Source organism: Kitasatospora sp. NPDC096077 (genome assembly GCF_040303245.1).
Taxonomy (GTDB): Bacteria; Actinomycetota; Actinomycetes; order Streptomycetales; family Streptomycetaceae; genus Kitasatospora.
On sequence record NZ_JBEOSV010000043.1, the window covers coordinates 1 to 57371 of the forward strand.

Annotated in this window: 44 protein-coding genes (1 of these 44 running past the window's edge); 19 read left to right on the forward strand and 25 right to left on the reverse strand. The window is 73.6% G+C overall.

Going from position 1 to position 57371, the window contains the following annotated elements; translation table 11 throughout:
• Positions 1-94: 94 nt before the first annotated feature.
• Complete coding sequence (locus tag ABTZ03_RS29230) at positions 95-748, reverse strand: TetR/AcrR family transcriptional regulator (RefSeq protein WP_350516103.1); 654 nt, start codon at positions 746-748, stop codon at positions 95-97.
• A gap of 182 nt (positions 749-930) precedes the next feature.
• Here ABTZ03_RS29230 and ABTZ03_RS29235 point away from each other — a divergent pair, with 182 nt between their 5' ends.
• From ABTZ03_RS29235 to ABTZ03_RS29265, 7 genes are all read left to right on the forward strand, one after another.
• Positions 931-1797: an alpha/beta hydrolase gene (locus ABTZ03_RS29235; RefSeq protein ID WP_350516104.1), complete on the forward strand. Its 867-nt coding sequence runs from the start codon at positions 931-933 to the stop codon at positions 1795-1797.
• On the forward strand, positions 1794-2414 hold the full coding sequence (locus ABTZ03_RS29240; RefSeq protein WP_350516105.1) for a TIGR03086 family metal-binding protein: 621 nt from the start codon (positions 1794-1796) through the stop codon (positions 2412-2414). The genes ABTZ03_RS29235 and ABTZ03_RS29240 overlap by 4 nt, the downstream gene beginning before the upstream one ends.
• A gap of 319 nt (positions 2415-2733) precedes the next feature.
• Entirely contained in the window at positions 2734-3555 is an 822-nt protein-coding gene (locus ABTZ03_RS29245; protein ID WP_350516106.1) for an integrase, read from the forward strand.
• A gap of 145 nt (positions 3556-3700) precedes the next feature.
• On the forward strand, positions 3701-4621 hold the full coding sequence (locus ABTZ03_RS29250) for an ABC transporter ATP-binding protein (RefSeq protein WP_350516107.1): 921 nt from the start codon (positions 3701-3703) through the stop codon (positions 4619-4621).
• The gene (locus tag ABTZ03_RS29255) at positions 4618-5433 is read left to right on the forward strand and encodes an ABC transporter permease (RefSeq protein WP_350516108.1); all 816 of its coding nucleotides are present in this window, start codon (positions 4618-4620) and stop codon (positions 5431-5433) included. The genes ABTZ03_RS29250 and ABTZ03_RS29255 overlap by 4 nt, the downstream gene beginning before the upstream one ends.
• Before the next feature lie 71 nt (positions 5434-5504).
• Positions 5505-6665 carry a sensor histidine kinase gene (locus ABTZ03_RS29260; RefSeq protein WP_350516109.1) on the forward strand — a complete coding sequence of 387 codons (1161 nt, stop codon included), beginning with the start codon at positions 5505-5507 and terminating at the stop codon, positions 6663-6665.
• Between the two features lie 11 nt (positions 6666-6676).
• On the forward strand, positions 6677-7285 hold the full coding sequence (locus tag ABTZ03_RS29265) for a response regulator transcription factor (protein ID WP_350516110.1): 609 nt from the start codon (positions 6677-6679) through the stop codon (positions 7283-7285).
• A gap of 134 nt (positions 7286-7419) precedes the next feature.
• On the opposite strand, the gene ABTZ03_RS29270 is transcribed toward ABTZ03_RS29265, so the two are convergent.
• Together ABTZ03_RS29270 and ABTZ03_RS29275 are read right to left on the reverse strand one after the other, a co-directional pair.
• The gene (locus ABTZ03_RS29270; protein WP_350516111.1) at positions 7420-8394 is read right to left on the reverse strand and encodes a pirin family protein; all 975 of its coding nucleotides are present in this window, start codon (positions 8392-8394) and stop codon (positions 7420-7422) included.
• A 127-nt stretch (positions 8395-8521) separates the two neighbouring features.
• Positions 8522-9025, reverse strand: coding sequence for an SseB family protein (locus ABTZ03_RS29275; RefSeq protein WP_380413491.1), 504 nt, complete (start codon positions 9023-9025; stop codon positions 8522-8524).
• Between the two features lie 215 nt (positions 9026-9240).
• Between ABTZ03_RS29275 and ABTZ03_RS29280 the strand changes: the two genes are divergently transcribed.
• Together ABTZ03_RS29280 and ABTZ03_RS29285 are read left to right on the forward strand one after the other, a co-directional pair.
• Positions 9241-11070: an acyl-CoA dehydrogenase gene (locus ABTZ03_RS29280; protein WP_350516112.1), complete on the forward strand. Its 1830-nt coding sequence runs from the start codon at positions 9241-9243 to the stop codon at positions 11068-11070.
• Between the two features lie 343 nt (positions 11071-11413).
• Positions 11414-12715 (forward strand): M18 family aminopeptidase, encoded by a 1302-nt coding sequence (locus tag ABTZ03_RS29285; protein WP_350516113.1) that lies wholly within the window; start codon positions 11414-11416, stop codon positions 12713-12715.
• A 61-nt stretch (positions 12716-12776) separates the two neighbouring features.
• Here the strand turns inward: ABTZ03_RS29285 and ABTZ03_RS29290 are convergent, their stop codons facing one another.
• Positions 12777-14600: an NHL domain-containing thioredoxin family protein gene (locus tag ABTZ03_RS29290; RefSeq protein WP_350516114.1), complete on the reverse strand. Its 1824-nt coding sequence runs from the start codon at positions 14598-14600 to the stop codon at positions 12777-12779.
• Between the two features lie 57 nt (positions 14601-14657).
• Positions 14658-15167: a GNAT family N-acetyltransferase gene (locus tag ABTZ03_RS29295; RefSeq protein WP_350516115.1), complete on the reverse strand. Its 510-nt coding sequence runs from the start codon at positions 15165-15167 to the stop codon at positions 14658-14660.
• Positions 15168-15274: 107 nt separating this feature from the next.
• On the opposite strand from ABTZ03_RS29295, the gene ABTZ03_RS29300 reads away from it, so the two are divergent.
• Positions 15275-15763 carry an LURP-one-related/scramblase family protein gene (locus tag ABTZ03_RS29300; RefSeq protein WP_350516116.1) on the forward strand — a complete coding sequence of 163 codons (489 nt, stop codon included), beginning with the start codon at positions 15275-15277 and terminating at the stop codon, positions 15761-15763.
• A gap of 1 nt (position 15764) precedes the next feature.
• On the opposite strand, the gene ABTZ03_RS29305 is transcribed toward ABTZ03_RS29300, so the two are convergent.
• On the reverse strand, positions 15765-16097 hold the full coding sequence (locus ABTZ03_RS29305; RefSeq protein ID WP_350516158.1) for a winged helix-turn-helix transcriptional regulator: 333 nt from the start codon (positions 16095-16097) through the stop codon (positions 15765-15767).
• A 96-nt stretch (positions 16098-16193) separates the two neighbouring features.
• Between ABTZ03_RS29305 and ABTZ03_RS29310 the strand changes: the two genes are divergently transcribed.
• From ABTZ03_RS29310 to ABTZ03_RS29330, 5 genes are all read left to right on the forward strand, one after another.
• Positions 16194-17084: an imine reductase family protein gene (locus tag ABTZ03_RS29310; RefSeq protein ID WP_350516117.1), complete on the forward strand. Its 891-nt coding sequence runs from the start codon at positions 16194-16196 to the stop codon at positions 17082-17084.
• 23 nt (positions 17085-17107) lie between these two features.
• Positions 17108-17677 carry a GNAT family N-acetyltransferase gene (locus ABTZ03_RS29315; RefSeq protein WP_350516118.1) on the forward strand — a complete coding sequence of 190 codons (570 nt, stop codon included), beginning with the start codon at positions 17108-17110 and terminating at the stop codon, positions 17675-17677.
• A gap of 130 nt (positions 17678-17807) precedes the next feature.
• Entirely contained in the window at positions 17808-18734 is a 927-nt protein-coding gene (locus tag ABTZ03_RS29320) for a hypothetical protein (RefSeq protein WP_350516119.1), read from the forward strand.
• 95 nt (positions 18735-18829) lie between these two features.
• Positions 18830-19798, forward strand: coding sequence for an NAD(P)/FAD-dependent oxidoreductase (locus ABTZ03_RS29325; RefSeq protein WP_350516120.1), 969 nt, complete (start codon positions 18830-18832; stop codon positions 19796-19798).
• A gap of 44 nt (positions 19799-19842) precedes the next feature.
• A complete protein-coding gene (locus tag ABTZ03_RS29330) occupies positions 19843-20766 on the forward strand; it encodes a class I SAM-dependent methyltransferase (RefSeq protein WP_350516121.1) in 924 nt (307 codons plus the stop codon).
• 29 nt (positions 20767-20795) lie between these two features.
• On the opposite strand, the gene ABTZ03_RS29335 is transcribed toward ABTZ03_RS29330, so the two are convergent.
• Positions 20796-21446 carry a LuxR C-terminal-related transcriptional regulator gene (locus ABTZ03_RS29335; protein ID WP_350516122.1) on the reverse strand — a complete coding sequence of 217 codons (651 nt, stop codon included), beginning with the start codon at positions 21444-21446 and terminating at the stop codon, positions 20796-20798.
• A complete protein-coding gene (locus ABTZ03_RS29340; protein WP_350516123.1) occupies positions 21410-22777 on the reverse strand; it encodes a sensor histidine kinase in 1368 nt (455 codons plus the stop codon). The genes ABTZ03_RS29335 and ABTZ03_RS29340 overlap by 37 nt, the downstream gene beginning before the upstream one ends.
• Positions 22778-23040: 263 nt before the next feature.
• Between ABTZ03_RS29340 and ABTZ03_RS29345 the strand changes: the two genes are divergently transcribed.
• Positions 23041-25086 (forward strand): serine hydrolase domain-containing protein, encoded by a 2046-nt coding sequence (locus tag ABTZ03_RS29345; RefSeq protein ID WP_350516124.1) that lies wholly within the window; start codon positions 23041-23043, stop codon positions 25084-25086.
• A 176-nt stretch (positions 25087-25262) separates the two neighbouring features.
• Here the strand turns inward: ABTZ03_RS29345 and ABTZ03_RS29350 are convergent, their stop codons facing one another.
• The 12 genes from ABTZ03_RS29350 to ABTZ03_RS29405 form a co-directional block, all read right to left on the reverse strand.
• Complete coding sequence (locus tag ABTZ03_RS29350) at positions 25263-25529, reverse strand: acyl-CoA carboxylase epsilon subunit (RefSeq protein ID WP_350516125.1); 267 nt, start codon at positions 25527-25529, stop codon at positions 25263-25265.
• A gap of 84 nt (positions 25530-25613) precedes the next feature.
• Positions 25614-26723 (reverse strand): class I SAM-dependent methyltransferase, encoded by a 1110-nt coding sequence (locus ABTZ03_RS29355; RefSeq protein ID WP_350516126.1) that lies wholly within the window; start codon positions 26721-26723, stop codon positions 25614-25616.
• 43 nt (positions 26724-26766) lie between these two features.
• A complete protein-coding gene (gene fabG / locus ABTZ03_RS29360) occupies positions 26767-27507 on the reverse strand; it encodes a 3-oxoacyl-ACP reductase FabG (RefSeq protein WP_350516127.1) in 741 nt (246 codons plus the stop codon).
• Positions 27504-28538, reverse strand: a complete 1035-nt coding sequence (locus ABTZ03_RS29365) for a beta-ketoacyl synthase N-terminal-like domain-containing protein (protein ID WP_350516128.1) — start codon at positions 28536-28538, stop codon at positions 27504-27506. The genes fabG and ABTZ03_RS29365 overlap by 4 nt, the downstream gene beginning before the upstream one ends.
• A complete protein-coding gene (locus ABTZ03_RS29370) occupies positions 28535-29788 on the reverse strand; it encodes a beta-ketoacyl-[acyl-carrier-protein] synthase family protein (protein ID WP_350516129.1) in 1254 nt (417 codons plus the stop codon). Before ABTZ03_RS29370 ends, ABTZ03_RS29365 begins: the two co-directional genes overlap by 4 nt.
• Positions 29785-30033, reverse strand: a complete 249-nt coding sequence (locus ABTZ03_RS29375) for an acyl carrier protein (RefSeq protein ID WP_350516130.1) — start codon at positions 30031-30033, stop codon at positions 29785-29787. Before ABTZ03_RS29375 ends, ABTZ03_RS29370 begins: the two co-directional genes overlap by 4 nt.
• Positions 30034-30108: 75 nt before the next feature.
• Positions 30109-30315 carry an MbtH family protein gene (locus ABTZ03_RS29380; RefSeq protein WP_350516131.1) on the reverse strand — a complete coding sequence of 69 codons (207 nt, stop codon included), beginning with the start codon at positions 30313-30315 and terminating at the stop codon, positions 30109-30111.
• 71 nt (positions 30316-30386) lie between these two features.
• Complete coding sequence (locus ABTZ03_RS29385; protein ID WP_350516132.1) at positions 30387-37487, reverse strand: non-ribosomal peptide synthetase; 7101 nt, start codon at positions 37485-37487, stop codon at positions 30387-30389.
• Positions 37488-37558: 71 nt separating this feature from the next.
• Positions 37559-45373: a non-ribosomal peptide synthetase gene (locus ABTZ03_RS29390; RefSeq protein WP_350516133.1), complete on the reverse strand. Its 7815-nt coding sequence runs from the start codon at positions 45371-45373 to the stop codon at positions 37559-37561.
• Positions 45374-45393: 20 nt separating this feature from the next.
• A complete protein-coding gene (gene sbnA, locus ABTZ03_RS29395) occupies positions 45394-46398 on the reverse strand; it encodes a 2,3-diaminopropionate biosynthesis protein SbnA (RefSeq protein ID WP_350516134.1) in 1005 nt (334 codons plus the stop codon).
• Between the two features lie 309 nt (positions 46399-46707).
• On the reverse strand, positions 46708-47079 hold the full coding sequence (locus tag ABTZ03_RS29400) for a hypothetical protein (RefSeq protein ID WP_350516135.1): 372 nt from the start codon (positions 47077-47079) through the stop codon (positions 46708-46710).
• 253 nt (positions 47080-47332) lie between these two features.
• Entirely contained in the window at positions 47333-47635 is a 303-nt protein-coding gene (locus tag ABTZ03_RS29405; protein ID WP_350516136.1) for a hypothetical protein, read from the reverse strand.
• Between the two features lie 150 nt (positions 47636-47785).
• On the opposite strand from ABTZ03_RS29405, the gene ABTZ03_RS29410 reads away from it, so the two are divergent.
• Positions 47786-48799 (forward strand): LuxR family transcriptional regulator, encoded by a 1014-nt coding sequence (locus tag ABTZ03_RS29410; protein WP_350516137.1) that lies wholly within the window; start codon positions 47786-47788, stop codon positions 48797-48799.
• 104 nt (positions 48800-48903) lie between these two features.
• Here ABTZ03_RS29410 and ABTZ03_RS29415 read toward each other — a convergent pair whose 3' ends face one another.
• Together ABTZ03_RS29415 and ABTZ03_RS29420 are read right to left on the reverse strand one after the other, a co-directional pair.
• A complete protein-coding gene (locus ABTZ03_RS29415; protein WP_350516138.1) occupies positions 48904-49722 on the reverse strand; it encodes an ABC transporter permease in 819 nt (272 codons plus the stop codon).
• Complete coding sequence (locus ABTZ03_RS29420) at positions 49719-50801, reverse strand: ATP-binding cassette domain-containing protein (protein WP_350516139.1); 1083 nt, start codon at positions 50799-50801, stop codon at positions 49719-49721. Before ABTZ03_RS29420 ends, ABTZ03_RS29415 begins: the two co-directional genes overlap by 4 nt.
• A 461-nt stretch (positions 50802-51262) precedes the next feature.
• On the opposite strand from ABTZ03_RS29420, the gene ABTZ03_RS29425 reads away from it, so the two are divergent.
• A complete protein-coding gene (locus ABTZ03_RS29425) occupies positions 51263-53491 on the forward strand; it encodes an MMPL family transporter (RefSeq protein ID WP_350516140.1) in 2229 nt (742 codons plus the stop codon).
• 45 nt (positions 53492-53536) lie between these two features.
• Positions 53537-54544 (forward strand): 2,3-diaminopropionate biosynthesis protein SbnB, encoded by a 1008-nt coding sequence (sbnB, locus tag ABTZ03_RS29430; protein ID WP_350516141.1) that lies wholly within the window; start codon positions 53537-53539, stop codon positions 54542-54544.
• A gap of 160 nt (positions 54545-54704) precedes the next feature.
• Here the strand turns inward: sbnB and metG are convergent, their stop codons facing one another.
• The 3 genes from metG to ABTZ03_RS29445 form a co-directional block, all read right to left on the reverse strand.
• Complete coding sequence (metG, locus tag ABTZ03_RS29435) at positions 54705-56426, reverse strand: methionine--tRNA ligase (RefSeq protein WP_350516142.1); 1722 nt, start codon at positions 56424-56426, stop codon at positions 54705-54707.
• A 116-nt stretch (positions 56427-56542) separates the two neighbouring features.
• Positions 56543-56743 (reverse strand): DUF397 domain-containing protein, encoded by a 201-nt coding sequence (locus ABTZ03_RS29440; protein ID WP_350516143.1) that lies wholly within the window; start codon positions 56741-56743, stop codon positions 56543-56545.
• Positions 56740-57371: the 3' portion of a helix-turn-helix domain-containing protein gene (locus tag ABTZ03_RS29445; RefSeq protein WP_350516144.1), read on the reverse strand. 217 nt of this gene lie beyond the right edge of the window; the window shows 632 of its 849 coding nt (coding positions 218-849); the start codon falls outside the window, past its right edge; it ends in the stop codon at positions 56740-56742. The genes ABTZ03_RS29440 and ABTZ03_RS29445 overlap by 4 nt, the downstream gene beginning before the upstream one ends.

The window sequence follows — 57371 nt, forward strand, 5'->3', positions numbered from 1 at the left end:
AGATCGAACCGCGCGGCACCATCGAGACCGAAGCAGCACGCCGCCTCGCCGACGACCTCAACAACCAGTAGTCACCAGCTAACCCAACACTTTCTTAGGCCCTGTCCGGGGCAAGTCTCCGGTCGGCCGGGTCGGTGGCCTCGGCGCGCAGCAGGCGCAGCAGCAGTCGGCCGGCCCGCTGGTAGGGGACGTCCTCCTCGTGCAGCACGGCCTGCGAGTTGGCCGTCTCCAGCACCGCGATCAGGGCGAAGGCGAGGTCGCCGAGGTCGGTGTCCGGGCGCAGGGCGCCGGCCGTACGGGCCTCGGCGAGGGCGTCGACGACGGTGGCGTGCCACTCCCGGGCGCAGCCGGCCAGGGCGTCCCGGACGGCTCCGGGGCGGGCGTCGAACTCGGCGGTGACCTCGTGGAAGAAGCAGCCGCCGGGGAAGACCCGGTCCCGGGAGTAGGCGAGCCAGTTCTCGCAGAGCGCGCGGGCCCGGGCGAGGCCGGGCGGGGTGTCGGCGGCCGGGGTCACCACGGCGTCGGCGAAGATCCGGCGGGCGGCGCGGACGGTGGCGAGCTGCAGCTCCTCCTTGGAGCCGAAGCCGGCGAAGACGCCGCTCTTGCTGAGGCCGAGGTCGGTGGCGAGGCGGCCGATGGACAGGGCGTCCAGGCCTTCGACGGAGGCGATGCCGACGGCGCGGCGCAGCACCGCCCGGCGGGTCTCCTCACCGCGCAGGAGCCGTCCGTCGGTGATCGGTCCGGCCATTGTGGGTCCTCGTTCCTGTTCGGCTCCTGCTTGCGCCTGTTCGGCTCCTGCTCGCGGTGGGTGCCGTCCAGGGTAGTGCGCGGGCCGTGGGCGGCTCCTAAAACTGCACGAACGATCGTGCTAATATCTCGCCGCGAGCTGGAGAGCAGGAGAGCAGGAGAGCTGGAGAGCAGGGAGACCCGATGGACCCGGCCCGGGCACTGATCCGCACCACCCTCAACCCCACCGCCCGGATCGCCCCCGGCCTGGCCGGGCGGGCGGCCTTCGAGCTGTTCCGGCACCCGCTGCGGCGCAGCCGGGTGCGGCCCGCCGAGCAGGAGGTGCACCGGCGGGCGGCCCGCGAACCGCTGACCGTGGGCGGCAGCCAGGTGGTCGGCTACCGCTGGGGCAGTGGCGAGCGGCCGGTCCTGCTGCTGCACGGCTGGCGTTCCCGGGCCTCCCGCTTCGCGCCCTTCGTGCCCCGGCTGCAGGCTCTCGGCCTCAGCGTCCTGGCCTTCGACGCGCCCGGTCACGGGGACTCCGGCGGTCGTGCCACCAGCGTGCTGGAGTACCGCGAGCTCGCCCTCCGGCTCCAGGAGCGGTACGGGCCGTTCGAGGCCGTGGTCGCCCACTCGTTGGGCGTCTGCGCGGCGTTCGGCGCGTTGGGCGACGGCTTGCGGGCGGGCCGGCTGGCGGCCGTCTCGGGGGTGTCCGAGGTGGGTTTCTTCCCGTCCGCGTTCTGTGCCGGACTGGGGCTGGACGGCACCGTCGAGCGGGCGTTGCGGCAGCGGATCGAACAGGACCTGTTCGGCGGGGACGCCGGGGTCTGGGAGCGCTACGACGCCGCCGCCCGGGCGGCGGCGATCGGGCTGCCCGTGCTGGTGCTGCACGACGAGGGCGACGAGGTGGTGCCGATCGGGCAGGCGCACCGGCTGGAGCGGGCGTACGGGGACCGGCTCGACCTGGTGGTCACCCGGGGGCTGGGCCACCGCAGGATCGTCCGGGAACCGGCCGTCGTTGATCAGGTGATCGGATTCATCTCCGCAGGACTGGGGGTCACTGCCGCATGAAACTCGTCGAACTGCACGCACAGGCCATGGACTTGGCCGTCGACGTGGTGGACCGGGTACGGGCGGAGCAACTGGACCGGCCCTCTCCGTGCGCCGACTGGACACTGGGCCGGCTGCTGGAGCACTGCGTCGGCCAGCACCAGGGCTTCGCCGCGGCCGCCCGCGGCGCCGGCCCGGACCTCGCGCTGTTCGCGGACGCCGAGCTCGGCGCGGACCCGGCGGCGGACTTCCGCCGCACCGGCGCCGACCTGGTCGCGGCCTTCCGGGCGGGAGCCGCCGACGAGCGGGCGCTCTGGCTGCCCGAGATCCGCGACGGCGGGCCCTTCCCGTTCCACCTGGCGGTGGGATTCCACCTGGTGGACACCCTGGTGCACGCCTGGGACGTGGCCGCCGCGCTGGGCGGCGCGCTGGGTGGCGCGGACGCGCTGGTGGCGGCGGTCGACCGCGACGACGCCCTGGCCGACGCGCTGTTGACGGTGACCGAGGCCGTCCCGGACACCCCGGAGGCCCGCGCACCCGGTCGGGCCTTCCGTCCGGGGCTCCAACCCGCCGACGGCGCGGGCCGGTTCGCCCGCGCCCTGGCGCTGCTCGGCCGCGACCCGGCCTGGCAGGCCTGACCTACCTACCGGTCGCGCTTCTCGTCCGGGAAGCGCGGCCCACCGATGAAGTACAGCAGCGCGGCGGTCGGAAAGCCGAGCGCGGCCGCGAGCAACACGATGAACTGCCAGAACATCTTCCGCTCCTCGTCAGTCCCGGGGCGTCCGGACACCCGAAGGTGATCCCAAACCCGACCGGCCCTGATTGGCCGAATCGACCGGCCGTTATCCGACGGTATGGCCGAATCGCCCCCGCTGCCACCGGGCGCCGGGCCCGGCCCGCGCCGCACCGGCGCACGGGGTCTGGGCGCGGGCCGGTGGCGGCGGCCACACTGTCGGGATGCAGCTACAGCTCGCAGGGGAAGCACGGCGGCCCGACCGGGAGAGCGAGGACTTCGCGGCGGCCTCGCCGGAGGCACTGGTCCTGCTGGACGGCGCCAGCTCGCCGGCCGGCCTGGAGTCCGGGTGCCGGCACGGGACCGCCTGGTACGTCCGCCGACTGGGTGTGCACCTGCTCGCCCGGCTCACCGACCGGGCGGACCGATCGATCGCCGAGTGCCTGGGCGACGCCATCGTGGAGACGGCCGCGCTGCACGGCGGCCGCTGCGACCTCGGCCACGCCAACACGCCCGCGGCGATGGTGGTCGCGGCCCGCCGGCACGGCGAGTCGCTGGAGTACCTGGTGCTCGGCGACTCGCTGCTGGTGCTGGAGTTCAAGGACGGCCCGCCCAAGGTGATCGGCGACAACCAGCGCTTCCCCGGCGGCGAGGAACTGCGCCGCCAGGTCTGGGGGACCGTCCCGGGCACGGCCGAACGCGCCGCGCTGCACCTGGAGTACGCGCTGGCCGTGCGCGCCGCCCGCAACCGCGGCACCGGGCCGTGGATCGCCGCCGCCAGCCCGCGGGCCGCCGAGCACGCCGAGACCGGCTTCGTCCGGCTCGACCGGCTGCACGCCCTGGCCGCCCTCACCGACGGCGCCTCGCGCTACACCGAGCGCTTCGGCCTGGGCAGTTGGGGCGACGTACTGCGCCTGCTGGCCGAGTCCGGCCCGGCCGAACTGATCGCCCAGGTACGCCGCGTCGAACGCACCGACGCACACTGCGAACGCTGGCCACGCGGCAAGGCCCACGACGACGCCTCCGCCCTCTACGCGCTGATCTAGGGCCCGGACCTCCGGCCGGCGAAGGCGCCGGCCCGGGCCCGCGCGCAGGGCATGACGAAAGTCATGGCCACCGGCGTGCGGAACGCCCCCGGAACCCGTGAGCTCCGCTCTACTGCCGCGGCCGCCGGATTCCTAGGGTCGAACCATGAACACCGAACCCACGATCCGGGTCGCCGATCTGCGGGTCGACTACGGGGCGAAGACCGCCGTGGCCGGCATCAGCTTCGACGTGCACCCAGGAGAGGTGGTCGCCCTGCTCGGCACCAACGGTGCGGGCAAGACGACCACGATGGACGTGCTGGAGGGCTACCTGCGGCCCACCGCGGGCAGCGTCACGGTCCTCGGCCACGACCCGTACACCGAGCGCGCCCGGATCGCCCCGCAGATCGGGATCATGCTCCAGGAGGCGGGCTTCTTCGGTGAGCTCACCGTCGCCGAAACGGTCCGCGCCTGGCGCCGCTTCACCCCGCAGGCGGCCTCCGTCCAGGACGCGCTGCGTCTGGTCGACCTGGAGGACCGGGCCCGGACCAGGGTCGGTCGGCTCTCGGGCGGCGAACGGCGTCGACTCGACCTGACCCTCGCCGTCCTCGGCGAGCCCCGGCTGCTGTTCCTCGACGAACCGACCACCGGCCTCGACCCCGAATCCCGGCGGGAGACCTGGCGGTTCCTCAAGCGGATGGTCGACGAGGGCATGACCATGCTGCTGACGACGCACTACATGGAAGAGGCCGAGTTCCTCGCCGACCGGGTCGCCATCATGGACCACGGGCGCATCGTGCGGCACGGCACCGTCGACGGCGTCCTCGCCCAGGAGGCGAGTGCCCGGGTCTCGGTGACCGCCGACGCCACCGTCAACGCCCGTACCCTGCCGCCGTTCCCCGGCACCGAGGTCAGCGAGGCCGACGGCCGGGTCACCCTCGTCACCGCCGACCCGCAGCCCGTTCTCCGGCTGCTGCTGGACTGGGCCGACGACAACGGCGTCCGCCTGCGCGGCCTCGAAGTACGCACCGCATCCCTGGAGGACGTCTTCCTCGACGTCGCCGCGACCGGAAAGGGACGCGCATGACCTGGCTGCGCCTCACCTCCTCCCAGTTCCTGCTCTCCCAGCGCGTGTACTGGCGCGATCTCGGTTTCGCGCTGACCGGAGCGCTGTTGCCGCTCGGGCTGAGCCTCGCCTACTCCATCAGCCGGCACGGCAAGGGGCGGATCGACGGGTACGACACCGGCGTCTACCTGCTGCCGGGGTTCGTCGGGTTCGTGCTGCTGTGGATCGTCTACAACGTCATCAACTCCGCCGCCTCCCGCCGTGACCGGCTCGTCTACAAGCGGCTGCGCGGCACCGCCCTGCCGGACACCGCGATCCTCACCGGGGAGGCGGCCAGCGGAAGCGTCACCAGCCTCCTGCAGGTGGTGCTCCTGCTCGTGGTGGGCACCCTCGCCATCGACGCCCCGGTCCCGCACAACCCCCTGCTGTTGCTCCTCGGGATCGTGCTCGGGGCGGTGGCCTTCTCGCTGCTGGCCATCGGGCTGTCCGGGCTGCTGCCCTCCGGCGAGGTGTCCACCTGGATCGTGACCCCGGTGATCCTCGCGATGATGATGACGTCCGGCATCGCGATGCCGATCAGCGAACTCCCCGGATGGGCCCAGCACCTGGCGCCTTACCTGCCGTCCAGTCCGGTCGTGGAGATCGTCCGCACCGCCTGGCTCGGCCGCGACTTCGCGAGCGACCCGACAGCGGCCGGCCTCCCGGGAACCGTCGACCTCGTGGGTTCCTTCCGCGCCTGCGCCCAGCCGATCGGCATCCTGTGCGCCTGGGCCGGTCTGTCCTTCTCGATGGGCAAGCGGTTCTTCCGCTGGGACCCGCGCCGATCCGGCTGAACGGCCGGGGCCCCGAAAGGTGTCGATAGGGTCGAAGGACAGCAAAGCGAACTGCGAAGGGGGATCAGCAGGTGGGAGCTCGTACTCCGGCCGCGGTGGCCCGCATCGTGGCGTGGCTCATCCTGCTGACCGCGGCAGTCTTCCTCGCCGGGGGGCTGGTGCTGTGGCTGCGCCACCGCCCGTCCCTCGGTCTGGTCTGTCTTGCCGCCGTCGGGATGTCGGCCTTCGCCCTCACCTTCTCCCGGACCGTCTACGACGTCGTCGCCCGCAGCGGCGCCCGGGACCGACACCTGCTGGACGTGGCGATCTGCACCAGCGTCGCCTTCGCCCTGCTGCTCCTGCTGGGTGGTGCCTGGGGTGCCCTGCCCTCCTTGGCCGCCTGCGCCGCCGTCGTCTCGCTGAGCGCCCGGCGTTCGGTCTGGGCCGCCACCGGGATCCTCCTCGGCACGGTGCTCTCCTGTCTGCTCCTCGGAATGTCCGCGGACCTGCTGGTCGACGTCGTCGTCCGCAGTGCGGTCACCGTGGTGGTCGTCGGGGCGCTCGGTCTGTTGCCGTCCTTCGCCCGCGAGATCCACGACCACCGGGCCGAACTGGCCCGGCTGGCGGTCCTGGAGGAGCGGCTGCGCTTCGCCCGCGACCTGCACGACGTGCTCGGCCACGGGCTCTCGGTCGTCGGCATGAAGCTGGAGGTGGCGTTGCTGCTGCTGCGCAACGATCCCGAGCGCGCCCGTACCGAGATCGAGCAGGCCCTCGGCGTCTCCCGCGAGTCCGTGTCCGACCTGCGCTCGCTGGTCCGCGGCTACCGCCAGCCGTCCCTGGAGTCCGAACTGGAGGGCGTCCGCTCGGTCCTGCGGGCGGCCGGCATCTCCTGCCGCACCGACCAGGTGCCCCCGGGCGTTCCGCAGCCCGTGCAGGACGTCGCCGGCTGGGTCGTCCGGGAGGGCGTCACCAACGTGCTGCGGCACAGCGCGGCCGACGAGTGCCGCATCAAACTCCGGGTCGACGACGGCCGCCTGCTCGTCGAGGTCGCCAACGACCGGGCCCGTCCGACCGGGACCTCCGACGGCAACGGTCTGCGCGGCCTGCGCGAGCGCCTCGCCGACATCGGCGGCGAGCTGGCCGCCGGACCGGACGGTAGCGGGGGCTTCCGGCTGCTGGCCCATGCCCCGCTGCAGCACACCGCGGACGGTCCGGCGGTCCGCGACCGGGCCGCGCACGACCGCACCGCGTAGAGGAGACCCACATGACGATCCGCATCGCCGTCGCCGACAACGAGGCCTTCATCCGCGACTCGCTGTCCGTGCTGCTCTCCGCCCACGAGGACCTGGAGGTGGTGGCCACGGCGGCGGACGGCACCGGGGCCGTCGCGGCCGTCCTCGCGGGCGGCGTGGACGTGGCGGTCCTCGACCTCGACATGCCGGTGATGGACGGACTCGCCGCGGCCGAGGCGATCCGGGACAGTCCGGTCGCCTGCGGGATCGTCGTCCTGACCAGCCACGGCCGCCCCGGCCACCTCCAGCGTGCGCTGACCCTCGGGGTCCGGGGCTTCGTCACGAAGGACACCCCGGCCGCCCGGCTGGCCGAGGTGGTCCGCACCGTGCACGGCGGCGGCCGGTACGTCGATCCGGAGATCGCCACCGACGCCCTCACCCTCGGCGACAACCCGCTGTCCGCCCGCGAGCGCGAAGTCCTCGGCCTGGCCGGCGACGGCCTGTCCACCGCCCGCATCGCGGCCCGCATGCACCTCGCCGAGGGCACCGTCCGCAATTACATGTCCTCGGTGCTCACCAAGCTCGGGGTCGACAACAAGCTCGCCGCCTACCAGCGGGCGATGGAGACGGGCTGGCTCTGACCGGGCCCGACGGAACCGGATCGGTCGTGACGTCGCGGTCGTGACGTAGCCGGAGCATGAGGGGCCGTCACGGGTGGTGCCGGGACGGACGCGAGGGCCCGGACCTTTCGGTTCGGGCCCTCGGGGGGAGGGGGTCAGTGGGCGTCGGTGGGGATGGTGCCGAGGCGGCCGGCCTGGAAGTCCTCCATGGCCTGCTGGAGTTCGCGGTGGCTGTTCATGACGAACGGGCCGTAGTGGGCGACGGGTTCGCGGATCGGGAGGCCGCCGAGGAGGACGACCTCGAAGTTGTTGTCGCGGGAGTCCTGCTTCTCGTCGGCGCGCAGGGTGATGGAGTCACCATCGCCGAAGACGACGGCCTGGCCCCGGTGGAAGGGGCGCCGCTCCTGTCCGGCGGAGTCGGTGCCGGCCGAGCCGTTGCCGGCGAGGCCGTAGGCGAGGGCGTTGAAGTCGGCGCGCCAGGGCAGGGTGATCTGGGCGCCGGGGTTGATCGAGGCGTGGATCATGGTGATCGGGGTGAAGGTGGTGCCGGGGCCCTGGTGGCCGTCCAGCTCGCCGGCGATGACGCGCAGGAGCGCGCCGCCGTCCTCGGTGCTGAGCAGCTTGACGCTGCCGCCGCGGATGTCCTGGTACTTGGGGGTGATCATCTTGTCCGAGGCGGGCAGGTTGACCCAGAGCTGGAGGCCGTGGAAGAGGCCGCCGGACCGCACCAGGGACTCCGGCGGGGTCTCGATGTGCAGGAGGCCCGAGCCGGCGGTCATCCACTGGGTGTCGCCGTCGGTGATGGTGCCGCCGCCGCCGTGCGAGTCCCGGTGGATGAACGTTCCGTCAATGATGTAGGTGACGGTTTCGAAGCCGCGGTGCGGGTGCCAGGGGGTGCCCTTGGGCTCGCCGGCGGCGTAGTCCACCTCGCCCATCTGGTCCATCATGATGAACGGGTCGAGATACTTCTGGTTGATCTTGGCGAAGGCGCGGCGGACGGGGAAGCCCTCGCCCTCGTAGCCCTCGGGGGCGGTGGCGACGGTCAGTACCGGCCGGGCGTTCGCGACGGCCGGGTCCGGCGTGGTCACGCGCGGGAGGGTCAGCGGGTTGTCGACGGTCACGGCGGGCATGTCGGCCTCCTTCGAGGGGGTTGCTCTGGCCTACGTCCACGAGATTAGTTCAACTATCAACAACAAGCAAGTTGAAAGTTGAACTATGTAGTGACGGAGAAGCGCGGGGCTCCCCCCTCAGGGTCCGCTATCCGTACATCCGGCGCATGGTGAAGTCGACCATCTGCTCGACGGCCTTGGCGTCGAACACCATCCGGTGCTCGCCCTCCATGTCCAGCGCGAAGCCGTAGCCGGTCGGCAGCAGGTCCAGGACCTCGGCGCCGGTGACGGTGAAGTGCTTGGAGTCCTTGCCGGCGTAGCGGCGCAGCTCCTTCAGCGAGCTGAACATCGGGATCACCGGCGTCGGGGTGTTGTGCAGGGCCAGGAAGCCGGGCCGGTCGCCGCGCGGGCAGTGCACCTTCGAGGTGATGAAGATGGCCTGGAAGTCCTCGACCGCCATCGAGCCGGTGGTGAAGGCACGGACCGCGTCCGCCAGGGACGGCGGGGAGGGCTCCGGGTACAGCGACTGCTGGGGCGCCTGGCCCTGCGCGCCGTAGGCGTCCGGTCCGGGCATGCCGTTCATGCCCGGCTGCGGACCCGCCTGCTGCTGGTAGGGGTCACCCGGGTATGCGTTCTGGTCATATCCGTACACACGGACAGGCTAGCGGGAGCGCACCCGCCCGCGCTGGCGTCGATCCTGACAAGGAGTGGTCGTCCCAGCTTGTGGGACGTGACCACGTTCATAGCGGATTAACCGTCGGGGGCTTGCCCAAGTTACCGCTGGGTAGCATCATGATGCCTACTGGTGGGTACGGGGCGCCCGAAACGCGGCGGTCTCCCGGAAGCGACGAACCGGAGAAAACGGCCATGGGTCACTACAAGTCCAACCTGCGGGACGTGGAGTTCAACCTCTTCGAGGTGTTCGGTCGCGACCAGGTGTACGGTACCGGCCCGTACGCGGACATGGACGTGGAAACCGCGAAGAACATCCTCAGCGAGATCGCCCGGCTCGCCGAGAACGACCTCGCCGCGTCCTTCACCGACACCGACCGCAACCCGCCGGTCTTCGACCCGGAGACCAACACCGCGCCGATCCCGGCCGCGTTCAAGAAGAGCTACCAGACCTTCATGGACGCCGAGTGGTGGCGCCTGGGCATCCCGGAGTCGATCGGCGGCCAGGTCACCCCGAACTCGCTGATCTGGGCCTTCGCCGAGCAGATCCTGGGCTCCAACCCGGCCATCTGGATGTACTCCTCCGGCCCGGCCTTCGCCGGCGTCATCGCGGACGAGGGCACCGAGGAGCAGCTGGAGGTCGCCAAGCGGATGACCGACCGCCTGTGGGGCTCCACCATGGTCCTCACCGAGCCCGACGCGGGCTCCGACGTGGGCGCCGGCCGCACCAAGGCGATCAAGCAGGAGGACGGCTCCTGGCACATCGAGGGCGTCAAGCGCTTCATCACCTCGGGCGAGCACGACATGTCCGAGAACATCATCCACATGGTGCTGGCCCGCCCCGAGGGCGGTAAGCCGGGCACCAAGGGCCTCGGTCTGTTCATCGTCCCCAAGTACGACTTCGACTGGGAGACCGGCGAGCTCGGCGAGCGCAACGGCGCCTACGCCACCAACGTCGAGCACAAGATGGGCCTCAAGGCCTCGAACACCTGCGAGATGACCTTCGGTGCCAAGCACCCGGCCAAGGGCTGGCTGCTCGGCGAGAAGGTCGACGGCATCCGCCAGATGTTCAAGATCATCGAGTTCGCCCGGATGATGGTCGGCACGAAGGCCATCGCCACCCTCTCCACCGGCTACCTGAACGCCCTGGAGTACGCCAAGGAGCGCGTGCAGGGCGCCGACATCTCGCAGTTCCTGGACAAGACCGCCCCGCGCGTCACCATCACCCACCACCCCGACGTGCGCCGCTCGCTGCTGACCCAGAAGGCCTACGCCGAGGGCATGCGCGCGCTGGTCCTGTTCACCGCGTCGGTCCAGGACGACATGACCGCCGCCAAGCTGCGCGGCGAGACCGACGAGGCCGCCGAGCGCCTCAACGACCTGCTCCTGCCGATCGTCAAGGGCTACGGCTCGGAGAAGTCCTACGAGCAGCTCGCCCAGTCCCTGCAGACCTTCGGTGGCTCCGGCTACCTGCAGGAGTACCCGATCGAGCAGTACATCCGCGACGCCAAGATCGACACCCTCTACGAGGGCACCACGGCGATCCAGGGCCAGGACTTCTTCTTCCGCAAGATCGTCAAGGACGGCGGCCAGGCGCTGGCCGCGCTGTCCGAGCAGATCCAGAAGTTCCTCGCCTCCGCCGAGGGCGGCGACGCCCTGGCCGCCGAGCGCGAGCTGCTCGCCAAGGCCGCCGGCGACCTGGAGGCCATCGTCGGCAAGCTCATCGCCGACCTGACCTCGGTCGAGCAGGACGTCAAGAACATGTACAAGGTGGGCCTCAACACCACCCGCCTGCTGATGGTCTCCGGCGACGTCGTCGTCGGCTGGCTGCTGCTGCGTCAGGCCGCGGTGGCGCTGGCCAAGCTGGAGGCCGGCGCCTCCGAGAAGGACGTGCCGTTCTACCAGGGCAAGGTCGCGGCCGCCCGCTTCTTCGCCAAGAACGTCCTCCCGACCATCGCCCCGCAGCGGGCGATCGCCGAGGGCATCGACAACGAGATCATGGAGCTGGCGGAGGAGGCCTTCTAAGGTCCCGCACCTCTTCTGACCGCCTGACGACACCCTCGCACCGAAGGGCCCGGCTGCCACCGGGCCCTTCGGTGTTTCCGGGCGACGGTTTCCGGGCGGAGGTTCCCGGGTTTTCCGGGTGAAGTCCCGTTCGCCGTCGAGGGGTTCGGAGGCATTCCGTTGACGGTGTGCGACCGCCGGGGATCAGGGGGTGAGGGGGCCGGTGAGGTGCGGGTTCGCGGACGTGTCCGGGTTCCGCATCCGTTGTGAGGCAACGAATGCCATGTCCGTGTACGGGCATATGCTCAGGGTGCGAAGCCGATCCCCCATCCGGCTTTCGGCCCTCCCTCGACCCTGGAGCAGTATGTCGACCGCCGCCCGCCGGGCATTCTTCGACCGGACGCACACCGACGATCTGATCGCGTTCCTCGGCACTTCGCCGTCCCCGTACCACGCGGTCGCGAGCGCCGCCGAGCGCCTGGAGAAGGCGGGCTTCCGTCAGGTCGCCGAGACGGACGCCTGGGACGGGGCGGCTGGTGGGCGCTTCCTGATCCGCGGCGGCGCGCTGATCGCCTGGTACCTGCCGGAGGGGGCCGGCCCGGAGACGCCGTTCCGGATCGTCGGCACCCACACCGACTCGCCCAACCTGCGGGTGAAGCCGGTGCCGGACACCGGCTCGGCCGGGTGGCGCCAGGTCGCGGTGGAGATCTACGGCGGGGTGCCGCTGAACACCTGGCTGGACCGGGACCTCGGCCTGTCCGGCAGACTCGCGCTGACGGACGGCACCTCGCGGCTCGTCCAGCTGGACGAGCCGCTGCTGCGCGTGCCCCAGCTCGCCATCCACCTGGACCGCCAGGTCAACGACGGCATGAAGCTCGACCGGCAGCGCCACCTCACCCCGATCTGGGGCCTCGGCCCGGTCGACGAGGGCTCGCTGATCGCCTACGTCGCCGAGCGGGCCGGGCTGGCCGCCGAGGACGTGGCCGGCTGGGACCTGATGACCCACGACGTCCAGCCCGCCTCCTACCTGGGCCGCGACCGCGAGCTGCTGGCCGGCCCGCGACTGGACAACCTGCTCTCGGTGCACGCCGCGACGGCCGCGCTGGCCGCCGCCGTCACGGGCGGCGCCGAGCTGCCGTACATCCCGGTGCTGGCCGCCTTCGACCACGAGGAGACCGGCAGCGAGTCCGACACCGGCGCGCAGAGCCCGCTGCTCGGCAACGTGCTGGACCGGACGATCCACGCCCGCGGCGGCTCCACCGAGGACCGGGCCCGGGCGCTGGCCGGCACCGTCTGCCTCTCCTCGGACATGGGCCACGCCGTGCACCCGAACTACTCGGAGCGGCACGAGCCGGGCCACCACCCGCTGCCGAACAACGGGCCGATCCTCAAGGTGAACGTCAACAACCGCTACGCGACCGACGGTGTCGGCCGGGCGGTGTTCGCGGCCGCCTGCGAGAAGGCCGGCGTGCCGTGGCAGAGCTTCGTGTCCAACAACGCGATGCCCTGCGGTACGACGATCGGTCCGATCACGGCGGCGCGCCTCGGCATCAAGACGGTGGACTGCGGCATCGCGGCGCTGTCCATGCACTCGGCGCGCGAGCTGTGCGGGGCGGAGGACCCGTACCTGCTGGCGAGCGCGATCAAGGCCTTCCTGGAGGGCTGAGGACGGTGAACGCGCAGGGGCCCGCCGCGATCACCGCGGCGGGCCCCTGCGCGTCGGAGGGCTACTCCATGCCGGCCAGGACCAGCGGGAGGCGGCGGACGCCGTCGGCGACCAGCTTCACCGGCACGCCCCAGTCCTGCTGGTGCACGTGGCAGGCCGGGTACTCGATCTCCGGGTCGTCGTCGCAGGAGGCGGCCATCGCGGAGACGTGCAGCACACCCTCGGCGACCGCGTCGGAGAGCACCAGCTCGCGGGAGAGGTCGCTGTCCGCGCCCGCGCCGGAGAGCAGCAGCTCGGGCGGGGTCGCGCTGACCAGCAGCCGGGTGGACGGGCCGTAGCGCTCGTCCAGCTTCTGGCCGCTGGGCGCCTCGAAGACCACGTCCAGCCGCAGGGCGCCCGGCGCGACCTCGGTGGCGGCGCGCCGGGTGCGGTGCGCGACCGACTCGACCCGGACCGCCTCCTCCGGCAGCCGCAGCCTGGTCAGCCGGTGCCGGGCCGACTCGACCACCACGATGTCGTCGTCCACCAGCACCGCCCCGGAGGGCTCGCGCAGGTCGGTGGCCAGGGTGGTGACCTCGCCGCTCGCCGGGTCGAAGCGGCGCAGCGCGTGGTTGTAGGTGTCGCTGACGGCCACCGAGCCGTCCGGCAGCACGGTGACGCCCAGCGGGTGCTGGAGCAGGGCCTGTTCGGCGGCGCCGTCGCGGTGGCCGAAGTCGAACAGGCCGGTGCCGACGGCGGTCCGGACCGTGGTCGTGCCGTCGGTTTCACGTGAAACGAAGCGCAGCGCGGAGGTCTCGGAGTCGGCGACCCAGAGCGTCCCGCCGTCCGCGGAGACGGCCAGGCCGGACGGCTGGGCGAACCAGGCCTCGGCGGCCGGGCCGTCCACCAGGCCCTCGTTGGTGGTGCCGGCCGCGACGCCGACCGTGCCGGTCGCCGGGTCGTACGCCCACAGCTGGTGCACGCCGGCCATCGCGATCCACACCCGGCCGTCGAACCAGGCGACGTCCCAGGGCGAGGAGAGGTCCACCTCGCGGGCCGGGCCCTCGGTGGCCGAGCCCTGCCACCACTGGCGGCCGGTGCCGGCCAGGGTGGTGACGCTGCCGTCGGCCAGCCGCACGCCGCGCAGCGCGTGGTTCACGGTGTCGGCGACGATCACGTCGTGGTCGCCGCCCGCCGGGAGCAGGGCCAGGCCCTGGGGCTCGCTGAACCGGGGACTGGTGCCGTCCACCAGGCCGCGCTGCCCGTCGCCGATCCGGCGGACCACCGTCTCGCCGTCCTCGGCCAGCTCGACCAGGCTGTGGTGGCCGGAGTCGGCGACCAGGAAGTGGCCGTTCGGCAGCCGCAGCGCCTTGCCGGGGAACTTGAGGTCGTCGGTGCTCGGCTCGGGCGCCACGTACGGGCCGTCGCCGCGCCGCAGGGTGCCCTTGGCCGCGTGCTCCGCCTCCAGCTCGGCCACCAGGCGGGCGATCGCGTGGGCGTGGCCCTCACCGGCGTGCTGGGCCACCACGTAGCCCTCGGGGTCGATCACCACCAGGGTCGGCCAGGCGCGGACGGCGTACTGCTTCCAGGTCGCCAGCTCCGGGTCGTCCAGCACCGGGTGGTGCACCTCGTAGCGGGCGACCGCGTCGACGACGGCCTGGTGGTCGGCCTCGTGCACGAACTTCGGCGAGTGCACCCCGACGATCACCACGGTGTCGCGGTGCCGCTCCTCCAGCTCGCGGAGCTCGTCCAGGACGTGCAGACAGTTGATGCAGCAGAAGGTCCAGAAGTCCAGGACGGTGATCTTGCCCCGGAAGTCGGCGAGGGTGAGCTCCTTGCCGCCGGTGTTCAGCCAACCGCCTGCCCCGACCAGCTCGGGGGCGCGTACACGTGCACGAGATGCCATGCCCTCATCCAACCGCATCGGTGGGGGACGGCATTCCGGGGCGGGCGGGGAACGGGATCAGGGCCGCGGGAGCTCGGCCTGCCAGCGGACCTCGCCGTCCTGGCGGTGCGGGGTGGGGCGGAGGCCGAGGGCGCGGGCGATCCGGGCGGAGGCGTGGTGCTCGGGGTGGATGTGGGCGACGGCGGTGGTGGTGCCGGTGGCGGCGAGGTGGTCGAGGAGGGCGCGGGCCGCCTCGGTGGCCAGGCCGCGGCCCTGCCACGGGGTGCCGACCACCCAGGCGAGTTCGGCCTCCGACGGGCCGACGGTGGCCTGGACGTAGCCGACCAGGGCGCCGTCGGCGCGCAGCCGGAGCACCCAGTTGCCCCAGACCACGGCCGGGTCGGGGGAGCCGGCGGCGAGCCGGGCGCAGCGGGCGCGCTGCTCCTCGGGGGTGGCCGGGCGGCCGCCGGTGAAGGTGTGCAGGGCCGGGTCGGCGAGGGCGGCGGCGAGTTCCCCGGCGTGTTCGGGGCCGAGCGGGAGGAGATCGAGGCGCTCGCTGCGAAGCGGGACGAGGGGGTCGGTGCGCATGGCGGTATTGAAGCGCTTCGGCCGGCGGCCCGGCGCGGCGGTGCCCGGCGGCGGGCGGGGGCTCGGGTCGAATGGGTGGTTCGAGTCCGACGACGGAGGAGGCTGTGGTGCGGTACCTGGTCAGGGAGAAGCTGTTCGCGGTCGGCGACGACTACTGGATCGAGGACGACCGGGGGCACAAGGCCTACCTGGTGGACGGCAAGGTGCTGCGGCTGCGGCACACCTTCGAGCTGAAGGACGCGCACGGGCACCTGGTGGCGGTGGTGCGGGAGAAGATGCTCACCGTCCGTGACGCGATGAAGATCGAGGACGCCGACGGCGAGGTGGTGGCCACCGTCCGGGAGAAGCTGTTCACCCCGTTCCGGGACAAGTACCTGGTGGAGCTGGCCGGCGGCGGCGAACTGAGGATCCACGGGGACCTGATCGACAAGGACTACCGGATCGAGAACCACCAGGGGCACCAGCTCGCCCGGATCTCCCGCAAGTGGTTCCGGGTCCGCGACACCTACGGGGTCGAGATCTCGGACGGCGCCGACACCGGGCTGCTGCTCGCCGTCGCGGCCTGCGTCGACCACCTGGTGCAGGAGGAGCACTGAGTCAACCGTTGAGGACGTGGTCCCGGCCCCAGGCGCCCAGCGGGGCCAGGGCCGCGTTCAACCGCCGCCCCGCGTCGGTGAGGGCGTACTCGACCCGGGGCGGCACCTCGTCGTAGGCCTCCCGGTGCACGATGCCGTCCGCCTCCAGCTCGCGCAGGTGGGCGGCCAGCACCTTCTCGGTGATCCCCGGCACCAGGCGGCGCAGCTCGCCGAAGCGGCAGTGCGGGCGCTCGCCGAGGGCCCACAGGACGAGCACCTTCCACTTGCCGCCGATCACGTCCATCGCGGCGTCGATCCCGCAGACGTGTGCCCCCGGCCTCGGCACGGTCGCCATGCCCACCCCTTCCGACCTCGTCACTCACCCCAGGGTAACCGCCCACTCCGAAGTGCGTACTTGATCACGGTCGGGGGCGGGGCGAGGCTGATCGGCATGGGAGAGAAGACAGTTGAGAGTGTGCGCAAGGCCCCGGTGGTGCTGCTCGGGGCCGGGGCGATGGGGGCCGCGCTGGGCCGGGCCTGGCTGGTGGCCGGGCATCCGCTGACGGTCTGGAACCGGACGGCGGCGCGGGCCGCGGAGCTCGCCGGGGAGGGCGCCGCGGTGGCCTCCTCGGTGGCCGAGGCGGTCGCGGGCGGGCGGTTGGTGGTGGTCTGCCTGCTGGACGACGAGTCGGTCGAACAGGCCCTGGCAGGCGTGGAGTTGGCCGGGAAGGACGTGGTCAACCTGGTCACCGGCACCCCCGGCCAGGCCCGCGCCCGGGCCGCCTGGGCCGAGCGCCGGGGCGCCCGCTACCTGGACGGCGGGATCATGGCGGTGCCGCCGATGATCGGGGTCCCGGCGGCCGGGGCGTACGTGTTCTACAGCGGCTCCGGGGAGTTGTTCGAGGAGCACCGGGAGGTGCTGGCGGTGCCGGCCGGGGTCCGGTACGTGGGGGCGGACGCCGGGGCGGCGGCGCTGCACGACGTGGCGCTGCTCAGCGCGATGTACGGGATGCTCGGCGGGATCGCCCACGCCTTCGCGCTGGTGCGGGGCGAGGCGATCGCGCCCGCCGAACTGGCGCCGCTGCTGACGGGCTGGCTCACCGCGATGGCCGGATCGGTCGAACGGACCGCCGGGCAGCTGGAGAGCGGGGACTACACCACGGGGGTGGTCTCCAACCTGGCGATGCAGGTGGCGGGGCAGGAGACGCTGCTGCGGACCGCGGAGGAGCAGCGGGTGAGCGTCGAACTGCTGTCCCCGTACTTCCGGTTGATGAAGCACCGGCTGGCGCTCGGCAGCGGCGCCGAGGACCTGACCGGCGTGGTCGACCTGCTGCGCCGGTGAGGGCCGGCCGGTAACGTACCGGCATGGCTGACCTTGAAGAACGCGCCAACGTCGTCGCGTCCGGCTCACGGGGGACCGGGGCGGGGGTGGGCGTCCGCCGGCGCCGCGCCGCCGACCTCGCCGACTGCGTACGGGCCCTGGGCGACGTCCACAGCACCGACGGCTACCCCGCCGAATGGCCGGACCGGCCCGCCGCCTGGCTCACCCCGGACGGCCTGCTGGCCGCCTGGGTGGCCGAGGTGGACGGCCGGGTCGCCGGCCACGTCGGGCTGCTCCGCAGCGGGCCGGGCGAACTGGCGCCCGGACTGTGGAGCCGGCGGACCGGGGGGAGACCGGAACTCACCGCCGTGATCGGCCGGTTGTACGTCGCCCCGGCGGCGCGCGGCCGGGAGGCCGGCGCCCGGCTGCTGGCGGGCGCCGTGGCGCACGCGCGGGCGCTCGGGCTGCAGCCGGTGCTCGACGTGCTCGCGACGGACACCGCCGCCCTGGCCCTCTACCGCCGGCTCGGCTGGACCGCGCTCGGCAGCGGCGAACAGCGGTGGGCCTCCGGCCGTACGGTCGTCGTCCACTGCTTCGCGGCACCGAGGGACTGACCCGGACACCGGGGTGGCCGCCCCGGGGCGGGTGGGCGGGGCGGCTCCGGCGCGGGATCCCCCTGGCGGGGGAGCGGGGTGGCTACGGAGGGGGAGGTCGGGGCCGGGCGGTCGGGGTGAGCCTGGGGGCATGACGGAGCGTGGGTGGGTGGCGGCCGGGTGGGGCGTCGGGTACGGGGGGTTCGGACTGGGCTGTGCGGTGAGCGGGACGGCGCTGTGGGGCGTCGGCTGGGCGGGGTGGGTGGTCGCCGGGGTGGGGGCGGCCGCGGTCGGGGCGGGGTGGCGGGCGGTGCGGCGGCCGGCCGGGTGGTCGACCCGGGTGTTGTGGCTGCTGTGCGGGCTGGCGGTGGTGGGGGCCTGGAGCCTGCTGATGGACGTGGTGGCGCTGCTGTTCGGGCAGGGCGTGGACAGCGTGCCGGACGCGGTGCAGAAGGCGTCGGCGGGGGTGGGGGCGCTGGTGCTGGCCGGGGCCGCACGGGGGCGGGCGCGGGGACGGGGTCGGCCGGCTCCGGCGGCGGCCCCCGGGGTCGTCCAACTCGCCGCCTGGGCCGGGAGCCTGGCGTTCCTGCCGTACGTGGTGATGAAGCTGGTCTGGGCGTTCGGCGGCAGCTTCGCCGGGATCAGCGGCGAGCAGATGGACGCGAGTTACGTGCGCAACGGCTCCTCCGGGCTCTGGCTCGCGCTGGAGCGCCGGGGGTTGGACGGGACGGTGCTGCTGGCGGCGGTCGGGGTGTTCCTGCTGTGGGGGCTGGTGCGGCCGTGGGGGCAGGTGTTCCCGCGCTGGGCCCTGCCGCTGCGCGGGCGTCGCGTCCCGCGCTGGCTGCCGTTGACCCCGGCGCTGCTGGGCGCGGCCACGCTGGTGCCGTACGGGCTGGTCGGGCTCGGCTACCTGGCGCTGTGCACGCTCGGGGTGGTCGGGATCCGGCAGGGCGAGCTGGCCACGCCGGAGCAGGCGCTGCAGGTGGCCTGGGTGGGGGCGGCGGCCTTCGCGGGGTACGGGGTGGCGCTGGCGGTGGCGGCCCGGTGGTACTGGCGGCGGACGCGGGAAGGGGGGTGAGGGTGGGGATGGCTGCCGAGGTGTTTGCTGAGGCGGCAAGAAAGCTTGCCGATACCGGATGGTCGGTCGCAGCCTGGCGGTGGAGGTGAGCGACGATGAACGAGAACGGTACGGCCGAGCGCCATGACGTGGTGGTGGTCGGCGCCGGCGCAGCGGGACTGAGCGCCGCCCTGGTGCTGGGCCGGGCCCGGCGGCGGGTCGCGGTGGTCGACGCGGGGGAACCGCGCAACGCCCCCGCCGCCCACATGCAGGGCTTCCTCAGCCGGGACGGCATGCCGCCGGCCGCGCTGCTGGCGGTCGGCCGGGAGGAGGTCGCCCGCTACGGGGTGGACCTGATCGACGGGCGGGTGGAGCACATCGAGCCCGCCGGGCCCGCCGAGACCGGCTTCACGGTCCACCTGGCGGGCGGGCCGGTGCTGCACGCCCGCCGGGTGGTCGTGGCCACCGGGCTGCGGGACGACCTGCCGGAGCTGCCCGGCCTGGCCGAGCGCTGGGGCGAGGACGTGCTGCACTGCCCGTACTGCCACGGCTGGGAGGTCCGCGACCGCCCGCTCGGCGTGCTCGGCACCGGCCCGGGGGCGGTGAACCAGGCGCTGCTGGTGCGGCAGTGGTCGGCGGACCTGGTGCTGTTCGCGCACACCCTGGAACTGACCGGCGCCGATCGGGAGCGGCTGGCGGCGCGCGGTGTCCGGGTGGTCGAGGGCCGGATCGTCCGGGTGGTGGCCGACGGCGGGCGGCTGCGCGGGATCGAGCTCGCGAGCGGCGAAGTGGTGCCGCGCGAGGCCGTGTTCGTCTTCCCGCAGCCGGTACCCCGGGACGCACTGCTGTTCGGCCTGGACTGCGCCCGGGACGACCACGGCTGGGTCACCACCGACCGGACCGGGCGCACCAGCGTGCCCGGCGTCTGGGCGGTCGGCAACGTCGCCGACCCGCGCGCCCAGGTGGTGGTCGCCGCCGGGACGGGCGCGGCGGCCGCCTTCGACCTCAACCACGACCTGGTGGACGAGGAGATCGGACGGGCGGTCGCGCTGAGCCGCGCGTCCGGCGTCGCGCTGCCCGCCTGAGCGGCGAGGCTTTCGTCGAACCACGAACGGAGAAGGGGTACGTCATGGACGCGCACAAGGATCACGGGCACGGGCAGGCTCACGGGAGTGGGCACGGACACGGGGGTGGACACGCGCACGCGCACGGGCAGGTGCCGGCGGCCGACTTCGACTGGGACGCCATGGCGGCGCACCTGGAACTGGAGGCCGACCTGCGGGCCGACGCCGTCACGGAGGCCGGGCGCTGGCTGGCCGGGCTCGCCGGGGACGGCGCGGTGCGCCGGGTGCTCGACGTCGGGGCCGGGCCCGGGGTGATCGCCGGGCTGCTCGCCGAGGTGTTCCCGGCGACCGAGGTGGTGGCAGTCGACCAGTCGGCGGCGCTGCTGGAGCGGGCCCGGGCCCGCTCGGGCGGCCGACTGGGGACTCAACAGGCCGACCTGCCCGAGGAGTTCGACAAGCTGGGGGAGGCGGACCTGATCTGGTCCGGCAACGCCATCCACCACCTCGGCGACCAGCAGGCCGCGCTCGGCGCGCTGGCCGGCCGGCTGCGGCCCGGCGGACTGCTCGCCGTCGCCGAGAGCGGGCTGCCGGCGCGGTACCTGCCCCGGGACTTCGGGCTGGGACGGCCCGGCTTCCAGGCCCGGGTGGACGCGGCCAACGAGGACGGCTTCGCCACGATGCGGGCCGAACTGCCGGACACCACCGAGGAGATCGAGGACTGGCCGGCCATGCTGCGGCGGGCCGGGCTGCGGTCCGCCGGCACCCGGACCTTCCTGGTCGACCACCCGGCGCCGCTGGCCGGGCCGTTCCGGGAGTACCTGCACACCCGACTGGTGCGGCGGCACGAGCAGTTGGCCGAGGCCCTCGGGGAGGAGGACCGGGCGACGCTGGAGGTGCTGATCGACCGGGAGGCGCCGAGGGGGATCATGCGGCGGTCGGACGCCTTCTACCTCTCGGCGATGACGGTCCACGTGGGGCGGCGGGACTGAGGCGAGCCGGGACTGAGGCGAGCCGGGGCTCAGGGGGCGACGTCCAGGAAGGCCAGGACGGCGAGCACCCGGCGGTGGTCCTCCTCGGAGGGGGGCAGGTCGAGCTTGAGGAAGATGTTGGCGGTGTGCTTCTTCACCGCCCGTTCGGTGATCACCATCCGCTCGGCGATCGCCCCGTTCGACCGCCCCTCCGCCATCAGTTCCAGCACCTCCCGCTCCCGCGGCGTCAGGCGCTCCAGCGGCTTCTTGCGTTCGGTGTTGCTGACCAGCATCGCGATCACCTGGGGGTCGAGTGCGGTGCCGCCGGCCGCGACCCGGTGGACCGTCTCGACGAACTGGTCGGGGTCGAAGACCCGGTCCTTCAGCAGGTAGCCGATCGCGCCGCTGCCGTCGGCGAGCAACTCCTTGGCGTAGAGCTGCTCGACGTACTGGGACAGCACGAGCACCGGCAGTCCGGGGATCTGCCGGCGCGCTTCCAGAGCCGCCTGCAGGCCCTCGTCGGTGAACGTCGGGGGCAGTCGTACGTCGACGACGGCCACGTCCGGGCGTTCGGTGAGGAGGGCCTGCAGGAGGTCCGGTCCGGTGTCCACCGCGGCCACGACCTCGAAGTCGTAGGCCTGCAGCATCCGGATCAGACCGTCCCTCAGGAGGAAGAGGTCCTCCGCGAGTACAACTCGCACGGCAGCTCCATCGTCAGGGTCGTGGGGCCGCCGAGCGGGCTGCGGACGGCCAGGACTCCGTCGAAGGTAGCAAGCCGGCGCTCCAGGCCGCGCAGGCCGGTGCCGCGGGAGGGGTCGGCGCCGCCGGTGCCGTCGTCCGTGACCTGGGCCTTCAGCGTGCCGTTCTCGTACCAGAGTTGGACGTCGACGTGGTGGGCGCCGGAGTGCTTGGCGGCGTTGGTGAGCGCCTCGGAGACGGCGAAGTAGAGGGCGGACTCGACCGGGGCCTCCGGGCGGCCGGGCAGGTCGGCGGAGACGGAGACGTCCAGCGGGCTGTCCATGCCGAGGGCCCGGACGGCGTCGGCGAGACCGCGGTCGGCCAGCACCGGCGGGTGGATGCCGCGGACCAGGTCGCGCAGCTCGTTGAGGGCGGAGGCGGAGGCCTGGCGGGTCTCGGCGAGCAGCTGCTTGGCGGCCTCCGGGTCCCGCTCGACCAGCCGCTCGGCGACGCCCAGGTTCATGCCCATGGCCACCAGCCGGGCCTGCGCCCCGTCGTGCAGGTCCCGCTCGATCCGGCGCAGTTCGGCGGCCTGGCTGGTCAGCGCGTCGCGCCGGGTCTCGGTGAGGTGGGCGACCTTGCGCTCGGCGGCCAGCGCCTCGGCACGGGCGGTCGGACCGAGCAGCGCCTTGGCGAACGCGGTGTGGCCGCGCACCGCGCCGGGGGCGATCGCCAGGCCGGCCAGCATCACCGGGACGCCGAGCAGGGCGGCGGTGCCGGCCGTGCCGGAGTCGGTGACGTGCATCCAGAGGTACCAGGTGTTGCCGCCGTGGTCGGCGATCGACTGCCAGAACTGCGGCAGCACCAGGCCGAAGACGCCGTAGGCCACCACCAGCAGCGGGAGCAGCGCCATCGTGAGGCCGATGACCGGGTCGACGAGCAGCCAGAGCAGGTCGCGCCAGGTGGCCTGGTCGGCCAGCATCGCCTGGCAGCGCTGCCAGGCGCCCTTGAAGCCCGGCCCGGCCTCCGGCAGCGGCTGGTAGGGGTCCTTGATCTCGACCCCGGACCAGCGGGCGGCGAGCCCGCGGCGCAGCCCGGCCAGCGCCCGGACGGCCAGGACGGTGGGCGGCACCAGCAGCACGCCGACCCCGAGGCCGACGAAGGCGGCGGCCACCGTCGCGGCGGTGAGCAGGGCGAGTTGGGGCACCGCGAAGGCGGCCAGGGCCGGGCCGCGGAGGAGGGCGGCGACGGCGCCCCGCAGGACGCCGAGCGGGTTCCGCCGTCCGGTCCGGCCGGACGTGGTGTCGGTGTTCTGCACGTTGTTCACGACTCCCGTGGTGATGCTGCTGGTCATGGCCGCTCGGTCCCTTTCGTGACGGCCTCGCGGCCGGTATCCCTACCCGTTGCTTGCTGACGACATCCAGACTGCCGTCCGCCGCCGCTCCGATCACTGGGCCCTGGACCCCTGTTGGTGGTACCTGGGTACACCCCCCGATCGACGCCCAGAGGCCATGTTTCGGGGATGCCCCGCCGACCTAGTGTTCTGGGTGTCGGGAAGCGGGGCGCCACAGGGCGCCGGAGCTTCCGCAAATCCACTGATGCGTCGGGGAGTTCATGATGGGTGCGGGACGTGGCGAGAGCAACCGGCCGCTGGTCAGGCGGGGTTGGGTTCGACTGGTGATGGTGCTGGCGGCGATCGGTCTGTTCCTCTACGGCCTCACTCCGGACCGGGCCCATGCGGCCACCGGCTCTGGGGCCCAGGGGAGTTCGGCGACTGCCGGAGGCTCGACGGCGCCGCCCGACACCGGGTCGGTGAAGCAGCTGTTCGACGAGCTGGTGCCGAAGCTGCTCGCCGAGCACAAGATCCCGGGGGCGGCGGTGAGCTTGGTGGCCGGCGGGCAGCAGGTCTTCGCGGGCGGCTACGGCGTCTCCGAGGTGCCGGGCCGCAAGCCGGTCGACCCGGAGCGGACCGCCTTCTTCACCGGCTCCGACGCCAAGGTGTTCACCGCCGTCGCGGTCCTCCAGCAGGTCCGGGCGGGGAAGTTGGACCTGCACACGGACGTGAACAGCTATCTGACGACCTTCAAGATCCGGGACAGCTACCCGGGCCGGCCGGTGACCGTCGAGAACCTGCTCACCCACACAGGCGGCTTCGACGACACCTTCATGGGGCTGGCCTCGGCCGACCCGCAGCACGTGGGCTCGCTGGGCGCGGTGCTGGCCGCCCACCAGCCCGAGCGGGTGCGCGCCCCCGGGGTGGCCGCCGCGTACGACAACTACGGTGTCGCACTGGCCGGTTACCTGGTCGAGGTGGTCTCCGGCCAGCCGTTCGACCAGTACGTCGCCGAGCACGTCCTGCGCCCGCTCGGCATGGACCGCACCACCTTCACCCAGCCGCACCCGGCCGCGATCGACGCCGACCTCGCCCACGGCTACCGGCCGGACGGTGACGGCCAGACCGAGACCAAGGGACTGTACGGGCCGCTCACCCCGACCGGCGCGGCCGCCGTCACCACCGTTACCGACATGGCCCGGCTGATGCTCGCCCAGCTGCAGGGCGGCAGCTACCAGGGACAGCGGATCCTGGACCAGGAGGGCGACGACCTGCTGCTCGCCCGGCACTTCGGCCCGGACCAGCGGATCCCCGGGATGGCCTACCTGCTCGAACAGCGCAACCGCAACGGCCAGCAGCTGCTGGTCAAGGACGGGGACGTGCCCGGCTTCCACAGCAACCTGGCGCTGCTGCCGGCCCGCGGCGTCGGACTGTACGTGACCGTGAACGGGGACGGCGAGAACGGCACCGGCGGCTGGATGACGCAGCAGGTGCTCAACTCCTTCATGGACCGGTTCTACCCGGCCGCCGCCGTTCCCGCCCCGGCCGTGGTGGGCGGGGACCTGGGCAGGTTCGCCGGTGACTACCGGTCGACCCGGGTGAGCCACTCCAACCTGACCAAGGCGGCCGCGCTGATGGGCTCCGTGCACATCGAGGCCCGGGACGCCCGGCTCGTGGTGACCGGTCCGATCAGCCGGGACCCGAGCGTCGACGAGACCCAGTGGGAGCAGGTCCAGCCGGGGCTCTTCCAGCAGGTCGGCGGCACCGCGCAGTTGGCCTTCGAGCTGAACGGGGACGGGGACGTGGTGTCGATGCTGACCGACAGCGACCCGACCATCGCGTACCAGCCGCTGGCCTGGTACCAGGCGCCGGAGCTGCACCAGCGGATCGCCCTCGGCAGTCTGGCGGTGCTGGCGCTGACGGTGCTCGGCTGGGCGGTGGCCGCGGTGGTGCGGTCGGCCCGGGGCAAGGGGCGGGCCGGGCAGCCGGTGGCGCGGCTGCTGGGGTGGCTGACCGGGCTGGTGCTGGTGGTGGCCACCGGGTGCTTCGCGCTGCTGACCTCGGACTCCAACGAGCTCAACCAGACGCTGTTCCTGGGGGATTCGCCGCTGCTGAAGCTGGTGCCGGCGCTCTTCGTGGGGGCGCTGGCGCTGACCCTGGTGATGGTGGTCTGCGCGGTGGTGTCCTGGGTGCGCGGCTGGTGGGGGGTGTTCGGCCGGCTGCACTACACCTTCGTGACGCTGGCGGCGCTGCTCTTCCTGGTGCTGGCCGGGGGCTACGACCTCATCGGGACGGGGCACTTGGCGAACTCCCTGGATCTGATCGGGTGAGGGGACGGAACAGGACGGGGGACGGAGGGGACGGGGGACGGAGGGGACGGGGGACGGAGGGGACGGGGGACGGAGGGAACGGGGCGGGACACGGAAGGACAGGAAGGCCCGGGGCCGGGGTGGCTCCGGGCCTCGCGGTGTGTCCGGGCGTCCCCGGCGGCGCCCGGGGGGCCGGGTCAGGCGACGATCTGCCAGGAGGTGGTGGGGACCGGCGGGCGGAGGGAGACGTCGTGCCAGCGGACCGTGCGGCGGGGCGGCCGGGCGGCCGGGGTGGTGGCGGCCCGGGCTCTGTGCAGGAGCAGGACGGTGAGGGCGGCGATCTCCTCGGGGGTGAGGTCCGTGCGGTCGGTGCGGAAGAGGGCGGGCCGGTCGGCGGGCTCGGTGCGCTCGGTGCGGAGGGGTGCGGGCCGCTCGGTGCGGAGGGGTGCGGGCTGGTCGGTCATCGGGGCCTCCGGGTGCGGGAACCCCGACGGCCCCGACGCGGGGCGTGGGGGCCGTCGAGGGGGTGGGTGGTGCCGGGGGGTGGCTCAGGCGTGCTGCACGAGCAGCAGGCGGTGCATGGGGGTGTCGAGCAGGGCGACGCGGCGCAGGCCGGCGTCGGCGAGCCAGTGGTCGTAGTCGTGGACGGTGAAGGCGTCGCCGCCGCCGGTGGCGAGCATGGAGGCGGCGAAGAGCCGGAAGAAGCGGTTCTGGGTGTTCCCGTCGGTGCTGTCCTCGTCGACGATGTGGTCGGCGATGGCGATCACGCCGTCCGGGCTGAGCGACTTGGCGGAGCGGAGCAGGAGTTCGCGGGCCGACTCGGGGGTCTGCAGGTGGAAGATGTTGACGAAGAGGGCGACGTCGACGCCGGTGCCCCAGTCGTCGGCCCAGAAGTCGACGACCTCGGGGCTGAAGCGCTCGGCGACGCCGAGCCGGTGGGCCTGGGCGTTGGCGATCGGGATGATCCGTTCGGCGTCCAGGGCCCGGGCGTTGAGGCCGTCGAACTCCTGGAGCAGCAGCTGGCTGTAGATGCCGGTGCCGCAGCCGACGTCGAGCAGGGTGCGGTCGGTGCCGTCGGTCCAGCCCTGCTCGCGCAGCCAGCCGGCCAGGGTGGCGGTGATCGGCGGGGCCCAGAAGTTGATGCCGCGGACCAGGGAGGTGTAGTCCTCCTCGGAGATCTGGTTGAGCTGCTGGGAGCCCTCGGAGTTGCGGGCGCCGGTGCGGACGTTGGCGGCGAGGTTGCGCCAGGCGCCCCAGGCGACGTTGCGGTCGTGCCGGATCTTGCCGACCAGGCTGTAGAGGCCCTCGGGGGCGAAGACGTCGTGCATCTCCGGTGGCAGGGTGTAGACGGCCTGGCCGTCCGCCGCGCGGTTGCGCTCGACCACGTCGTAGGCGGCCAGGCCGTCCAGCAGGACGCGGGTGGCGCGCAGGTCGGTGCCGAGGCGGGTGGAGAGCTCACCGGCGGTGGCGGGGGCGCCGATCAGCGCGGTGAAGGCGCCGATGTCGTGGGCGGCCTCGATGACGCCGGTGGCCCAGATGCCGATGAGGTGCTCGTACATCCGGTGGGCGGCGTTGACGCCGCTGCCGCGGCCGGGGAGCAGCTCGGTGTCGACCAGCGGGGTGTGGTTGTCGTGGGTGCGCACGGCGGGGATGGTCATGGGTTCTCCTAGGGGGTGGTGACGGCGCGTCTGACGTGTCTGTTCACAGGACGATGCCGCCGTCGATCTGCAGGACCGAGCCGGTGAGGTAGGCGGATTGCGGGCCGGCCAGGAAGGCGACCGATTCGGCCACCTCCTCGGCGGTGCCGAAGCGGCCGAGCGGGATGTGCTTGAGGGCGTCGGTGCGTTGGCCGTCGCTGAGCACCGAGGTCATGTCGGTCTCGATCATTCCGGGGGCCACCGCGTTGACCCGGACCCCGTAGCGGCCGACCTCCTTGGCCAGGGCGCGGGTGAGCGCGATGATGCCGGCCTTGGAGGCGGCGTAGTTGCTCTGGCCGGGGTTCCCGTAGACGCCGGAGACCGAGGAGAGCGTGATGATCGAGCCGCCGCGGCGCTTGACCATCGGGAAGGCCACCGCGCGGCAGAGGTTGGCGGTGCCGTTCAGGTTGGTGTCGGTGACGGCCTGCCAGTCCTGGTCGGCCATCAGCAGCAGGGGCTTGTCGCGGGTGATGCCGGCGCTGGCGACGGCGACGGTGATTGGGCCGAGTTCCGCCTCCGTCCTGGTGACCCAGGCACGGACGGCGGACGCGTCGGTGACGTCGACCCGTTCGGCGAGGACGGCGGCGCCGAGGGCGTCGAGTTCCTTGCCGAGCAGGTCGGCGGCCTGCTGGTCGGACTGGTAGCAGAAGCTGACCGCGTAGCCGTCGACGGCCAGGCGCAGGGCGGCCGCCTTCCCGATGCCGCGGGAGCCGCCGCTGATCAGGACGACGCCCGGGGCGCTCACCGGTCACCGCCGGCGAGGCGCAGGACGGCGCAGGCGGCCAGGCCCTGGTGGTCCAGCGAGGCGATCACGGCGAGCCGGCCGGCCGCCGCGGGGTCCTGTTCGGCCAGGGCCAGGACGGTGGTGACGGAGAAGACGGTGCCCGCGGAGCCGGTGTCGCCGAGCAGCCCGGCGGTGCGGACCCGCCGGACGGCCTCGGGGCCGACCAAGGCGGCGAGCTGTTCCTCGGCCGGCTGCCCGGTGACGGCCGCGGCCCAGACCTGGTCGGGGGTGGCGTCGGCCTGGGCGAGGGCGTCCCGGACGGTGGCGGCGAGCGCCTCCTGGGGGTCCTCGTCGACGGCCAACCGGACGTCCAGGGACAGCAGTTCGGCCAGCACCCGGCGTTCGGGCGGCAGCGTCCGGGCGGTCTCCACCAGCAGGACGGCGCTGCCCTCGCCGATCGGCCGGTCGGGCTCGCCGGCCAGCCACGAGCGGGTCTCGGTCTGCTCCTCGACCGCGCCGACCAGGGCGCGTTCGGCCCGGCCGGCCGCCAGCAGGCGGCGGGCGTAGCCGAGGGCGAGCAGGCCGCCCGCGGCGCCGCCGGCCAGGGTGGTGTTGGGGCCCTTGAGGTCGAAGCGGATGGCGGTGGCCGCGGCCGGTCCGTTCATCAGCACGTTCGGCATCAGCTGGGCCGGTACGTCGTACGGCTTGTCGCCCTCGAACGAGGCCCGGCTGAACCCGGCGGCGCTGTGGGCGCTGCCGAGGGTGGTGCCGAGGACGAGGGCGGTGCCGCCGCCGGTGGCGATCGGCTGCCGGGCCGCCGCGGCCTCGTCGAGGAGTTCGCGGACGGCGGTGACGGCCAGGCCGGTGGCCCGGTCGTAGGTGCGGGTGCCGGCCTTGCCGAGCACCTTGCGGGTGTCGAAGTCGGGGACCAGGTGGGCCGGTTCGCCCCGGGCGACCCCGGCCGCGAACGCGTCGCGGCCGAGGCCGAAGGGGGAGACGGCGGACCACGCGGTGATCAGCGGCCGGTCCCGGTGGATCGTGCGCTCGCTCATCGGCTGGGCTCCTCCTCATGGCGCCCCAGGACGACGGAGGCGTTGTTGCCGCCGAAGGCCAGTCCGTTGTTGACCACCACCCGGAGGTCCGCGGGGACGGAGTGGTTGGGCACGCAGTCGATCTGGCACTGGGGGTCGGTGGTGCGGTGGTTGACGGTGGGCGGGACGAACCCGTGGGCCAGCGCGAGCGCCGAGGCGGCCGCGCCGAGCGCGCTCGCCGCGCCCATGGAGTGGCCGAGCATCGCCTTGAGGGCGACGGTGCGCGGCGGGGTGTCGCCGAAGACCTCGCGGATCGCCCGGGTCTCGGTGATGTCGTTGGTGGGGGTGCCGGTGCCGTGGGCGGAGACCAGGTCGACCTCGTCGGCCTTGACCCCGGCGTCGGCCAGCGCCAGCTCCATGCAGCGGGCGACGCTGGACTGGTCGGGTGCGGTCGGGTGGTGGGCGTCGCAGTTGAGCCCGTAGCCGAGCAGTTCGGCGTAGATCCGGGCGCCGCGGGTGCGGGCGGACTCCAGCGTCTCCAGCACGAGGACCCCCGCGCCCTCGGCCGTGAGCAGTCCCTCGCGGTCGGCGTCGAACGGACGGCAGACGTCGGAGGAGACCAGGCCGAGCCGGCTGAAGCCGGCGAAGGTGCGGCGGCAGATCGCGTCCGCGCCGCCGACCAGGGCGATGTCCGCCTCGCCGGTGCGGACGGCGTCGAAGCCGTCGCCGATGGCGTAGTTGCCGGCCGCGCAGGCCGTGCCGAGCACGGTCGGGACCACCCTGGGGAGCCGCAGCTCCCGGGCGACGGCCAGGGCCAGCTGGTGGGCCGGCAGGCGGCCGGCCAGCAGCTGGTCGGCCGGCCGCTCCGGCCCCTGCGCGACGGACGCGGCCATCATCCGGTCCAGTTCGCCGGCCTCGCCGTCGGTGGTGCCGACGGTGACCTGGGCGCGCAGCCCGGCGAGCCGCTGCTCGTCGAGGCCGGCGTCCTGGACGGCCATCCGGGCCGCCGCGACGGTGAACTGGGTGGCGCGGCCGAGCTGTTCGACCGGGAGGCGGTGGATCCACCGCTCCGGGACGAAGCCGTCGACCTCGTGCCCGGAGGTGTGGACGAAGCCGGTGGTGTCGAAGCTGGTGATCGGACCGGCGCCGCAGCGGCCCTCGCGCAGGGCCGAGGTGAACTCCTCGACCCCGTTGCCGATGCTCGACAGGACGCCGATGCCGGTCACCACCACGCGCTGGGGGGCGCTCGCGGCGCGCTGCGGGGCGTTCATCGCGCGGTCGCCCGGGACAGGACCTCCAGCACGGCGGCCAGGTTGACCATGTTGCCCAGCTCCTCCTGCGGGATGGTGACGTGGAACTCCTTCTCCAGGCGGGCGAGGACCTCGATGGCGTTCAGCGAGTCGGCGCCGTAGTGGTCGATGAAGTGGTCGGTGAGGGTCAGCTCGTCCAGTTCGAGGTCGAGGCAGTCGGCGACGATCTCGCGGACCTTGGACTCGTCGATGGCGATGGTGCTCATGGGGTGCTCCTCAACTGCGGTGGAAGGTGCGGTGGTTGGTGCCGGTGGTTGGTGCCGGTGGTTGGGGTTGGCGGTTCAGGCGGTGGCGTCGATCAGGCTCTGCGGGCGCAGGTCGGTCCAGCTGCGCTCGATGTGGTCCAGCGCCTCCTGCCGGGTGCTCGCGCCCTGGACGGTCCGCCAGCCGGCCGGGACCTCGGCGAAGGCCGGCCAGAGGCTGTGCTGGTTCTCGTGGTTGACGAGGACGAGGAAGGTGCCCTGCTCGTCGTCGAACGGATTGCTCATGGTTTTTCTCGGTCCTTTCTGAATTCCCGGGGGGAATTCCCCCGGGAGTGTTGTCCGGGGTCGCCGACCGGCTATTTCAGGGCGGCCGACAGGATCTTTCCGATGAAGCCGGCCGGGGCCGTTCCGAGCATCGAGTCGTGGTCGCTGTCGACCGGGTGCCGGAGGATCCGGCCGGTCACGTGCGGCTGCCAGGACTCGGCGCCGGGGGCGCCGGGGGTGAGGCCGTGGGTGGCCGTGAACAGGAGCAGGTCGCCCCGGTAGCGGCCCGGGCGGTGGGCGTCGCCCAGTACGCCGTGGGTGCGGATCACTCCGAGCAGGCGGGTCAGTTCGGTCTCGTCCAGCTCCGCGAGCGGGTTGCCGGCCTCGGCCAGGCGCTGTCGCGCGGTGGCCGGGTCGAGCGGTCCGTCGGTGGGGAGGCCGGCCCGCTCCAGGAGTTCGGCCAGGACGGCCGGCTCGCTCGGCGGCTCCTCGGTCGGGGTGCCGGTGCCGGGGAAGCCGTCCAGGTCGGCGAGCAGTTCGACCTGCTCGCCGCGGGCCTGGAGCTGGATGGCGATCTCGTGGGCGACGAGCCCTCCGAATGACCAGCCGAGAACACGATAGGGCCCCTGCGGCTGGATTTCCAGCATTCTTCCGAGATATTTTCCGGCGATTTCCCGGACGGACTCCGCGGGCTTTTCCGGCGTGCGGACGCCACCCGTCTGGAATGCATACACGGGAATGTCCGCGTCAATTTCCGCGGCGAGTGCCAGGAAGGGCCAGCCGAGTCCGACGGCGCCGTGCACGCAGAACAGCGGGCGGCGGTCGCCGGTCGGCCGGATCGCCAGGACGGGGGCGTACGGGTCCTCGGGCACGCTGGTGTCCTCGGGCGCACTGGTGTCCTCGGAGGCGCCGGCGACCCGGGCCAGGCCGGCCACGGTGCGGTGCGCGAAGACGTCGGCGGGGGTGAGCGACAGTCCGGCGGTCCGGGCCCGGCTGACCAGTTGGATGGACTTCAGGCTGTCGCCGCCGAGTTCGAAGAAGCCGTCCTCGGCGCTGACCCCGTCCTCGGCGAGGCCGAGCACCTCGGCGAAGACCCGGCTCAGGGCGAGCTCGACGGGCCCGCTCGGGGGCCGTCCGGCGGAGCGCGCGGCGGCTCGGTCGGCGGCGCCGGGGGCGGGCAGCGCCTTGCGGTCCACCTTGCCGTTCGGGGTGAGCGGCAGCGCCGCCAGCGGGACGTACCCGGTCGGGAGCATGTACTCCGGCAGGACGGCCGCCAGATGGGCGCGCAGCGCGGCGGGTTCGGGGCGGTCCGGCCCGGCGGGCACCAGGTAGGCGACCAGCCGGCGTTCGCCGGGGCCGTCCTCCCGGTCCACCACGGCGCAGCGTTCGACGGCCGGATGGTCGGTCAACACCGCCTCGATCTCGCCGAGTTCGATCCGGAAGCCGCGGATCTTGACCTGGTGGTCCACCCGGCCGAGGTAGTCCAGCGCGCCGTCCGGCCGCAGCCGGGCGAGGTCGCCGGTGCGGTACATCCGGCTGCCCGGTGGGCCGTACGGGTCGGCGGTGAAGCGGCCGGCGGTCAGGCTCGGGCGGTCCAGGTAGCCCCGGGCGACGCCCGCGCCGGACAGGTACAGCTCGCCGACCACGCCCGGCGGCACCGGGCGCAGCGTGGCGTCCAGCAGCCGGACCTGGTTGCCGGCCAGCGGGTGGCCGATCGGCGGCGGGCCGGCCTGGCCGGGCGGGAGCTCGGCGGCGAGCGACCAGATGGTGGTCTCGGTCGGGCCGTACAGGTTGGTGACCTTGGCGGCGGCGCCGGTCAGCGCCTCGGCCAGGGCCGGGCCGATCGCCTCGCCGCCGGTCAGCACGTGCAGTCCGGCCAGGGCCTGCGGGTGGCTGCCGACCAGGGCGTGCCAGAGCGTCGGGGTGGCCTGGAGGACGTCCGGTCCGCTGGTGCGGATCAGTTCGGCCAGCAGGTCGGGGTCGCGGACGGTCTCCAGCGGGGCGACCACCAGCCGGGCGCCGCCGAGCAGCGGGGCCAGCAGCTCCAGGTTGGCGATGTCGAAGCCGAAGGTGGTGACCGCGAGCAGGCTGCGGCCGGGGCCCAGGCCGAGCCGGCCGGCCAGGTCGAGCAGGTGGTTGGCCAGGGCGCCGCGGGGCACCACGACGCCCTTGGGGCGGCCGGTGGAGCCCGAGGTGTAGATGACGTACGCGGCGTGCCCGGGCCGTACCGGCGCGGCCAGTTCGGCCGGGCGCAGGTGCTCCGGGGCCTGTCCGTCGACCAGGGCGCGGGTGGCCGGGTCGTCCAGCAGCAGCGGCGTTCCGGCCGCCAGGGCGGGGACGGTGGCGGCCACCTCGGTCCGGGTGACGGTGAGCACCGGCCGGGCGTCCTCGGCCATCGCGGCGATCCGGTCGGCCGGGTAGGACGGGTCGATCGGCAGGTAGGCGGCGCCGGACTTGACCACCGCGAGGGCGGCGACCACCAGGTCGACCGAGCGCGGCAGGGCGATCGCCACCACCCGGTCGGGCGCGGCGCCCCGGGCGAGCAGGGTGCGGGCGAGCCGGTTGGCCCGGCGGTGCAGTTCGGCGAAGTCGAGCCGTTCGGTGCCGAATTCGAGGGCCGGGGCGTCCGGACGGGCGTCCGCGGCGGCCTCCAGCAGCTCGGCCAGGGTGCGGTCGCTGACCAGCGCGTCGGGGCCGACCCCGGCGGCCAGCAGCCGTTCCGGCTCGCCGGGGAGCAGGGCCGGGGCGGCGGTGACCGGACGGTCGGGCTGTTCCACCAGGGCGGTCAGCAGGTGCACCAGGCGTTCGGTGAGCCGGGTCGCGCCGGCCTCGGTGAACAGGTCGGTGCTGTACTCCAGCCGGCCGGTGAGGCCGGCCGCGCCCGAGCCCGTGCCCACGCCCCCGATCGGGTCCGGGGCCTCGGCGAGTTCGAAGGCGAGGTCGAGCCGGGCGGTGCCCAGTTCGGCCGCGCCCGCCTCGACGGTGACGCCGGGCAGGTCCAGCCGGGCGGCGGCGTTGTTGTGCAGGGCCAGCAGGGTCTGGAACAGCGGGTTGCGGGCCTGGGCGCGCTCGGGGCCGAGGGCGTCGACCAGCTTCTCGAAGGGCAGGTCCTGATGGGCGTAGGCGGCCAGGTCGGCGGCCTTGACCCGGTCCAGCAGCTCGCGGAAGGTCGGGGCGCCGGACAGGTCGGTGCGCAGCACCAGGGTGTTGACGAAGCAGCCGACCAGGTCCTCCAGGGCGTCGTCGGTGCGGCCGGCGATCGGGGTGCCGAGCGGGATGTCCTCGCCCGCGCCGAGCCGGTGGAGCAGGGTGGCCAGGGCGGCCTGCAGCACCATGAACAGGCTGGCGCCGCTGTCCCGGGCCAGCGTGAGGGCGGCCCGGTGCACCCCGGCGGGGACGGTGAAGCGGACGCTGCCGCCGCGGTAGCCGGTGACGGCCCGCCGGGGGGTGTCCACCGGCAGCTGGAGCTCGTCCGGCAGGTTGGCCAACTGCTCCTTCCAGTAGGTGAGTTGCCTGGACATCGCGGAATCGGGGTCGGTCTCCTCGCCGAGCAGTCCGCGCTGCCAGAGCGCGTAGTCGGCGTACTGCACCGGCAGCGGCGCCCAGTCGGGCGCTCGGCCGGCCAGTCGGGCGGTGTAGGCGGCGGAGAGGTCGCGGGTGAGCGGGCCGTTGGACCAGCCGTCCCCGGCGATGTGGTGGATCACCACGACCAGCAGGTGGTCCTCCGGGCCGGCCGCGAGCAGGGTGGCCCGGATCGGCGGCCGGTTCGCCAGGTCGAACCCGGCCCGGGCGAACTCCTCGGCGGCCGAGCTCAGTTCGGCTGCGGGGAGCTCGCGCAGCGGCAGCCCGACGGCGGCCTGTTCGGTGCTGAGGACCCGCTGGTAGGGCAGGCCGTCGCGGTCCGGGAAGACGGTGCGCAGGCTCTCGTGCCGCTCGATCACGTCGGTCAGCGCGGCGGCCAGCGCGGTCCGGTCCAGGGCGCCGCGCAGCCGCAGCGTCCAGGGCAGGTGGTAGGTGGCGGACGGGCCCTCCAGCCGGTCCAGGAACCAGAGCCGCTGCTGGGCGTACGACAGCGGCGGCCGCTCCGGGCGCTCCCCGGCGGTGAGCGCGGGGCGGACGGCGTCCCGGGTGAGCCGCCCGGCCAGCGCGGCCACCGTGGGGGCCTCGAACAGGGTGCGGATCGCCAGTTCGGCGCCGAGCAGGGTGCGGACCCGGCTGACCAGCCGGGTGGCGAGCAGCGAGTGCCCGCCGAGCTGGAAGAAGTCCTCGTCGATGCCGACCTTCGGCAGGTCCAGCACCTCGGCGAAGGCGGTGCAGAGCACCTCCTCCTGCGGGGTGCGCGGGCCGCGGCCGGTGCCGGCGGCGGTGGGGTCGACCTCGGGCAGCGCCGCGCGGTCCACCTTGCCGTTCGGGGTCAGCGGCAGGGCGTCCAGCACCACCAGGGTGGCGGGCACCATGTACTCGGGCAGGAGCGCGGCGGCGGCTGTCCGGCAGCGGGCCGGGTCGAGGTCGCCGGTCACATAGCCGACCAGCCGGGCGTCGCCGGCCGTGCCGCGACGGACCACCACCACGGCGTCGCCGACCCGGTCGATCGAGCGCAGCGCGGCCTCGACCTCGCCGGGCTCGATCCGGTGGCCGCGGATCTTGACCTGGTGGTCGACCCGCTCCAGGAACTCCAGTTCGCCGTCCGGCCGCCGGATCACCCGGTCGCCGGTGCGGTACATCCGGGCGCCCGGCCGCGGGCTGAACGGGTCGGCGGTGAACACCGCGGCGGTGCGGGCGGGTTGGTCCAGGTAGCCGCGGCCGACGCCGCGCCCGCCGACGTACAGCTCGCCGGGGACGCCGTCCGGCACCGGGCGCAGCGCGCCGTCCAGGACGTACAGTCCGGTGCCGCGGACGGCGCGGCCGATCGGGGCGCGCACCGAGTCCAGCTCGGCGGGGGCGCCGATCAGCGCGTGGGTGACGTCGTCCGAGCACTCGGTCGGCCCGTACGCGTTGACCAGTGGGATGGCCGGGTGCCGGGCGAACCAGCGGTGGGCCAGGTCGGCGGGCAGCGCCTCGCCGGTGACCACCAGCTTGCGCAGCCCGTCCAGGGCGGGCGGTTCGGCGCCGGCGTCCCAGCTGTCCAGGGCGGCCCGCAGCAGCGAGGGGACGACCTCCAGCACGGTGACGCCCTCGGGGGCGACCAGGCCGAACAGGGCCTGCGGGTCGGCGGCGAGTTCGCGGCCGGTGACCCGCAGCCGCCCGCCGACGACCAGCGCGGCGAGCATCTGCCAGACCGAGATGTCGAAGGTGACCGGGGCGTTGTGGACCAGCACGGTGTCCCGGTCCAGTTCCAGGTCGTCGACCTTGGCCAGCAGGTGGTTGACCATGCCCGCGCGGTGCACCATGGCGCCCTTGGGGCGGCCGGTGGAGCCCGAGGTGAAGATGACGTACGCCAGGTCGTCGGCGGCGCCGCGCGGTGCGGGCGGCCGTTTGGCGGCCCGCGGGCCCAACTCCAGGACGGGGACGTCCAGTCCGGCCGCGGCCAGCAGTTCGGCGGCGGTGCCGCGCTCGCCGGGGTCGACCAGCAGGGCGCCGATCCGCGCCTCGGCGGCCAGCACGGCGCCGCGCCGGACCGGGGCGGCGACGTCCAGCGGCAGCCAGGCCGCGCCCGCGCCGAGCACGCCGAGGACGGCGGTGACGAAGCCGCAGCCGGGCGGGGCCAGCACTCCGACCGGTCCGGTCCCGGCGTCGACGCCGGCCTTGACCAGGGCTCGGGTCACCGTGCCGGCCCGGCCGGCCAGTTGGGCGTAGGTGAGGTGTTCGGCGCCGTCGGAGACCGCGACCGCGGTCGGGGTGGTGCGGGCGAACTCCTGGACCCGGGCCACCACGTCCGTCCACGGGTCGGTCTCGGCCGGCTCCGGGGCGGGGACGGCCAGTCGGGCGCGCTCGCCGGGCAGCAGCAGGTCCAGCTGCCCGAGCGGGCGGTCCGGCTCGGCCCGGGCGGTGCGCAGCACGTGCAGCAGCCGCTCGGCGACGACGGCGGCCTCGGCCGGGGTGAACCGGGCGGTGTCGTAGCCGATCTGGAGGCGCAGCCGGTCGCCGGGCAGGGCCATCAGGCTGAGCGGGTAGTGGTTGGCGTCGCCGGCCCGCAGGTCGGTCAGCCGCAGCCCGGCGACCTCGCCGGCCAGGGCCTTCGGGTCGAGCGGGTAGTTCTCGAAGACCAGCACGCTGTCGAAGAGGTCGCCCACGCCGGCCAGCCGCTGGACGGTGTCGAGGCCGAGGTGCTGGTGCGGGAGCAGCAGGGACTGGTGGTCCTGGAGGTCGCCGAGCAGGTCGGTGAAGCTCCGCGCCGGGTCCAGGTCGACCCGCACCGGCAGGGTGTTGATGAACAGCCCGACCATGGTCTCGACCCCGGGTAGCTCCGGCGGGCGGCCGGAGACGGTGCCGCCGAAGACGATGTCGCGCAGCCCGGTGAGGGTGCCGAGCACGGTCGCCCAGGCGCCCTGCACCACGGTGTTGACGGTCAGGCCGCGGCTGCGGGCCCAGCCGGTGAGCGCGGCGAACTCCCGCTCGTCCAGTTCGACGGCGTGCTCGCCGGGCATCGCGGTCCCGGCCGTTCCGGTGCCGGACAGCCGGGTGGGCTCGGTGAAGCCGGCCAGTGCGGCGGTCCAGGCCGCCTCGGCCGCCTTCCGGTCCTGCCGGGCCAGGTGGGCCAGGTAGGACCGGTACGGGGCGGGGCGGGGCAGCGAGACGCCGCCGTCGGCGTAGCAGGCGAACAGCTCGCGCACCACGATCGGCATCGACCAGCCGTCGAACAGGATCTGGTGCGAGGTCAGCACCAGCCGGTGCTGCCGGTCGCCGAGCCGCAGCAGGCTGAAGCGCAGCAGCGGCGGGCGGGCCAGGTCGAAGGGGCGCAGCCGGTCCTGTCGGGCCAGCTGGTCGGGGTCCTGGAGGCCGGTCCGCAGGTCGATCTCCCGCCAGTCGAGCGGGACGTCGCGTGGCACCACCTGCACCGGGTCGCCGTTCCTGCGGTAGCGGAAGGCCGCCCGCAGGTTGGGGTGGCGTTCCAGCAGGGCGGTGACCGCCCGGCGCAGTCGGGCCGGGTCCAGGTCGCCGGCCAGGTCCAGTGCCAACTGCACGGTGTAGACGTCGAGTTCCTCGCGGTGGTACTGCGCGTGGAACATCAGTCCGGCCTGCAGTGGTGCCACCGGCAGGATGTCGCTCAGATTGGAGCTCCGCCCGGGTCGTCGCCCGGTGCGGGGCCCGGCCGCGGCCGTGGTCACTGCCCGTCCCCCCAGTCTTCCGTGTCGTCCATGTCGTCCATCTCGTCCTCGAACTCGTCGATCTCGTCCTGGCTGAGTGCCACCAGGTCGAGGTCGGAGGGCGTCCAGCCGCCGGCCCCGGGCTCCCGGGTGTGCCGGACCAGGGCCCGCAGGGCGTGGAACCAGCCCTCGGCGAGGTCCTCGGCGTCGGCCTGCGGCAGGGCCAGGCCGGCCCAGGTCCAGCGGGCGCTCAGCCGCGGGCCGTCCGGGCCGTCCTCGGTGACCGCGTTGACGTCCAGGACGTGCGGCAGCGGCATCCCCGGGTCGGCCCCGGCGGCCAGGGCGGCGGCCTGCTCGGTCAGCGACCAGTCCTCGCCGGTGGGCGCGGGCAGCCGGCCCAGGTAGTTGAAGCCGAGCTGCGGCCGGGCGGCGCCGGCCAGCTGTCGGGCGCCGGCCACGTCGAGGTGGCGCAGTTGGCCCCAGCCGAGTCCGTGGCCGGGCACCATCCGCAGGTGCTCCTTGACCAGCTTGAGGCTGTGCCCGGCGGCGGGGCCGCCGGCCAGCGCCTCGGTGAGGTCGACCGGGCCGGGGTCCAGCCGCAGCGGGTAGGCGGTGGTGAACCAGCCGACCGTGCGGGAGAGGTCCACCCCGGGGGCGAACTCCTCGCGCCCGTGGCCCTCCAGTTCGACCGGCACCGGGCGTTCCGGCCGCCCGGTGCGCCGGCGCCAGTCGGCGACGGCGAGTGCCAGGGCGGTCAGCAGCACGTCGTTCACCTCGGCGTGGAACGCCCCGGTGACCTCGGTGAGCAGGGCCGCGGTGGTGTCGGTGTCCAGGACCCGGTGCAGGGTCCGGGCGGTACCGAAGGTGTCCACCGCCGGGTCGGCGGGCCGGTGCCCGAGCGGCTCCCCGTCGTCGGCCGACTCGGCGCGCCACCAGTCGAGTTGGGCGCGCAGTTCGGGGCTGCCGGCGGTTCGCTCCAGCAGGGCGGACCAGTGCCGCAGCGAGGTGCCGACCGGTTGCAGCCGGACCGGTTCGCCCGCGGTCGCGGCCGTGTGGGCGCGGGCCAGGTCGGGCAGCAGGATCCGCCAGGACACCCCGTCCACCACCAGGTGGTGCAGGGTGAGCAGCAGCTCGCCGCCGGACGGGTGCCAGAGCGCCTGGACCATCCGGCCCGCGCCGGGCGCCAGCCGCTCGCGGGCGGCGACCGCCTCGGCGGGCCAGTCCACGGTCGGCCCGCCGTGGATCCGCAGCAGTGCCGCGGCGTCCACCGTGCCGGGTGCGCCGATCAGCAGCGACCAGTCGGGCCGCAGCCGCATCCGCAGCCCGTCGTGGTGGTCCAGCACCGCCTGCAGCGCCGCGGTCAGCGACTCCCGGGTGGCGTCGGCCGGGGTGCGCACCAGGACGGCCTGGTGGAAGCCGTCGACCGGTCCGCCGAGGTCGCGCAGCCAGTGCCCGATCGGCAGCTGCCCCAGCCCGCCGACGCCGTCCTCGGTGCCGACCGTGGCCACCGCCTCCTCGCCGTCGCGGGCCACCACGGCCAGCGCGGCCGGGGTCCGGTGGGTGAAGACGTCCTGCGCGGTGACCACCAGCCCGGCCGCGCGGGCCCGGCTGACCAGCTGGATGGAGACGATGCTGTCCCCGCCCAGGTCGAAGAACCCGTCGTCCGCGCCGACCGAGGGCAGTCCGAGCACCTCGGCGAAGACCGCGCAGAACGCGGCCTCCCGGGCGTCGGCCGGGGCCCGGCCGGTGGAGGCGGCGGCGTAGTCGGGAGCGGGCAGCGCCCGGCGGTCCAGCTTGCCGTTGCCGGTCAGCGGCAGGGTGTCCAGCGGGACGAACGCGGACGGCACCAGGTAGTCCGGGAGTTCGGCCGCGAGGGCGGCCCGCAGTTCGCCGACCGGCAGGTCGGCCGGGGTCACGTAGGCGACCAGCCGCTTGTCGCCGGGGCGGTCCTCGCGGACCACCGCGGCGGCCTGCTCGACGCCCGGCCGGGCCAGCAGCGCGGTCTCGATCTCGCCGAGCTCGATCCGGAAGCCGCGCAGCTTGACCTGCTCGTCGACCCGGCCGACGTAGTCCAGCTGGCCGTCGGCCGTCCAGCGCACCAGGTCGCCGGTGCGGTACATCCGGTCGTCCGGGTCGCCGTACGGGTCGGCGGTGAAGCGCTGGGCGGTGAGCTCGGGCCGGTGCAGGTAGCCCAGGGCCACCCCGGCGCCGGCCACGTACAGTTCGCCGATCACGCCCGGCGGGACCGGCCGCAGCGCCGCGTCCAGCACGTACACCCGGGCGCCGGCCAGCGGTCGGCCGATCGGCGGCTTGACCGCTCCGGCCAGGGGTTCGCTGACGGTGGCGCAGACCGTGGTCTCGGTCGGGCCGTACGCGTTGAGCATCCGCCGGCCCGCGGACCAGCGGTCGACCAGTTCGGGCGGGCAGGCCTCGCCGGCCGTGATGAGGGTCAGCCCCTCGGGCATCGGCAGCCGGCCCGGCCAGGCGGCCAGCACGGTCGGCGGCAGGCAGACCACCTCGACGCCGGCCGTCGCGACCAGCTCGGCGAGCGGCTCGCCGGGCGCCCGGTCGGGCTCCGCGGCCAGCACCAGGACGGCGCCGTTGAGCAGCACGGTGAACAGCTCCCAGGCGGCGGCGTCGAAGCTGAACGAGGCGAACTGCAGCAGCCGGGTGCCCTCGTCGACGGCGAAGCGGCCGTGCTCGGCGGCCAGCGCGGCCACCGCCCGGTGCGGCACCAGCACGCCCTTGGGGCGGCCGGTGGAGCCGGAGGTGTAGATCACGTACGCCGGGTGGTCCGGCCCCAGCGGGGTGGTCCGCTCGGCGTCCTGCGGGTCGTGCGCCGGGGCGGCGGCGATCGCGGCGGCGGTGGCAGGGTTGTCCAGCAGCAGCACGGGTGCGCTCTGCGTCTCCGGCAGCCGCTGCGCCACCGAGCCGTGGCTGAGCACCGCCAGCGGGGCGGAGTCGTCCAGCAGGTAGGCGATCCGCTCGCGCGGGTACGCCGGGTCGACCGGCAGGTAGGCCGCGCCCGTCTTGAGGACCGCGAGCACCGCGACGACCGCGTCGACCGTGCGCGGCAGCGCCAGGGCGACGATCCGTCCGGGGCCCGCGCCCAGGGCGATCAGGTGGTGGGCCAGCCGGTTGGCGCGCTCGTTGAGCTCGCCGTAGCCGGTCACGGCGCGCACCGCGCCGTCCTCGAACCAGTGCAGCGCGGCCCGTTCGGGCGCGCGGTGCACCCGCTCCTGGAAGACGTCCGGCAGCCGGACCGCGCCGACGGTGGTCGGGCGGTCGGCCCCGCTCCAGGTGCCGAGCAGCCGCTCGCGCTCCTCGGGCAGCAGGGCGTCCAGTCCGCTGAGCGGCCGGTCCGGCTGGTCGGTCAGCAGGCCCAGCAGGTGGGTCAGCCGGTCGGCCAGGCCGCGCGCGGTGCGCTCGGTGAACAGGTCGGTGCTGTACTCCAGGGTGCCGGTGAGGCCGTCCGGCCCGCCCGCTCCGTCGTACCGCTCGACGAGCTCGAAGGCGAGGTCGAACTTGGCCGTCCCGGAGCCGACCGGGCTGACCTCGGCGGTCAGGCCGGGCAGCTCGGGGCGGGCCCCGGCGTTGTTCTGGAAGGCGAGCATCACCTGGAAGAGCGGCTGGCGGGCCAGCGAGCGGCCGGCCCCGAGCCGGTCGACGAGTCGCTCGAACGGCACGTCCTGGTGGGCCAGGGCGGCCAGCACGGTCTCCCGGGCGCGGCCGACCAGGGTACGGAAGCTCGGGTCGCCGGACAGGTCGGTGCGCAGCACCAGGGTGTTGACGAAGAAGCCGACCAGGTCGTCCAGGGACTGCGCGGTGCGCCCGGCGACCGGGGTGCCGAGCGGGATGTCGGTGCCCGCGCCGAGCTTGCCGAGCAGTACGGCCAGTGCCGCCTGCACCACCATGAACGGGCTGGCGCCGGCCTCGCGGGCCAGTGCGGTGAGTGCGCGGTGCGCCCCGGCGTCCAGCCGCAGCGGCACGGTGGCGCCGCGGTAGCTGGGCACCGCCGGCCGGGGGAAGCCGACGGGCAGCGCCAGTTCCTCCGGCAGGTCGGCCAACCGGCCTGCCCAGTAGTCGAGCTGACGGCTCATCAGACTGTCCGGGTCGTCCGGCTCGCCGAGCAGTCGACGCTGCCACAGGGTGTAGTCGGCGTACTGGACGGGCAGGTCGGCCCACTCCGGGGCGCGCCCGGCCAGTCGGGCCCGGTAGGCGGCCTGGAGGTCGTCGACCAGCGGACGCACCGACCAGCCGTCGGCCGCGATGTGGTGCTGCACCAGCAGCAGCACGTGCTCCGCGCCACCGGTCTCGAACAGCACGGTGCGCAGCGGCGGTTCGGCGGCCAGGTCGAAGGGGGTGCCGGCCCGGGCGGCCAGTTCGGCGTCCAGCTCCTCGGCCGTCCGGCCGGTGAACGGCAGCACCGGCAGCTCGGGGCAGGTCTCGCCGACCGGCAGCACCCGCTGGTGCGGGCGGCCGTCCTCGGCCGGGAAGACGGTGCGCAGGCTCTCGTGCCGGGCCACCACGTCGGCCAGTGCCGCGGCGAGCGCGGCCCGGTCCAGCGGTCCGGTCAGCCGGACCGCGTGGGAGAGGTGGTAGGTGGCGCCCGCGGCGTCCAACTGGGAGAGGAACCAGAGCCGTTGCTGTCCGGGGGAGAGCGGGATCCGGTCCGGCCGGGGGCCGGCCGTCAGCTCCTCGCGGGCCGGTTCGGCGCCGTCCAGGGCGAGCGCCAGGGCGTACGGGGTGGGCGCCTCGAACAGGGTGCGGATCGGCAGTTCGACGCCGAGCCGGGCGCGCAGTCCGGTGACCACCCGGCCGGCCAGCAGCGAGTGCCCGCCGAGCGCGAAGAAGTCCTCGTCGGCGCCGACCCCGTCCAGCTCCAGCACCTCGGCGAACAGCGCGCACAGCAGTGCCTCGCGCTCGGTGGCCGGGGCCCGCCGGTCGCGCCGCGGCGCGTTGAAGTCGGGCACCGGCAGGGCCTTGCGGTCCACCTTGCCGTTGGGGGTCAGCGGCAGCGCGGCCAGTGGCACCAGCGCGGCCGGGACCATGTAGTCGGGCAGCGTCCGGGCCAGTTCGGCGCGGACGGCGGCCGGGTCGGCGTCGCCGGTCAGGTGGGCGACCAGCCGGGTGCCGCCGGACGGGTCCCGGGCGACGGTCACCACCGCGTCGGCCACGCCGGGCACGGCGCGCAGCGCGGCCTCGACCTCGCCGGGCTCGATCCGGTGGCCGCGGATCTTGACCTGGTGATCGACCCGTTCCAGGAACTCCAGTCGGCCGTCGGAGCGGTGCAGCACGCGGTCGCCGGTGCGGTACATCCGGGAGCCGGGGGCGGGCGCGTACGGGTCGGCGACGAAGGCCCCGGCGGTGCGCCGGGGGTCGTCGAGGTAGCCGCGGCCGACGCCGCGCCCGCCGACGTACAGTTCACCGGGCTGTCCGGCCGGGACGGGCTGCAGCGAGTCGCCGAGGACGTACAGCCGGGTGTCGCGGACCGGACGGCCGATCGGGGCGCGCACCGAGTCCAGGTCGGCGGGGGAGCAGATCAGGGCGTGGGTGACGTCGTCCGAGCACTCGGTCGGCCCGAAGGCGTTGACCAGCGGGATGCCGGGGCACAGCGCGAACCAGCGCCGGGCCAGGTCGGCGGGCAGCGCCTCGCCGGTGACCACCAGCCGTCGCAGCAGGGCGAGTCCGGGCAGCGCGGCGCCGGCCTCCCAGGCGTCCAGGGCGGCCCGCAGCAGCGAGGGGACGACCTCCAGGACGGTGACGCCCTCGGCGTCGGCGAGCGCGAACAGCGCGCCCGGGTCGGCGGCGAGCTCGCGGGACACGACCCGCAGCCGTCCGCCCGCGACCAGCGGGCTGAGCATCTGCCAGACCGAGATGTCGAAGGTGACCGGGGCGTTGTGCACCACCGTGTCGGCCTCGGACAGCTCCAGGTCGGCGTGCTTGGCCAGCAGGTGGTTGACCATGCCGTCGCGGTGCACCATGGCGCCCTTGGGGCGGCCGGTGGAGCCCGAGGTGTAGATGACGTACGCCAGGTCGTCGCCGGTGCCGGCCGGGGCCAGCAGCCGTTCGTCGCGGGCCCGGTCCAGGGCGAGGACGGCGGGGCGCCCGGGCAGCGCGTCGAGCAGGGTGTCCAGGTACGGCCGCTGGTCCTCGCCGTGCAGCAGCACGGCGGCGCCGGCGGCCTCGACCAGGGCCGCGCCGCGGGCGGCCGGGGCCCGGACGTCCAGCGGCAGCCAGGCGGCGCCGGCGCCGAGCACGCCGAGCACGGCGGTGACGAAGCCGGTGCCGGGGGCGGCGGCGATCGCCACCAGCCGGTCCGGTCCGGCGCCGGCCGCGATCAGCCGGCGGGACAGTGCGCTGGCCCGGGCGACCAGCTCGGCGTAGTCGAGCCGGCCGGCGTCGTCCTGGACGGCGACGGCGTCGGGGCGGGCCAGGGCGAGCTCGTGGATCCGGGGCAGCACGTCGGTGAAGGCCTCGGGCTGCTGCCCGTAGGTGTTCCACTCGATCAGCACCCGCTCGCGCTCGGCCTCGGGCAGGGCGGTGATCCGGCCGACCGGCAGTTCGGTGGAGACGGTGGCGAACTGGGCGAGGTAGCCGAGCAGGGCGTCCCGGAAGAGGTCCAGGCGCTCCTGCGGGTAGCGGTCGGCGTCGCCGTCGACGCGCAGCTCGCAGCCGTCCTCCTCGCTGTCCAGGAAGAGGATCTGGAGGTCCGGGACGGGGCCGGTGGACAGGTTGCGGACCCTCGCCCGGCAGTCGCCGAGAGCGAAGGTGCCGCCGGTCTGCAGCACGTTGACGGTGGGGCCGAAGGTGCGGCCGGCGTCGCCGGTCAGGCCGAGTTCGCGGCGGATCGCGTCGTGCCGGTGGCGCTGGTGGCGCAGCGTACCGCGCAGGACGGCGGCGGTCCGGGTGAGCAGGCCGTCGCGGCCGAGCGCGGGGTGGGCGTCCAGCGGCAGCGGCAGGAAGTTGGCGCGCATGCCGGGCACGGACTGGGCCAGCGGGGTGGTGCGGGCGGCGACCGGGAGGGTGAGCACGACCCGGTCGGTGCCGCCGAGTTGGGCCAGGCAGCCGGCGGTGGCGCCGATCAGCAGGGTCTGCCAGGTGACCCGCTCGGCCCAGGCGGCGTCCTGCAGCCTGGTGACGGTGTCGGCCGGGATCCGGCCGGTGCTGCGCACGGTGGACCGGGCGGGTGCGCCGAGGTGGCCGGAGAGCACGGTGGGTTCGAGGCCGTCGGCCAACTGCTCGGCCCAGTAGGCGCGGTCGCGCTGGTGGGCGGGGGAGTCGAGGTGGTCGTGTTCCTCGGCGAGCAGTTCGGCGAGGGTGGGGTCGGCGGCGGGTTCGGCGTCGGGCAGGTCGTACTCGGCGGCGAGCCGGCGGTAGACCAGGGCGCGGCTGAAGCCGTCCAGCAGGATGTGGTTGGCCTTCATGTACAGCCAGGCCAGCTCGGGGCCGATCAGCACCAGGGTGGCGGCCAGCGAGTCGGGGCCGAGCGAGGAGGGCAGTTGCCGGTCGGTCTCCAGAAACGTTTCGGCAGCGGCGAGCGGGTCCGGCTCACCGGTCAGGTCGAGCACCGGAAGGGGCCGCGGGTGCGGCGGCTCGACGATCTGGACCGGCTGCCCGTCGCGCTCGGCGAAACGCACCCGCAGGCACTCGGTGCGGTCCTGCACGCGCTGCCAGGCGGCCCGCAGCCGCCGGTGGTCCAGCGGGCCGGTCAGCTCCAGGCAGTCCGCCATGGTGAACACCGGGTTGCCCGGGTCGAGCTGCTGGGCGAACCACATCTCCCGCTGGGCGGCGGACAGCGGCAGCTCTTCCGGATGTGCTGATTCGAACAATGGCGATGTGTGACGCATCGTCATCTTACCCCCGTGGCAATGGCGTTGGGCGCCGCCGGGCGTTCGACCGCATCCAGTGCGTCGACGCCGTAGATGTCGCGCACCCATGCGCTCTGGTAGATGGTGTCGAGATAGCGGTCGCCCAGGTCGGGCGAGACGGCCACGGCGACGACGTCCTGGTCGTGGCGGTGCTCCGCCAGCCAGGCGGCGGCTCCGCTGACCACCGTTCCGGTCGAGCCGCCGAACAGGAACCCGCCGCGGGCGAGCCGGTGGCAGGTGCGGACGGTGTCGAGCTCGGCCACGTGCACGACGTCGTCGACGAAGCTCTCGTCCAGCAGGGCCGGTCGGACCCCGGCCCCCAGGCCGGGGATCATCCGCGGTCCGGGCTCGCCGCCGAAGGTGACGGAGCCGATGCTGTCCACCGCGACGATCCGGGTGGCCGGCCGGTGCTCCTTGAAGTAGCGGGCGCAGCCCATCAGCGTCCCGGTGGTCCCGGCTCCGACGAACAGCAGCTCCAGGTCAGGGAACTGACGGTGGATCGACGGGGCGGTGGTGCGGTAGTGGGCCCGCCAGTTGTCCGGGTTGGCGTGCTGGTTGAGCCAGACGTAACGCGGCGAGGAGGCGCACAGCCCCCGGACGTAGTCCAGTCGGGCGCCCAGGAAGCCGGTCTCCGGCGAGGGCTCGGTGATCATGTGCACCTGGCCGCCGAGGGTTTCGATGAGCTGCCGGGTGGACAGATTGGTCCGTGGGTCGACGACGCAGATGAAGCGGTAGCCCCGGACGGAGGCGATCATGCTGAGCGCCATCCCGAGGTTGCCCGAGGAGGACTCCACCAGGATGGAGTCACGGTTCAGCCGCCCGTCCCGCTCGGCCGCGTCGACCATGCTGAGCGCCGCTTTGAGCTTGACGGAGCCGGCGAAGTTGAAGCCCTCGCACTTGAGGTACAGCGGATAGTCGAACATCGCCCGCAGGTCGACGAAGAGCTCGTCCTCGTTGAACTCCTGCGGCGTTCTGATGATGGGCATCGCCCGTCCCCCTACGCGGTGGAGTGAGTGACGGGACGTCAGTCCCAGATGATGTCGTCGCCGCCGTGCACGGAACCGGTGACCGCGGCGGTCGGGACGGCGGTGGTGCGGGCGGCGGAAACGGTGATGCTGCGCATGGTGGACCCCCGGTGGTGAATGGCGCCGCGGGCCGTGGAACCGGCGGCGGCGAAACGGGCTGTAACGGATGGCTGCGCGGTCGGGTTCGATTCCGGCGCCGAAACGTCAGGCGGGCAGGGAATCCGAATCCGGGGAGAGGGGCGTCCGGCCCCTTCGGGTGGAGCGGGGACGTCAGTCCCAGATGATGTCGTCGGCGTGCGCGCCGCCGGTGGTCTTGCCGACGGGGCCGTCCCAGATGATGTCGTCGCCGTGGGCGGCGGCGACCGTCGGGTGGACCGGGGTGCCCTTGGTGACCGGGCCGTCCCAGATGATGTCGTCGGCGTGCACGGAGCCGGCCGCCGGGTGGGCGGGGGTGCCGCTGGTGACCGGGCCGTCCCAGATGATGTCGTCCCCGTGCACGGAACCCGCGCCCTGGGTCGCCGCCGTCGTCACGGTGGCGGCGCCGGCGACCGGTGCGGTGAGGGCGGCGCCGGCCAGCAGCAGGCCGAGGACGGCGGCGGCGCGGGCGGCGGTGCGGGTGGCGGAAACGGTGAAGCTGCTCATGATGAACCCCCGGTGCAAATTGAGCCGCGGGCCGTGAAATCGGCGGCGGCGAGACAGGTGATACGGATGAGTGCTGTGCCTGGTTCAATTCCCGCGGTGAATGACCGCGCGGGACCGGCGCTCGAATCCTCCGGGAGGGGGCTTCGGCCCCCTTCGGCATGACCAAGTCTGTCTCGCACACACGTTCCGTGCCACAGTTCTCGATGTCAGGGTCCTGCCCTGGCAGCACCCTGCACCGCGCCCGCGCCGCAGGTCACTCCTCCAACAACGGCAGCCGGTCGTCGCTGAATTCGGCCGCCAGCCGCCATCCGCGCAGTTCAGGCGCGTCCCGCAGACAACGGCGGGCGATCCGTTGCGCGGCGGAATCCGACTCTCCGGATTTCGGCGGGCCGAGAAAGAAGACAAGATCGGCGCCGAGTGGGTCGATCTCGACATAGACGTGCTCAAGTCGGTCGACCGGATCGGCCGCCTTCCGAAGCAACTCGACGAGTTTGTCGGGAGTGACCTGTTCCGGCCCGACCTTACCCCGAACCAGACGTCCGACAGTGATATACATGTCAAATCCTCTCGTGGGTGGACCCGCGCGTAGTCCGCAGGAAAGGGCCTGGCCCCAAACGGCGGCTGGGAGTGGGCGGGGTGTCGTAGCATGCCCCCGAGATCCGGCAATGACGTGGCGTCATCAGGTTCAATATCGGGGGGGCAGGCGGTGCTGTCAGTGTTAGGACTGGATCCCGATGCCGAGGCCGTGTACCGGACGGTGCTGGCCCGGCCGGAGCTCGGAATCGCGGGGGTCGCGCACGATCTCACCTGGCCGGAACAACGGGTCCGGGACGCCCTGGACGGGCTGGCCCGGCTCACCCTGATCAGGCATTCCGAGCTGGAGCCCGGGCACCTCCTCCTGGTCAACCCGGAGGTCAGCCTGGCGATGCTGATCGGCCGGCAGGAGGCCGAACTCGCCGAGCGGCAGCGCCAGATCGCCCAGAGCCGGCTGGAGGCGGCCAAGCTCGTCGCCCAGTACGCCGAGAGCCGCAAGGGCGAACGGGGCCTGGGCGTCGAGCAGTTGGAGGGGGTCGACCAGATCCGGCTGCGGCTGGAGGAGCTCTCGCACTCCTGCACCGCCGAGATCATGGGCTTCGCGACCGGCGGCGGGCAGTCGCCGGCCGCCCGAAGAGCCGGGCAGGTCGCGGACCAGGAGGTCTTCGACCGCGGCGTGCAGATGCGCAGCATCTACCTGGAGAGCGCCGCCAACGACGGCGGCACCATCTCCCACCTGGAGTGGCTCACCGGAAGGGGCGCCCGGGTGCGGATAGCCCCGTCGCTCCCGATGCGCCTGGTGATCTTCGATCGCAAGGTGGCGGTCGTCCCCACCGATCCGGACGACACCAGCGTGGGGGCCCTGGTGCTGTCCGGTCCCGGACTGGTCTCCGCGCTCTGCGCGCTGTTCGAGTACGTCTGGGAGAACGCGACCCCGTACGGGAAGTCCTCGGGCAAGGGGACGGAAGGCCTCAACCCGCAGGCCATGGCGGTGCTCAGCCTGCTGGCCCAGGGCCACACCGACGAGGTGGTGGCCCGCAAACTCGGCGTCTCGGTGCGCACTTCGCGCCGGATCACCGCGGAACTGATGGCCTGGTTGGGCGGCCGGAGCCGGTTCCAGGCCGGGGTGATCGCCGGCGAGCGCGGTCTGCTGCAGGGCGGGGCGTCGGAGCGGGTGGACGACTAGGGCTGGGGCCGGGGCTAGGGCCCGGGCCGGGGCGGGAAGCGAACAGCCGGTCCGGGCGGGGCGACTGTCGCCGCCCCGCCCGTACCGGCCCGCCCGGTGCTTCCTCAACGGGTCACCGCGGTGCGGTAGATCCGCAGGTCGACCGGGATCAGCACCGCCAGCAGGCCCGCCACCACGATCACCGCGAGCAGCACCGGGTGCCGGTCCGGCAGGCTGTCCCCGACCACGGCCGGGGCGTTGCCCCACAGCTCCCGGCAGGCCCCGGCCACCAGGCTCACCGGGTTCCACTCGGCCACCGCGCGCAGCCAGCCGGGCAGCCCGGTCAGCGGCATGAACGAGTTGGACAGGAACGACAGCGCCACCAGGAACAGCGCCGAAATCCCGTTGATCGCCTCGGCGTTGCTCAGCACCATGCCGATCAGCGCGCCCAGCCAGAGCATCGCGTAGGCGAAGGCCAGCACCAGCACGAAGCCCAGCGCGGCCGAGCCGAGGTCCTTGTGGATCCGCCAGCCGACGCCGAGGCCGGCCAGGGCGACCGCGCCGGTGGCGGTGGCGGTGGTCAGCAGGTCGGCCGCGGTGTGGCCGACCAGCACCGTGGCGCGGCCCATCGGCAGTGAGCGGAAGCGGTCGATCAGCCCGGTGCGCAGGTCGGCGGCCACGCCCAGGGCGGCCACGCCGACGCAGGTCAGCCCGACCTGGGCGAACACCCCGGCCATCACGTAGTCGTGGTACTCGCCGGAGCCGGTCACCGTCACCACGGAGGCGAACAGGTAGCCGAGCACGATCACCATGGTCACCGGGGTGAGGGTGATCGCGATGACCTTCTCCGGGGTGCGCCGCAGATGCCGCAGATGGCGGCCGATCAGCGCGGCGGTGTCTCCGAGGGCCGTGCCGAGGCCGGCCGGGGCGCCGATGTCACTCACTGCTGGTCTCCCGTCCGTCCGGCGGCGGCCGCCACCGGTACCCGCTCCTCGTTCCGCCCCGCCGGCTCCTCCGGCTGGTCCCGCTGCTCCGGCTCGGCCCGCTCGGCCTGCGGGGCGGCCTGCTCCGGGGCCCGGCCCACCTGGGCGCCGCGCCCGGTCAGCTGGAAGAACACGTCGTCCAGCGACGGACGGCGCAGCGCGAAGTCCGTCACCGGCACCCCGGCCGTCTCCAGGGCGACCGCGGCGGCGGCGATCGTGCCGATGCCGTCGGCCAGTTGGACGGTGATCCGGCGCCCGCTGAGGTCCACCTCGGGCTTCGCGGCGGCCACCGGGGCGAGCACGGCCAGCGCCTGGGGCAGGGCCGCCTCGGTGCCGACGCCCACCTCCAGCCACTCGTCGCCGACCTTGCGCTTGAGCTCGTCCGGGGTGCCCTCGGCGATCACCCGGCCGGTGTCGATCACCAGGATCCGGTCGGCCAGGAAGTCGGCCTCCTCCAGGTACTGGGTGGTGAGCAGCACGGTCACCCCCTGGGCGACCTGCTCGCGGACCATCTCCCAGAGCACCAGCCGGCTCGCCGGGTCCAGCCCGGTGGTCGGCTCGTCCAGGAACAGCACCGCGGGCCGGCCGATCAGCGCGGCGGCCAGGTCCAGCCGACGGCGCATGCCGCCGGAGTAGGTCTGGGCCGGCTTCCCGGCGGCGTCCTCCAGCTCGAACCGGGCGAGCAGCTCGGCCGCCCGGTCACGGGCCCCCTTGCGCCCCAAGTGCAGTAGTCGGCCCAGGAGTTCGAGGTTCTCGCGGCCGGTGAGCAGCCCGTCCACGGCGGCGTACTGGCCGGCCAGGCCGATCCGCCGGCGCACCTGGCGCTGCTGGCGGACCACGTCGAACCCGGCCACCTCGGCCCGGCCCTGATCGGGCTCCAGCAGGGTGGCCAGCAGTCGGACGGTGGTGGTCTTGCCGGCCCCGTTGGGGCCGAGCAGGCCGAGCACGGTGCCGGCGGCCACCTCCAGGTCGACGCCCTTGAGGGCGTGGTGCTCGCCGTATCTCTTGCCGAGACCGGTCGCCCGAATAGCGGTGTCCATCATTCATTCCCCCTTCCACGGAGGTTTGTCGATCGTTCGGAACAGAAGACGCCGGAGCGCATTCCGGCGCGTAATCACGGAATTCGGTGGAATCGTTCGGCGGGGTCGGCCCGGTACGGGTCCCGACCCGCGCGACGGGCGGTCGCCCGGGTTCGGCGGCCGGTCGGATTCACCGGTTCATCGGCCCGGCGTCACTCGATGGTGGCCCGCTCGAATGGTTGTCCCTCAACGGGAACCGACCGTAGCACCGGGTGAACGGGCCAGGTAAGAGCCTCCGAGCCGCCTCCACTGGCAGCAGCTTGCCACCGCAGGATGCTGCAACTCCCGGAGGCCCCACGGCGGTTCGTAAGGGCCTACGGTCGTGGTTATTCCGCCGGTCCCCCTCATGCCGGTGAGGACACACCCGCAACCCGAATGTCGCCACCGCGGCTTGATCATGCCGCCGACCCGCAGGAGAGGTAATGGCACGTCAAAGCAATTTCGCGGCCCGACTGGGCGAGTGGAGTGCCCAGCACCGGAAGACCGCCGTGTTCGGCTGGATCATCCTCGTCGTCCTGGTCACCGTGATCGGTGGCATGGCCGGCCAGAAGAACCTGACCCAGGCCGACTACGGGACCGGTGAATCGGGCCAGGCCGCCCAGGTCCTGAAGGACGCCGGGATCAAGGATCCGGCCAACGAGCTGATCCTGGTCCACAGCGACGGACTGACCACGGACTCCCCGGAGTTCCGCAGCGCCGTCCAGGCCACCGCCGACGCCGTGAACAAGACCGGGCTCGCGGAGAACCTGCGCGACCCGTACACCACCCAGGCCTTCTCGGCCGACAAGCACTCCGCGCTGATCATGTTCGCCGTCACCGGCGACCCGGACACCGCGGCCGACCGGATCGACCCGGTGATCACCGCGGTGCAGGACACCGCCAAGGCGCACCCGCAGGTGACCCTCGGCGAGTTCGGCGGCGCGAGCGCCCTCAAGGGCATCGACGACAGCCTCGGCGACGACTTCGCACGGGCCGAACTCACCGCTCTGCCGGTCGCGTTGGGCATCCTGCTGGTGGTCTTCGGCGCCTTCGTGGCGGCCGTGCTGCCGGTCGCCCTGGCGGTCACCGCCTGCATCGGCGCGATGGGCCTGCTCGCCCTGAGCAGCCAGGCGGTGCCGGTGGACGGCATGACCAACTCGGTGATGTTCCTGATGGGCCTCGCCGTCGGCGTCGACTACTGCCTGTTCTACCTGCGCCGTGAGCGCGAGGAGCGGGCGGCCGGTCGGGACAAGGCGACCGCGCTGCGGATCGCCGCCCACACCTCGGGCCACTCGGTGATGGTCTCCGGTCTCACCGTGATGGTCGCGATGGCCGGCATGTTCCTCTCCGGGCTGACCGTCTTCGAGGGCTTCGCGATGGCCACCATCGAGGTCGTCGCGGTCGCGGTGGTCGGTTCGATGACCGTGCTCCCCGCCCTGATGTCGATGCTCGGCGACAAGGTCGCGTCCGGCCGGATCCCGTGGATCAGCAAGCGCCGCCAGGCCGCCGTCGCCAACCCGAAGCCCGCCAACGCGCTGCTGCGCGGGGTGCTGGCCCGGCCCGCGATCTTCGCCACCCTGGCCGCCGCCGTCCTGCTGGTGCTGGCCGCCCCGGCGCTCGGCATGAAGACCGAGAAGCTCGGCATGGACAAGCTGCTGCCCTCGGACAACCCGCTGGTCTCGGTGTCGCACCAGATCGACAAGGAGTTCCCCGGCTCGCCCTCCCCCGCCATGGTGGTGGTCAAGGCCGACGACATCGACTCGCCGCAGGTCGCCAAGGGCATCGAGGACTTCAAGCAGGCCGCCGTGGCGTCCGGGAAGACCGGCAACCAGATCGACGTGCGGTACTGGAAGGACAAGAACATCGCCGAGATCAGCGTCCCGCTGGCCGGCAACGGCACCGACGACACCTCCAAGGCGGCGCTGTCCGCACTGCGCGGGCAGATCGTCCCGCAGACCCTGAAGGCGGTGCCGGGCACCACCGCGCTGGTCGCCGGCGACCTCGCCTTCTCGGTCGACTACAACAACCAGCTGGACAAGAGCATCGTCCCGGTGTTCGCCTTCGTCATGGGCGTCACCTTCCTGCTGATGCTCTTCTCCTTCCGCTCGCTGACCATCTCGATCACCTCGATCCTGCTCAACCTGCTCTCGGTGGCGGCCGCCTACGGCGTGATGACCGCGGTCTTCCAGCACGGCTGGGGCGCCTCGCTGGTCGGCACCAAGGCGCCGGGCGCGATCGAGTCCTGGATGCCGCTGTTCGTCTTCGTGGTCCTCTTCGGCCTCTCGATGGACTACCACGTGTTCGTGGTCTCCCGGATCCGTGAGGCCTACCTGTCGGGCAAGTCCAGCCGGGAGGCGGTCGGCCTCGGCATCCGCAACACCGCCGGGGTGGTCACCAGCGCCGGTCTGATCATGGTCGCGGTGTTCGCGGTCTTCGGCACCCTGGGCATGCAGGACTTCAAGCAGCTGGGCATCGGCCTGGCGGTCGCGGTCCTGCTGGACGCCACCCTGGTCCGCGCGGTGCTGCTGCCCGCGGTGATGGCCCTGCTGGGCGACGGCAACTGGTACCTGCCGCGCTGGCTCGGCGGCGGCCGCCGCACCGCCCCCGCGCACGCCGCCGGGGTGCCCCAGCCCGTCGGGCAGCACGAGCCGGCCGGCACCTACGTCGGCTGACCCGGTCCCGCCCCTCCTCCGCCCGCCACTTCTGGAGCCACCACCGTGTTCGAGTTCAGAGTCATCGACGGCACCACCGCCCGCGAGGTCATCGCGGGAGCCCGCCCGCGGATCGTCCAGGAGGTCCGGGAGACCTACCTGACCCACGGCGCCGGTGAGTCCGTCAACCCCGACAGCTACTTCCTGCGCTTCCCGGCCAAGCCGGACGCCCGGATCATCGCCCTGCCGGCCTACCTGGGCGGCGGTGTGGGCCTGGCCGGCATCAAGTGGATCAGCAGCTTCCCGGCCAACGTCGAGCGGGGCTTCCCGCGGGCCTCGGCCGCCCTGCTGCTGAACGACTACGAGACCGGCTACCCCTTCGCCGTCCTGGAGGCCTCGCAGATCAGCGCGGCCCGCACCGCGGCCTCCGCTGTGCTCGCCGCCGAGGTGCTCGGCGGCGGGCGCACCGCCGGCCGGCTGGCGGTGGTCGGCGCCGGCATCATCGCCCGCAACATCCTGGAGTTCTTCGGCGCCCAGCAGTGGGAGATCGACGAGCTGGTGGTGCACGACCGCAAGGCCGAGTACGCCCGGGCCCTGGCCGACCACGCCGACGCCGAACTCGGCTACCCGGCGCGGGTGGTGGAGGACCTCGGCGAGACGCTCAAGGGCGCCGACGTGGTGGTGCTGGCCACCACCGCGGGCGAGCCGTACATCCTCGACCCGGAGACCTTCGCGCCCGGGCAGCTGGTGCTGAACATCTCCCTGCGCGACCTCGCCCCCGAGATCATCGGCGGCGCGTACAACGTGCTGGACGACGTCGAGCACTGCATGAAGGCGAACACCTCTCCGCACCTGGCCGAACAGCTCTACGGCAACCGGGAGTTCGTCACCGGCACGCTCGCCCAGGTGATCGAGGGCGAGGTCGCGGTCGGCACCGACCGCCCGGTGGTCTTCTCGCCCTTCGGCCTCGGCGTGCTCGACCTCGCGGTCGGCGCGCTGGTGCACGACGAGGCGGTGGCCGCCGGCAAGGCCACCGAGATCCCCGGCTTCTTCGCCGAGACGACCCGCTGGTAGTCCTCGGGGCGTGTCCGACACGCCCGCACGGCGGGACCGGCCCCCAGCGGGCCCGCCGAGGACGCCGGCCACTCCGGGACCGGCCCCCACCGGGCCCGGCGCCACCGACGAGGGCCCCGACCGCTCACCGCGGTCGGGGCCCTCGTGGTGTCGCGGTCGGTCAGGCGTCGCCGCCGCCGAAGCGGGCCGTCCAGGCCGCCAGGTCCTCGTCGGTGATCTTCGCGAACAGCACCGGCGGCACGGTGAACGGCGTTCCGGCCGGGACCAGTTCCAGGGCCCGGGCCTCGTCCCCGGTGATCCAGCCGCGCTCGTCGGACGGGAGCGCGAAGGCGCCGCGCATCGCCGCCGCCGCGGTCGGGATGAACGGCTCGGACACCACCGCGTACAGGTGGATCAGGTTCATCGCCGTCCGCAGGGTGAGCGCCGCCGCCTCCGGGTCGGTCTTCACCTGCAGCCAGGGGGCCTTCTCGTCCAGGTAGGCGTTGCCCGCGCTCCACAGCGCGCGCAGCGCCTGAGACGCCTTGCGGAAGTTGAGCGCGTCCAGCTGGGTCTCGTACTCGGCCAGCAGGCCGGCGATCTGCTCGCCGAGCCGCTGCTCGGCGTCGCCCGCCGCGGCCCCGACCGGGACGTCGTCGCCGAAGCGCTTGCGGCTGAACGAGAGCACCCGGTTGACGAAGTTGCCGAGGGTGTCGGCGAGGTCCTTGTTGACCACCGAGGCGAACAGGTCCCAGGTGAAGCTGGAGTCGTCCGACTCGGGCGCGTGCGCCATCAGGAAGTAGCGCCAGTAGTCGGCCGGCAGCAGCTCCAGCGCGACGTCGGTGAAGATGCCGCGCTTCTGGCTGGTGGAGAACTTCCCGCCGTAGTACGTCAGCCAGTTGAAGGCCTTGACGTAGTCGACCTTCTTCCACGGGCGGCGCGAGCCGAGGATGGTGGCCGGGAACATCACGGTGTGGAACGGGACGTTGTCCTTGGCCATGAACTCGGTGTAGCGGACGGTCCCGTCGGCCTCGTACCACCAGGACTTCCAGTCCCGGTCCTGTCCGGCCGGGGCGGCGTCCGCCCACTCCTTGGTGGCGCCGATGTACTCGATCGGGGCGTCGAACCAGACGTAGAACACCTTGCCCTCGGCGGCCAGTTCGGGCCACACGTCGGCCGGCACCGGGACGCCCCACTCCAGGTCGCGGGTGATCGCGCGGTCCTGGAGGCCCTCGGTGAGCCACTTGCGGGCGATCGAGGAGGCCAGCACCGGCCACTCGTCGCCGTGCGCGGCGATCCAGGCCTCGACCTCCCCGGTCAGGTCCGACTGGAGCAGGAACAGGTGCCGGGTCTCCCGGACCTCCAGGTCGGCGCTGCCGCTGATCGCCGAGCGCGGCTCCAGCAGGTCGGTCGGGTCCAGCACCCGGGTGCAGTTCTCGCACTGGTCGCCGCGCGCCTTGTCGTAGCCGCAGTGCGGGCAGGTGCCGACGATGTAGCGGTCCGGCAGGAAGCGGCCGTCGGCGTTGGAGTACACCTGGCGGATCGCCCGCTCCTCGATGAAGCCGTTGCGCTGCAGCTCGCGGGCGATCTCCTGGGTGATCTCCCGGTTCTGCGGCGAGGAACTGCGGCCGAAGTGGTCGAAGGACAGTGCGAAGCCGTCGTACACCGCCTTCTGCGCCTCGTGCGCCCGGGCGCAGAACTCGGCGACCGGCAGCCCGGCCTCCTGCGCGGCCAGCTCGGCGGGGGTGCCGTGCTCGTCGGTGGCGCAGATGTACAGCACCTCGTGGCCGCGTTGGCGCAGGTAGCGGGAGTAGACGTCCGCCGGGAGCATCGACCCGACCATGTTGCCCAGGTGCTTGATCCCGTTGATGTACGGAAGGGCGCTGGTGATCAGGTGCCGAGCCATCCTCGGATGCTCCGATTTCTCCCGCACGCGCACCCCACCCGGAGTGCTGTGCCAGGCGCAGGGGTCCACTGTGGGCTGCCAAGCCTACCGCCGTCGGAGTGGCGTACCGTTCCGCCTCACGGTCGGGGCAGGTCGGCGACGCGGTCGAACTCCCCGTCCTTGACCCCGCGGACGAACGCGGCCCACTTGCGCGGTGTCGTCCGCACGACCACCTCGGGCCGGTCCGACTCGCGGATCTCCACCAGGTCGCCGCTCGCCCTGACCTCGACGCAGTCGCCGCTCTCGCCGCTGGCCGACGCCTTGCGCCAAACGTTCATGCGAAGTCTTTCAGTAAGGCCCGGATGAAGTCCCGGGACTCGGCCGTCCCGAGCGCGATCGCCGCAGCCTTCTCCTTGATCCGCCGGTAGGAGGCCAATTCCGCATCGGAGTGCACGAACTGCGGCCCGTGGGTGAGCTCGATCTGGACGGTGTCGAGCTGCGGAACGGGCCCGCGGGCCAGATACAGGGCCTCCCCGGAGCCGGTGTAGGTGGGGACGCTGAACGGGATCACCCGGATCTCCAGCCCGGGCCGTTCGGAGTTCTCCAGCAGGCTCAGCAACTGCCGGCGCAGCACTTCCGGCCCCCCGAACTGCATCCGCAGCGCGGATTCGTGCAGGACGGCGGTGTACGGCTTCGGTCGGTCCACGAAGATCTGCTGGCGCCGGATCCGGAATGCCGTCCGGACCTCCGCCTCCTGCCGGCGGGACGCGGGCAGCCGCTCGAACACCGCGGCCGCGTACTCCGGGGTCTGCAGCAGCCCGGGCATGAGGGTGCTGTTCAGGATGGACAGCGAGGTGGCGTGGTGCTCCATCTCCGCGATGTCGACGATCGCGGAGGGCATCCGGCCCCGGTAGCCGTCCCACCAGTACTTGCGACGGTCCTGGGTCATGGCGAGCAGCGCGTCGA

Bases quoted from the DNA above. Each gene is read 5' to 3' on its own strand.
- sbnA (WP_350516134.1), bottom strand. From the start codon at position 46,398: ATGCCCATCATCAGAACGCCGCAGGAGTTCAACGAGGACGAGCTCTTC.
- ABTZ03_RS29290 (WP_350516114.1), bottom strand. From the start codon at position 14,600: ATGGCATCTCGTGCACGTGTACGCGCCCCCGAGCTGGTCGGGGCAGGC.
- ABTZ03_RS29305 (WP_350516158.1), bottom strand. From the start codon at position 16,097: ATGGCGACCGTGCCGAGGCCGGGGGCACACGTCTGCGGGATCGACGCC.
- ABTZ03_RS29315 (WP_350516118.1), top strand. From the start codon at position 17,108: ATGGCTGACCTTGAAGAACGCGCCAACGTCGTCGCGTCCGGCTCACGG.
- ABTZ03_RS29425 (WP_350516140.1), top strand. From the start codon at position 51,263: ATGGCACGTCAAAGCAATTTCGCGGCCCGACTGGGCGAGTGGAGTGCC.
- ABTZ03_RS29310 (WP_350516117.1), top strand. From the start codon at position 16,194: ATGGGAGAGAAGACAGTTGAGAGTGTGCGCAAGGCCCCGGTGGTGCTG.
- ABTZ03_RS29365 (WP_350516128.1), bottom strand. From the start codon at position 28,538: ATGAGCGAGCGCACGATCCACCGGGACCGGCCGCTGATCACCGCGTGG.
- ABTZ03_RS29370 (WP_350516129.1), bottom strand. From the start codon at position 29,788: ATGAACGCCCCGCAGCGCGCCGCGAGCGCCCCCCAGCGCGTGGTGGTG.
- ABTZ03_RS29280 (WP_350516112.1), top strand. From the start codon at position 9,241: ATGGGTCACTACAAGTCCAACCTGCGGGACGTGGAGTTCAACCTCTTC.
- ABTZ03_RS29285 (WP_350516113.1), top strand. From the start codon at position 11,414: ATGTCGACCGCCGCCCGCCGGGCATTCTTCGACCGGACGCACACCGAC.
- metG (WP_350516142.1), bottom strand. From the start codon at position 56,426: ATGGCTCGGCACCTGATCACCAGCGCCCTTCCGTACATCAACGGGATC.
- ABTZ03_RS29240 (WP_350516105.1), top strand. From the start codon at position 1,794: ATGAAACTCGTCGAACTGCACGCACAGGCCATGGACTTGGCCGTCGAC.
- ABTZ03_RS29345 (WP_350516124.1), top strand. From the start codon at position 23,041: ATGGGTGCGGGACGTGGCGAGAGCAACCGGCCGCTGGTCAGGCGGGGT.
- ABTZ03_RS29270 (WP_350516111.1), bottom strand. From the start codon at position 8,394: ATGCCCGCCGTGACCGTCGACAACCCGCTGACCCTCCCGCGCGTGACC.
- ABTZ03_RS29355 (WP_350516126.1), bottom strand. From the start codon at position 26,723: ATGACCATCCCCGCCGTGCGCACCCACGACAACCACACCCCGCTGGTC.
- ABTZ03_RS29340 (WP_350516123.1), bottom strand. From the start codon at position 22,777: ATGACCAGCAGCATCACCACGGGAGTCGTGAACAACGTGCAGAACACC.
- ABTZ03_RS29400 (WP_350516135.1), bottom strand. From the start codon at position 47,079: ATGAGCAGCTTCACCGTTTCCGCCACCCGCACCGCCGCCCGCGCCGCC.
- ABTZ03_RS29350 (WP_350516125.1), bottom strand. From the start codon at position 25,529: ATGACCGACCAGCCCGCACCCCTCCGCACCGAGCGGCCCGCACCCCTC.
- ABTZ03_RS29245 (WP_350516106.1), top strand. From the start codon at position 2,734: ATGCAGCTACAGCTCGCAGGGGAAGCACGGCGGCCCGACCGGGAGAGC.
- ABTZ03_RS29380 (WP_350516131.1), bottom strand. From the start codon at position 30,315: ATGAGCAATCCGTTCGACGACGAGCAGGGCACCTTCCTCGTCCTCGTC.
- ABTZ03_RS29295 (WP_350516115.1), bottom strand. From the start codon at position 15,167: ATGCGCACCGACCCCCTCGTCCCGCTTCGCAGCGAGCGCCTCGATCTC.
- ABTZ03_RS29420 (WP_350516139.1), bottom strand. From the start codon at position 50,801: ATGGACACCGCTATTCGGGCGACCGGTCTCGGCAAGAGATACGGCGAG.
- ABTZ03_RS29320 (WP_350516119.1), top strand. From the start codon at position 17,808: ATGACGGAGCGTGGGTGGGTGGCGGCCGGGTGGGGCGTCGGGTACGGG.
- ABTZ03_RS29250 (WP_350516107.1), top strand. From the start codon at position 3,701: ATGAACACCGAACCCACGATCCGGGTCGCCGATCTGCGGGTCGACTAC.
- ABTZ03_RS29265 (WP_350516110.1), top strand. From the start codon at position 6,677: ATGACGATCCGCATCGCCGTCGCCGACAACGAGGCCTTCATCCGCGAC.
- ABTZ03_RS29255 (WP_350516108.1), top strand. From the start codon at position 4,618: ATGACCTGGCTGCGCCTCACCTCCTCCCAGTTCCTGCTCTCCCAGCGC.
- ABTZ03_RS29230 (WP_350516103.1), bottom strand. From the start codon at position 748: ATGGCCGGACCGATCACCGACGGACGGCTCCTGCGCGGTGAGGAGACC.
- ABTZ03_RS29330 (WP_350516121.1), top strand. From the start codon at position 19,843: ATGGACGCGCACAAGGATCACGGGCACGGGCAGGCTCACGGGAGTGGG.
- ABTZ03_RS29440 (WP_350516143.1), bottom strand. From the start codon at position 56,743: ATGAACGTTTGGCGCAAGGCGTCGGCCAGCGGCGAGAGCGGCGACTGC.
- ABTZ03_RS29235 (WP_350516104.1), top strand. From the start codon at position 931: ATGGACCCGGCCCGGGCACTGATCCGCACCACCCTCAACCCCACCGCC.
- ABTZ03_RS29375 (WP_350516130.1), bottom strand. From the start codon at position 30,033: ATGAGCACCATCGCCATCGACGAGTCCAAGGTCCGCGAGATCGTCGCC.
- ABTZ03_RS29325 (WP_350516120.1), top strand. From the start codon at position 18,830: ATGAACGAGAACGGTACGGCCGAGCGCCATGACGTGGTGGTGGTCGGC.
- ABTZ03_RS29405 (WP_350516136.1), bottom strand. From the start codon at position 47,635: ATGTATATCACTGTCGGACGTCTGGTTCGGGGTAAGGTCGGGCCGGAA.